This window comes from Stagnihabitans sp. (assembly GCF_964946895.1).
This window is the reverse complement of sequence record NZ_CBBQHX010000003.1, coordinates 1-55,899: the sequence shown is the minus strand read 5'-3', so window position 1 is coordinate 55,899 and position 55,899 is coordinate 1. Positions and strand designations below refer to the sequence as shown.

Below are 55,899 nucleotides of genomic sequence, written 5' to 3'. Positions count from 1 at the left end.
ACACGACTCATGGCCGCTCGTATTCCGCAAAGGCTAGCACAGGGCAAGCCTCTTTGCATATGCAGTAACCCTCAGGCCGAGGCTTGCGCACGATTCAGCGCACAGTGCTGCCAGAGCTGATCCATGGCCTTCACCAGCTTGTCGATTTGGGCCGAATCATGCACCGGCGAGGGGGTAAAGCGCAGCCGTTCGGTGCCACGCGGCACCGTCGGGAAGTTGATCGGCTGGACGTAGATGCCATAATCCTCCAGCAGCATGTCGGACAGCATCTTGCAATGGATGGGGTCACCAACGTGCACAGGCACAATATGTGAGCCGTGATCGAAGATCGGCAGGCCCAGACCCTTCAATCGCATCTTCAGGATCTTGGCATTGGTCTGCTGGGCATCGCGCAGATATTGCGCCGTTTTGAGGTAGCGCACCGAAGCCGCGGCCCCCGCCGCAACGGTGGGCGGAAGCGAGGTCGTGAAGATGAATCCGGGGGCATAGGACCGCACCGCATCCACCATTTTTGCACTGGCGGCTATGTAACCACCGAATACGCCGTAGGCTTTGGCCAGCGTCGCATTGATGATGTCAATCCGGTGCATCTGGCCATCCCGCTCGGCCACGCCCGCCCCGCGCGGGCCGTACATGCCGACCGCGTGCACCTCATCGATATAGGTCAAAGCGTTGAATTCTTCAGCCAAATCGCAGATCGCTTCGATCGGGCCAAAGTCGCCGTCCATCGAGTAGATCGATTCGAACGCAATCAGCTTCGGCGTCGTCGGATCGTCCTTGGCCAGCAGTTCGCGCAGGTGGGCCACATCGTTGTGGCGGAAGATCCGCTTTTCGCCACCGCCGCGGCGGACCCCTTCGATCATCGACGCGTGATTGAGCGCATCCGAGTAAATAATCAGCCCCGGGAAAATTGCCCGCAGGGTCGACAGGGTAGCGTCATTGGCGACATAGGCCGAGGAGAAGACCAAGGCCGCCTCCTTGCCGTGCAGGTCGGCCAACTCCGACTCAAGCCGCTTGTGATAAACCGTGGTGCCGGAAATGTTGCGCGTGCCACCCGAGCCTGCGCCGCACGCATCCAGCGCCTCATGCATTGCGGCCAGCACCACCGGGTTCTGCCCCATGCCAAGATAGTCATTGCCACACCAGACCGTGATGTCCTGCGTCGTACCATCGGGCCGGTGCCAGTTGGCATGCGGGAAATGACCCTGCTGACGCTCGATATCAATGAAGGTGCGATAGCGCCCTTCGTCGTGCAGGCGTTGCAAGGCGGTATCGAGCGCAGATGCATAGGTCATGGTGTTCTCCTGTCCGCGATACTTTGCGGCAAATTCCTTGCGGTGCCTTTGATTTGCATCAAAACCGCTTCGGGCGACAGACGGCAATTTGCCGCCCCCGCCTGTTCAAGTGGGGTCAGGGCTTCGGGCCGATCTCCAGCACGGTCACGCAGGGCTTGCCAGCCTTGCCGCGTTTGGCATCGCAAGCCGCCGTCACCGCCTTGGCCGCACTGGCCGCGTCGGGGAAATCGCTGAGCGCAATGGCCGTTTCCGTCGGCGCGCCGTCTTTCAGGAACCCGTCATCGGGTGCCAGCGCCAGGGCCGAGAAATGGGATTTGTCGCCCGGCACAAAGACCGCCAGCGCCTGAGAGTTCTTGGCCACCAGTCGCAGGGTCGTCAACTCCTGATCCTTCAGGAACGGATAGACATGCAGGGTGATCTGCGCGCCATCAAGCGTGTTGACCTCGACCGGCACATCCTTGGCCCAAGCCGCCCCTGACCAAGCCGCTGCCGCCATGGCAACGCCAACCAGACCATATCCCAAAAGCTTGCGCATCTGCCGCTCCATCGCATTCACCGCGGTCATCTAGCGTGAAATTCCCGGTCTGGACAGTCCCCGCGCGCCTGCTAGGCTTGGCGGTGCCTATCACAAGATGGAGACCGCCATGACCCTTGCCCCCGTGCTGGAGCAGATCGACGCCACATTGCCCGAGGCGATTCAACGCCTGATCGACCTGCTGCGCATCCCCTCCATCTCGACCGACGCCGCCTACAAGCCCGATTGCGCCAGGGCCGCCGACTGGTTGGTGGCAGACCTTGCGGCCTTGGGCTTTGATGCCTCCAGCCGCCCGACGCCGGGTCATCCGATGGTGGTGGCCCATGGCGGCACCGGGTCGGGCGCGCATCTGCTGTTTTACGGCCACTATGACGTGCAACCGGTGGACCCGCTGTCGCTCTGGACCCGTGATCCCTTCGACCCTGCCATCGAGGAGACCCCGAAAGGCCGCATCCTGCGCGGCCGTGGCTCATCCGACGACAAGGGCCAGCTGATGACCTTCATCGAGGCCTGCCGCGCCTGGAAGGCCGTTCACGGCACCCTGCCCGGCAAGTTGACGATCTTTCTTGAGGGCGAAGAGGAATCCGGCTCGCCCTCGCTGATCCCGTTCCTGAAAGCCAATGCCGAAGAGCTGAAAGCCGACGTTGCGCTGATCTGCGACACTGGCCTGTTCGAAAGCCGCGCCCCGGCCATCGTCACCATGCTGCGCGGGCTTCTGGGTGAGGAGTTCACCATCCATGCTGCCAGCCGAGACCTGCATTCCGGCATGTATGGTGGCCTTGCGCAGAACCCGATCCACATCCTGTCGAAAATCCTTGCCGGCCTGCATGACATCGAAGGCCGCGTTCAGGTGCCGGGCTTCTACGATGGCGTGACGGAACTGTCGGACGAGTTGCGCAGCCAGTGGCAGAACCTTGCCTTCGACCACGCCCGTTTCCTGGGCGATGTCGGCCTGTCGGTCCCGGCGGGCGAACAAGACCGCACGCCGCTTGAAAAGCTCTGGTCACGCCCGACCGCCGAGGTGAACGGTATCTGGGGCGGTTATACCGGCGACGGTTTCAAGACCGTCTTGCCCGGCGAAGCGCATGCCAAAGTCTCATTCCGGCTGGTTGGCAAACAAGACCCCTTCAAGCTGCGCGAAGCGTTCCGTGCTTGGGTCGAAGCCCAGCTTCCCGCCGATTGTACGGTGGACTGGAAGGGCCATGGCAATTCCCCGGCCTCGGTCATGTCGATCGACCATCCCGCCTTCGCCGCATGCCGCACCGCCCTGACCGAAGAATGGGGCATCCCTGCCGCCTATGTCGGTGCCGGCGGATCCATCCCCGTGGCGGGTTATTTCAAGACCTACCTCGGCATGGACGCCATCCTGATGGGCTTTGCCAAGGACGATGACCAGATCCACTCGCCCAACGAAAAATACGACCTCGACAGTTTCCACAAAGGCATCCGTTCCTGGGCGCGGGTTCTGGAGAAGTTGGCATGACTTCGCGCAGTTTGATCCGCGACGCGACACCCGCAGACGAAGAGGCGTGGCGCAAACTCTGGCAGGGCTTCCTGGACTACTATCAGCAAGCGCTGGACCCGGCCATCACCGCCCACACTTGGGCCCGCCTGATGGACCCGGCGTCGCGACTGCAAGCCCGACTAGCAGAAGTTGACGGCAAGGTTCTGGGCTTCGCCATTCACCATCATCACCCCTCGACATGGGTGATGGGCGATGACTGCTATCTGGAGGACCTGTTCGTCTCTGCCGATGCACGCGGCAAGGGGCTGGGCCGGGCACTGATCGAGGATCTGCAGGTTTTGGCCCGGTCCCGCGGCTGGCACAGGCTTTACTGGAACACCGAGGCCGACAATACCACGGCGCGCCGCCTCTACGACACCTTCGTCCATAATGACGGCCACATCCGCTATCGCCTGCGGCTGTAAATGAAAACGGGGGCCAAGCGGCCCCCGTTCCCTTGCCATGGAAGGCGCAGATCAGGCAGCGACGATCGCGGTGGCGATGTTCATCTTGCCCTTGGTCTTCGAGGTGACCGAGACCGACTCGCCAACCTTCAGGTCCGCGATCTTGACGTGCGATTGCACGTGGAAAACGGTGCCGTCTTCCAGCGTCACGGTGTGGGCCTTGGCGTCGATCGCCTTGATCACGCCCTTGGTTTCGGTGGTCTTGGCGACGGCCTTGACAGCAGCCTTGGCCGGAGCAGCGACGGCGGCCGTTGCCGGTGCGGTCACCGCTGCGGTGGTACCGGCAAAGGAAGCGCCGGCCATCATCACGGTGGCGATCAGGGCGAGGGGAAGGAATTTCGAGGTCATGTGAGTCTCTCCGTGGGAAAAGCCCGGATGTTACGGGGGTGTAGGACACCGGGGCCAAGAACGTGCAAGGCGCTCCGGGCCTGACGTTTCGCCACCCCCAGGGTGTCGAGCGGCTGGCTCTGGACTTGCAGGATCCGTCTATGACGCTTCAATTTGCGGCGAAACCCCATCTCACGTGACGGTGACAAGACGTGATTATTCCTTTATTATCAATAGTTTATATAATAATCTTTGGTTAGTATATTTGTATCTTCCGCGATGGTCCGTCGCCCGTACCAGACCAGACCGATGGGCGAAAAGCAAAACGGGGGCCCGAAGACCCCCGCTGCATCACACCGATGTGGCGTGATTATTGGGCTTTGACGCCGGTCGCTTCCTTCAGGTCGCCCTTGGCTTCCCAAGTCACGACGACTTTCTCGCCAACCTTCAGGTCAGCGACCTTGAAGCCTGCGGGCAGGTGATAGGAGGTGCCGTCCTCCAGAGTGACGGTCAGCGCCTTTTCGTCAATCGACTTGATCGTGCCCGAGGTGTCGGTCGCGGCAGCGAAGGCCATCCCGCCAAACGACAGGGAAGCGACAACAACGAGGGGAAGGATTTTCGAACGCATGTCAGTTTCTCCAGATATATGCGGCCTCTTTGGCGAGGCGCTTTTTGCAGCGACGTCCAAGGCACTCCGGGTCTGTCGTGTCAGCGATTTTTGGGTCGCCCGGCAGGCTCTGGCCTTGTGAAACGGTGTGTAGCTCAGGGTTTGAGTCGCGTTAAGGGGGGCTCACCATCAGGTGAAGCTGCGTGAAAAACCGTGCATCACCAATACGTTACCAGTCTTTTCTCAGACATCCGGACGTCGAAAATGAAAGAACGGGGACCCGTGGGGGATCCCCGTTCTTCATGGGCGCGCAGGGCTGAAATCAGCCGGCGGTGATCGCCGTTGCGTTGTGGTGCTTGCCCTTCATTTCAAAGGTCACCTTCACCTTTTCGCCGACCTTGAGGTCCTTGAGCGCAGCAGCGTCGGTCACGTGATAGCGCCAGCCATCCGACAGGACGACGTACAGGCCCTTGGCGTTGATCTTGGTGATGGTGCCGGTGGCGGTGCCCGGGGCCGCGGCGGCGGCTGTGGTGGTGGCGGCCGTCGTCGTGGCGGTGGTGCCTGCGAAAGCAGCGCCGCCGAGCGTCATGCCGGCAATCAGGCTCAGGGTAAGGATGTTCGAACGCATCTGGGTCTCTCCCTTGGCGCAAAGACCCCGTCCCGAGGTTCTTGGCCGAAATGTCACAAGGCTCTCCAAGCCTGCCGGTCCGGCGATGTCCAGGATCTCCCGGCGGACTTTGACCTTGCGAAAATCGGTGTAGCGCGGGGCATTGCGCGGGGTAAGGGGGGCTCACCTTGTGGTGAATTGCCGTGTACAGTCGTGTTTTTCAACTGCGATTTCGGGCCGGCCGGGTGGCCTGAAAAACGAAACGCCCCCCGTTTCCGGAGGGCGTTTTCGCGTTCTGTGACTGGCGCGGTGGACGGGGCTCGAACCCGCGACCCCCGGCGTGACAGGCCGGTACTCTAACCAACTGAGCTACCACCGCGCATTTGTCACAACCCTGATCTTGCGACCAGATTTCACGTTCGGGCGGGCGGATGGCTGGCGCGGTGGACGGGGCTCGAACCCGCGACCCCCGGCGTGACAGGCCGGTACTCTAACCAACTGAGCTACCACCGCATTGCCATCCGGGCCCGCCCGAACGTGAGGGGGTATTACGGAAGCCTCGCGGCGCCGTCAAGCGCCCGCAGGAAGATTCTTGTCGCAAGATCTGTGCCACGACCACAGGCCGGGCCGGAGGGCGATCCGGCTCAACCCAATGCGAAGTCGTCCGCGCTGATCGACCCGGGCGCCACGTTCTCCAGGAAGATCTTGCCCATCGCGACAAAGTTCACGTCAGACAGATCCAGCTCGGTTCCGGCCACATGCGTGACCGGATCAATCCACGTCACACCGGTGAAGTGCGTGCCAGACGCCACGACGATGTGGTCTTGCTTGGCGTGCAGGGAATCCGTGCTGTCGGCGGCAAAGCCATAGATCGTGTCTTCACCGTCGCCGGCATGGAAGACGAAATGGTCAAACCCGGCGCCGCCCGTCAGCTTGTCATTGCCGACACCCCCGATGATGCTGTCGTCGCCTGCGCCACCGTACAGCACGTCATTCCCGATGCCGCCAACCAAGGTGTCGCGCCCGACGCCGCCCGTGATGGTGTTGCTCTTGCCGTCGCCCGTCAACTTGTCTGCATGAGAGGACCCGACAAGGTTTTCGATGCGGACCAAACGGTCGCCCGCCGCATCGCCGCCCACGCCTGCCCCGCCGCTCAGAGTCACCTGAACCCCCAAGGTCGACGTGATATAGGAGGCCGTATCCACGCCCGCGCCACCGTCGAGTGAGTCGGCCCCTGCCCCGCCGATCAGCAGATCCCTGCCCGCGCCGCCGTTGATCTTGTCGTTGCCGCCAAGACCATTGACCGTGTCATTGCCAGCGCCAGGGGCAATCGTCAGATCGTCCCCAAGGCTTGACCCATTCACATGGTCATTGCCGCCATTCACGGCATTCAGCACGCCAAGGATGTTGTGCGCGGTGACGGCCGCGGAAAGGGCTGCCAGATCAATGTCCAGACCTTGCACGCCAATCAATTCATGGTCGCCGGAATCGACGAAGCTGGCCGCAATCACATGCCCACCGACCGGGGTAAAACCCGAATAGGTGAAGGGATTGCTCAACGGGTTCGCCGTCAAGATCACACCCGCCCCATCATGGGCCGAGTTGACATCCAGCAGATACAAATTCGCAGCGCCGTCGATAAACGGGTTCGGCAACAGGTGGTCGCCGTCGATGAAGTCCGTCAGTTTGCCCTGTTCGCCCAGGCCCGTCGAAAGAGTGATCGTCGCCATCTATGCATTCCTTTATGATTCTTTGGATTTATTTATCGAAAGAGTAATCACGTCGCGCCAAACCGGCAACTGGCCCCGGAGGCGCTTTGTCAGAAACGCAGTGTTGCAGGTGCCAAGGCCAAAGGCCGGCCATGCGGAGCCGATGGGTGCGGCAGCCGTCGTTTTTGGCAGGCCATGTCCGTCATTCGCCGCACTGCGGCAGTGTTGTTACCGATCAGGCGCGGGAATGAATTCCGCCGCATCCCCCGGCGGCAACTGGAAGCGTCCATGCTGCCAGTCACCTGCGCGCCACGCCTCCTTGGCCGCCTCGATCCGTTCTTTCGAGGAGGCGACGAAATTCCACCAGATGTGGCGCGGCCCTTCCATTGTGGCCCCGCCCAGCAGCATCACCCGCGCCCCCAAGGGCCCCGCCTTGATGCCCAGCCGGTCGCCGGGGCGAAACACCAGCATCTCGCCCGCCGCATGGGTCTGACCGCCGACCGACACTTCGCCCGACAGCACATAGATGCCCCGATCCTCGTGATTGTCAGGCAAGGGCAGAACGGCATGGGCGGCAAGGGTCGCGTCGGCATAAAGCGTTTCCGAAGCCGTGGGCGTCGGTGCCTTCGCACCCCAGGCCTCGCCCAGGATCAGGCGCACCAGTTTGCCCTCGCCCTCCAGCACCGGCAGATCTGCCTCGGGGGTGTGGCGGAAGGCAGCAGGATCGTCCTCGTGATCCAGAGGCAAGGCCAGCCAGGTCTGCAACCCGAACAGGCTCAGCGGGGCTTGGCGTGCCGTGCCATCGGTCCGTTCGGAATGGGTGATCCCGTGTCCGGCATGCATCAGATTGACCGACCCCGGCGTGATCCAGCTGTCGGTGCCCAGCGAGTCCCGGTGGTGGATGCGCCCCTTCATCAGGTAGGTCACGGTGGCCAGACCAATATGGGGATGCGGGCGCACGTCGATGCCCTTCCCGGTCAGAAACTCGGCCGGACCCATCTGGTCAAAGAAAATGAACGGGCCGACCATCTGCCGCTGAACCGAAGGCAAGGCACGGCGCACCTCAAAGCCCCCCAGATCCCGGGCGCGCGGAATGATCACGGTTTCAATCGCATCCACGGCATCGCCAAGTGGCAGAACGGGGTCTAGCGCGGGGTTCCAGCTCATCATCGCCTCCTTGGGATTGACAGCAGTATAGCGGAATTCTCCGGACAGCTTAGACCCCAATTCGCACAGGCCCTGTTTGCTGGAACGCAGCCGTTTTTCAGCAGCTTGCTGCAGCAGATTGCCAATGCCGCCCGCGCAATCGTTGCGCGGACCGCCACGCCCGCAGGCCCAAGGGTGTTTCGCAGGTGTCATACCGTGCCATAGACCCCGGGTGTCAGCCATATATCCCACGCAACGCGTGGCCGGCATCCGACGGGGCGGCCCGATGCCACGGTTCCGTCCACAGTCGGCGCAACCCGCTCCCCGCCAGTCAAAGCACAAGGCGTCAAGGCGGACGATGCGGATGATCAGAGGACCAGGATTTCGCCAAGCCGGACGACCGAACAGCCCTAGGCGGGCGGAGGGTCGTTCCGACGAAGAAAGGGCCATGGTGTCAAGGATGCCGACGCAGACCCCGGCGGCGCCAAATAGTCAAAGCCCTCGCTTCCCATCGAGAACCTCTGGTGTGCCAGACAGTCCGAAGCCGTGGTGCGCGTGTCTGTGGTCAAAGCAATGACGCCCGGAACAGGGCTGTGCGGCGGACGCAAGTTCAAGGCGCTTGAGGACGCCGCACAGGACCAGCCACTTCGGAACCATTCGGGCACCGCACGCCAAGGTCGCCATCGCGCGTTTCACTTCCCCCCGCACCTCGCGCTCTGCGACAGCGCCAAGCGTGACTTCGGCAGGATCAGGTGGGTTCTTCACCCAACTGAAGGGAAGGATCTTGCCAAAGAATCCACTGGCACTCCTCCGCCGCAGGATTTGGCGATTTTCTTCCCGGAAGTTTCCAGCCAACATGGGCCCGTCGCTTGGGGAAACCTCATGAAGATCCGATCCATCCGTGCCACGCCCGTCAACATCCCGCTGCGGGCCCCCTACCGGTTCAGCTATGGCTCGACCGGGTCCTTGACCAAGACCGTGATCGAACTTCTGACCGAAGATGGCGTCTGCGGCCTTGGCGAATGTGCCGATGGCGATCGCGCGGCGGATGTGGCCCGGATGGCAGAACGGCTGATTGGCCGGGATATTCGGGACATCGGCCCGGCCGCGCGGGCCTGCATCCCGGGCATGTCCTATACCCCTTGGGACAACGTCGCAGCCCATCGAAGGGTCTTTGCCGGCATCGAATTGGCCATGTGGGATGCGCGCGGCAAAACCGAAGGCCAGCCCCTGCATCGCTTGCTGGGCGGGGCGGTGCGTCAGGACATCGCCTTGACCGAGTATTTCAGCTATCGCCTGCCGGGACCATCGGAACCGGGCGAGGCCAGCCCCGCCGACATTGCCCGCTATTGCGCCCGAATGATCGAGGATCACGACGCCCGCATCTTCGAAGGCAAGGTCGCCACCGTGACTTTGGACGAAGAGGTGCGCATGGTGGCCGAGGTGCGCGCAGCCATTGGCGACCGCCCGCTGCAGCTGGATGCCAACGGCGTCTGGACCCTGCCCACGGCGCGGCAGGCCCTGCATCGGCTGCTGCCCCATGGCATCGCGTGGTTTGAGGAACCCTGCGAGACCTACGAGGAAATGGCTGCGCTGCGGATGCATTTCGATTGCAGCTTCTCGACCCACATCGTTGACCTGCCCAAGGCGGTGCGGCTGGGGTGTCCCGATGCGATCGTGACCAACATCAACGAACTGGGCGGCATTCGCGGCGCATTGGATTTCGTGGCCTCCTGCGCGGCGATGGGGGTTGGTTTCCGCTTTCACTCTGGCGAAACCGGGGTGGCCACGGCCGCCTATCTGCATCTGAGCGCGACACTTGACCACGTGCGCGGGGCCAGCCAGACCCTGCTGCGCTGGTATGCCGACGATGTGATTGACGGGGGACCGTTCGTTCCGAAAAGTGGCGCCTTGCGGGTTCCCGAGGGGCCGGGTCTGGGGGTCACGCTGGACCCGGTTGCGTTGCGCCGCTGCCACGAACGTTACCTGTCGGAGGGCCGCTTTCCAGCGGGCGCGTCCGCCCCGCCCGGCTCGGCCTATGGCAGCGTGTTCCGCAAGACTTGATACCCTGCCAAACTTTCGCCAACCGGGCATGATGATCGTTCATGCGCCAGCCGACTGAGAACATGGCGGCGGAGCGCTGTGCAGATCCTGCAGCGTCACACCCGAACCGCGGGCGTTTTGGCCGGACGGCCTTGCAGTCGTCCGGCCAAAGTCACCTCAGTTGACCTTCGCCTTCACCGCCTCGACATCCGCCGTCGACATTTCGCCCACGGTGGTCACCTTGCCATCGACGATCTGCCACAGGCGGAACGGGCCCGCAATGTCGCCGAACTGGTCGAAGTTGATCGGGCCGATAACGCCCTCGTACCGGATCGGCTTGCCGGCCTTGATCAGATCCAGCGCCTTCTTGAACTCGTCCTTGCCGGCATGGATCACCTCACCCGCCGGGTCTACGGCCTTGCGCAGGGCATCGGGCAGTTTGGCCGGATCGGGGCTGCCCGCAATGGCCAGTGCCAGACCCACCAGGGCCCCCGCGTCATAAGACCGGTCCGCCGCCGGTGCCGCCGGGTCGATGCCGGAGAAGGCCTTGTAATTGGCGTTGAAATAGTCGGTCGACGGCGAAGCCACGGTCCCCGACGAGGTACCAAAGGCCTGCCCCAGATAGTCTTTGCCCACTGCGTTGATGAAGTCATCGCTGTTCATGCCATCGTTCAGCAGGAATTTCTGCACGCCGCCCTGACTGACCCACTGACGGGCAATCGTGGCCCCGTCGACCGGGTCAGAGATCAGGTACAGCGCATCGGGCGAGCCGGCCATGGCTGCGGTCACTTCGGCGGCATAGTCCGATTGCTTGGCGTTATAGGGCGTGACCGAGATCACCGTGCCACCCAGCGCCTTGTAGGGATCGCTGAATTCTTTGACCAGATTGACGCCGAAGTCATTGTTCTGGTGGATGATGACGATCTTCTTCATGCCGTTGTCGATGGCAAATTTCGCCGCAGCCACGCCTTGCAGCGCGTCAGAGGTGATGGTGCGGAAGAAGACACCGTTGGTCTTGCCGTCGCGGCCCAAGGCGGTCAGCGTGGGCGAAGAGGACGCCGGCGAAACCTGCAGCACCTTGGCCGGCCCGGTGACCGACGTCAGGATCGGGATCGACATCGGGCTGATGATGCCACCGATGATGGCGGGCACCTTCTCGACCTGAACCAGCTGGGTTGCCGCATCGACCGCGACATTGGCCTGGGTCTGGCTGTCCCGGGTATCGGTCTTCAGCGTGCAGCCATCGACGCCACCGGCGTCGTTCAGGTCGCGGAAGGCCATCTCGACCGACTTGGCTCCGGCCTGGCCGTAGGCCCCGGCCTCACCCGTCAGTTCCAGCACGAGGCCCACCGTGATGTCGCAGGCAAAGGAGGCGCCAGGCACAAGAGCCAGCGCCGCCGCAGTCGCAAGGAGGATCTTTTTCATCTGAGTTCTCGCTGTTGTGGGATGCCCTTGGTCTTTGTCCCCCGGTCTGGGCTTGCCCGGCGGCTGTTCCGGCTCAACTTTCGGCGTTGAGGTTGTATTTCATGATAGAGCCATGCCGCCCAGTTCGGTCACGTTCCAGCGTATAGGTGTCGCCGTAGGGGACATGACCTTGCGCCTGTATCGCAGCAATCTCTGCCCGGTCCGCCTCGGTCAGGCGCAGCTCCGAGATGGCGACATTGCGCGCCAGATGACTGCGGTTGCGGGCGCCCACGATGACAGCCGCTACGCCGGGACGGTCCAGCATGGCGGCACTGGCCACGGTGGCAATGTCCGTGCCATGGCGGTCGGCAATCCGGCGCAGGGTCCGCAGAAGGGCCTGAAACAGATCCCAACCGCCGAAATCGTCAATGATCAGCTTGTATTTGGTCAGCGACCGGTTTTCCAACGGCTCTGACGGTTCCTTCTGTCCCAGCCAGCGGTCGCCAAGAAAACCGCCAGCCACGGTGCCGTAGCAAAGCAGCCAGATGGCGTTGTCTTGCGCCAGCTTGACCAGATGCCGCTCGGGCCGCCGATCCAGCACGGAATACTGCACCTGCATCGAGGTCAGCGGCACCCCCGCCGCCAACATTTCCGCCGTCTTCACGCTGTCGAAATTGGTGCCAGAAACATTGGCCACCTTCCCCTCCAGCCGCAGATCATTGAGCCAGCCGATGACATCCATGTAGCGCGGCACATCATAGTCCCACCAATGGAACTGCACGAGGTCGAGCCGCTCTGCCCGCAGGCGCTGGATCGAGGTGTCGACGATAGAGCGGATATAGCCCTTGTCCACTGTGGCCAGCCGCGCCAGGTCGGGCACCAGCTTGGTGTGTACCTTGATCCGCGCCAAAGCCGCGGCCCCGAAGCGGTTGCGGTATTCCATGCGGAAGGCCCCGATCAGTTCCTCCACCCCGGTGTAAATGTCAGCGCAGTCGAAGGTGGTGATCCCGGCCTCGGCGAAGGCGATCATGTCCTCCACCGCTTCGGCGCGATCTACCGGGCCGTGGCCACCGGCCAATTGCCAGCCGCCCCGGATGACCTGGGAAATCTCGTGCCCCGGGCGCAGGGTGATGCGGGATACGGTCATGGGGCCTCCGGAAGCGGGACTGCGGTGGTTTCGGCATGGGAGAAGCTGCGCTTGGCCAGACGGGTGATGCGCAGGCGCGACGGGCAATTCGGGTCGGGGCAGGCAATTTCGGCGTCCGATGTCATCCAGTCATGCGGATGGGTCGGACGCTGCTTGGCGGCCAGCAAGGGCAGAACCGAGGAGAGCGAGTAGATCGAGAAGCTTTGCCCCGGTGGCAGGTGCAACTGTTCCCCCCGCAGTTCAAACCAGTCGCCAACCTTGCCGCAGAAGATCTTGGCCCCTTCGGGTGCCACGATCTCGACCCGAAGGTCATAAAGTTCGAAACGGTCGTCCATCATGCCTCCAGGCTGAAGGTGACATCACAGGCGCCGCTGCGACGGATGCGGCCGCAGGCTTCGGCCAATGCAGCGCGGTCCAGCGGGAGGACCTGTGCCACCACCGATCCCGCCAGCCAGCCAATGGGAAAGAACATCCGCGCACCGGGCCCATAGAATAGGCCGATGTCGAAGATCGGATCCGGATTGCCGCCCCAGACCCGGGCCGGCACATAGGCCAGCACCACGTCACCGGGCTGCGGGTGCAGGGTGGCATTTTCGGGCGGCAGAGCATGGGCATAGGCCGCACCCGCAAGGTGGGCGGCGGGGATCGGGCAGGAAATCTCCGGCCCCGTCCACATGGCATGCAAGCCCGGCACCACGCGGGGCGCTGACAGATAGGCCTGCAGGAACGCCACATTCTCTGGTGCCTTGCCGGGCAGGAACTCGGCCCGGACGTCCAGCCCCGAGCCTGCGGATTGGATGTGCAACTGGGTCATGCGGCGGCCTCTTTCCCGAGTTTGTCTTTCAGATAGGCAAAGGGGCGGCTGATGTCGGCCACCAAGGCCGCCCGCGCGGCCACGCCATCGCCCGCCTCCAGCGCTTGCACGATATCATGGTGAAAGCGCGCGGCATCCTTGGCTCCTGCATCGGAAAACGCATAGATCGCGGCACGGGTGAAGGGTCCGGACTGCAGCCACAGGCTTTCGATCATCGGCAGCAGAACCGAGGAGCCACAGGCACGGTAAATCTCGAAGTGGAAGGCGTGGTTCAGCGTCACCTCACGGTCAATCGTTTCAGGATTTCCGCCCAGCCGCATCTCTTCCCATTCCAGCATGATCGCGCGGATGCTGGCCACCAGATGCGGCGTCATCCGGGTGGCGGCCATCGCCATCGCCTCGCCCTCGATCAGGATGCGGGCGCGCAGCAGGTCGGCGATCCGCTCCATCGTCACCGGCGGCACGCGGATCGACCGGTTGGGCAGCATCTCCAGCGCTTGTTCCGTGATCAGGCGGCCCAACGCCTCGCGCACCGGCATGGTCGAGGTCACAAGCGCGTCGGCCAGTTGCCGGATGGTCAGCACCTGACTGGGCGCGAAAAGCCCACCGATCAGAGCGCGGCGCAGTTCGGTATAGACGCGGTCCTGCACGGTATCGCGCCCCACCGGGGCCAATCCTGTCGCCGTTTCGGTCATCCATGCTCCCCTGCGAATCGTCTTGCTTTTCAGAAGTAGACGCTCCTACTGTGATCAAATCAAGTGTGATCACAGATCAAATGTCGAGGTGCCATGACAGTTCTGGAAGCGCGCCACCTGACCAAACGCTTTGGCGGCATCGCGGCCGTCCATGACATGTCGCTGACGGTCGGTGCGGGTGAGATTCTTGGCCTGATCGGCCCGAACGGCGCGGGCAAGACGACGATGTTCGACCTTCTGGCGGGGTCAGTCACGCCCACATCCGGCAGCATCCATTTGCTGGGGACCGATATCACCGGCCAGTCCGCCCACCGCCGCCTGTCCGGCGGCATGGGGCGGACCTTCCAGATCCCGCGCCCGTTTCCCGCGCTGACCTTGTTGGAAAACATGATGCTCGCCCGACAAGACCAGACCGGAGAGCGCTTCTGGGCCAACTTCACCGCGCCCCGCCGCGTGGCCGAGGAAGAGCGTCACGCCCGCGACAAGGCCTTGACCTTGCTGGACCTCGTGGCCCTGCGCCGTCTGGCGGACGAACCGGCCCGGATCCTGTCTGGCGGCCAGCGCAAGCTTCTGGAGCTGGCGCGGGTCATGATGGCCGACCCCAAGGTGATCCTCTTGGACGAACCCGCTGCCGGTGTGAATCCCGCCCTGCTGGAGGTGCTGATCACCCGGATCAAGGAAATCAACGCCGGTGGCGTGACCTTCGTGCTGATCGAGCACAACATCGACATGGTTTCGCGCCTGTGCAACCGCATCGTGGTGATGGCGCAGGGGTCGCTGCTGTTCGAGGGCCGCCCCGATGAGGTGTCCCGCGAGCCTGCGGTGATCGAGGCTTATCTGGGCGGGGCGGCGGCATGAGCATTCTGGAGGTCAAGGCACTGGTCGCGGGCTATGAGCCGGGGCTGGCGATTGTGAAGGGTGCCTCGATCCACGCCAACGAGGGTGAGATCGTTGTGATCCTTGGCCCGAACGGGGCAGGAAAATCCAGCCTGATCAAGGCCATCGCCGGGCTTGTGCCGGTCAGCGGCGGGCAGGTTCTGCTGGGTGGCCGTGATATTACAGGGGTGCCGGCGCATCTGAAGATCCGTCAGGGCCTCGCCTTCGTGCCACAGACCGAGAACATTTTCCCACTGATGACGGTGGCCGAAAACCTTGCCGTCTCAGGCGGCATCCTGCCCCGGGGCGCGGTGGCGGGCCGAATGGAGGAAATGTTCCAGATGTTTCCCGACCTCGCCCGCCAACGCGCCTTGCTGGCGGGCAGCCTGTCGGGCGGGCAGCGTCAGATGCTGGCCGTGGCCCGTGCCCTTCTGGTGCGACCAAGCGTGCTGATGCTGGACGAACCCTCGGCGGGTCTGTCGCCCAAGCTGGTGGCGCAGGTCTTTGCCGGATTGCAGGACATCCGCGCCAAGGGTCTGACCATCGTGCTGGTAGAACAGAACGCCCGCGCCGCCTTGGCCATCGGCGACCGCGCCTATGTGCTGGTCGAAGGGCGCGAGGCGCATGAAGGTCCGGCCAAGACCCTTTGGGACAATCCCCTGATCGCGGAACTTTACCTTGGCCACCGAAAGGAGGCGTCATGAGCCTGCAATTCCTGCTGGATGGCCTGATCGCCGGGTCGATGATCGGCCTTGGGGCGATCGGCGTCACGCTGACCTATTCCATCCTGCGCTTTTCCAACTTCGCGCATGGCGATTTCATGGCCTGGGGCGCCTATGCGGCCCTTGCCGTGGTGGACGTCCTGGGTGGAAGTGCACCGATGAAGCCGCTGTCCTTCGGCTGGCCGCTTCTGCTGGCGATGGTCTTGGCGATGGGTCTGACCGCCCTGCTCGCCCTGGCCCTGGACTGGCTCCTGTTCGCCCGCCTGCGGGCGCGGGGGCAGTCGATCATCGTGGTCATGGCCTCTTTCGGCGCCTCGATGGCATTGCGCAGCCTTCTGGAGTTCGTCTTCACCTCGCGCCCGACCTATTTCTCGCGGGCAATCCAGATGGCGGTGCCTATGGGCCTTGGCATCAAGATCACCGCCGATCAGGTGGCGCTGCTGGTGCTGACACTGGTGATGGTCACGGGCATGCACCTGTTCATCTCGCGCAGCCAAAGGGGGCGCGAGATGCGGGCCTATGCGCAGAACCCCGCCCTCGCCCAAGTCATCGGGATCGACGTGGCGAAGGTGGTCCGCGCAACTTGGGTGATTGGCGCCTCTTTGGCTTGTGCTTCGGGCGTCATGGTGGGGGTTCTGGTGCAGATCCGCCCGCTGATGGGTCTGAGCCTGCTGTTGCCAATCTTTGCGGCGGCGATCCTTGGCGGCATCGGCTCCATTCCCGGCGCTGTGCTGGGCGGCCTGATCATCGGCCTGTCCGAGGCGGCGGCGGTGCAGTTTGTCGGCGCCGAGTGGCGGTCTGCGGTGGCCTTCGTCATCCTGATGGCGGTCTTGTTGTTGCGCCCGATGGGCCTGTTCGGAGTGGCAGAGCGATGATCATCGACCTTCTGGGCTATGGCGCTTTCTTCTTGTCCACCGCGCTGATCTTCGCGCTGATCACGCTGGGACTGAACCTGCAATGGGGCCTGACCGGGCTGTTCAACGTGGGGATCGCGGGCTTTGTGGCCATCGGCGCCTATGCCTCCGCCATCCTGACCACACCCGACGCGGCGGACCGGATCGGCGGCTTTGGCTGGCCGATTGTCCTGGGCTGGATCGCGGCGGCGTTGATTGCGGCGGGGGCTGCGGCCTTCACCGGCTATGCAACCCTGCGACTGAAGGCGGATTATCTGGCGATCACCACGTTTGGCGTGGCCGTCGTGGTGCAACTGGTGGCCCTGAACGCCCAAAGCCTGACCGGGGGCCCCTTCGGCGTAGCCTTCATCCCGCGCCCCTTTGCCGGGGTGCAGGATCAGCCCGTGCTGTTCAACTTCGCCAATCTGGCGGTGGTGGCGGGTGTCACGCTGGCCGTCTACCTTGCGCTGCAACGCCTGTCGGCCAGCCCCTGGGGCCGCGTGCTGCGCGCCTTGCGCGAGGATGAGCGGGCCGCCATCGCCTTGGGCAAAAGCGCGCAATCCTACCGGATCCAGGCCTTCGCGGTCGGCGGCGGCGTCATGGGGCTGGCGGGTGCGGTTCAGGCCCATTTCATCGGCTTCATCGCCCCGGACAACTATCTGCCAACGCTGACCTTTCAGGTCTGGGCCATGCTGATGGTGGGGGGATCAGGCTCCAACCGGGGGGCGGTGCTGGGGGCAATCGTGGTCTGGGCGATCTGGGTCGGTTCCGGCTCCCTGACCGCTGCCGTGGTGCCAAGCGATCTGCAGGCGCGGGCGTCCTCGTTGCAGATCGTGGCGATCGGCGTGATGCTGTGCATGATCCTGCTCTGGCGCCCGCAAGGCTTCTTTGGCGAAAGGCGGAGGCGGACGTGACCGACGCTCCCACGACCCTGTGGCACACCACCGCCCGCCCCTTGCCGGGATATCCCGCCCTCACGGGCGCCATGGCGACGGACCTTCTGGTCATCGGCGGTGGGTTTGCCGGCCTTTCCACGGCCCTGCATGCGGCCGAGGCCGGCCAATCCGTCGTGCTGGTCGAAGCGCATGGCATCGCCTGGGGCGCCACGGGGCGCAATGCGGGCTTTGTGGTGCCCAATTTTGCCAAGGTCGACCCCGATGACATCCGCGCCAATCTTGGTCCGGTGGCAGAGCGTCTGATTGCGATGGCCGCGGGCAGTGGCGACCTGGTCTTTGACCTGATCCGCCGCCATGCCATCGCCTGCGATGGGCTTCAGGTCGGCTGGATTCAACCCTCGCATTCCGACGCTGCCTTCGCCAAGGCGCAGTCCCGGGTGCGGCAATGGTCGGCCCTCCACCGCCCGGTCGAGCTGCTGGATGCCGCAGGCGTCACCCGGCTGACAGGTGTTCCCGGCTGGTGCGGCGGCTGGATCGACCGATCCGGCGGCGTCCTGAACCCGGTGGGCTTTGCGCGCGGCTTGGCAGAGGCTGCCACCAAGGCAGGAGCGCGGCTTTACGAACACAGCCCGGTCACAGCGCTGACGCGGCAGGGCGCGGATTGGCGGGCCACAACGCCAGAGGGCGCGGTGCAAGCGCGCCGGGTGGTGATGGCGACCAATGCCTATGTCGGCCACCTCTGGCCCGACCTGGCGCGCAGCTTCTTTCCCCTGCGGGTGTTTCAGGTCGCAACCGCGCCCTTACCCCTTTCGGTGCGCAACCGCCTGCTGCCGGGCGGGCAATCGGTCTCGGACACCCGCCGCAACCTGTTCACCTTCCGGTTTGATGCGCAAAACCGCCTGATCAGCGGCGGCATGCACATCCTGTCCTATGGCGCAGAGGCGCGGGTCCCGCAGGCGATCCACCGCCGCATGGCGCGGGTTCTTGACCTGCCCGACCTGCCGCCGCTGCAATTCGCCTGGTCCGGCATGGCCTCTGTGATGCCCGATTACCTGCCCCGGCTGGTCGAGCTTGCCCCCAACCTGATTGCCGGATTTGCCTGCAACGGACGCGGGATTGCCCTGTCGACGGCGATGGGCCGGGAATTGGCAGAGTGGGGGTGCGGCAAAGCCTTGTCCGACTTGGCCATTCCGCTTCGCGTGGCGGACAAGATCCCGCTTCACGGGTTGTCGCGGCTGGCCCCCAATGCCCTGTTGCCCATCAGCATGCTGCGCGACCGCCTCGATGGACGGGCCAATCCAGACCCGGCGAAACATCCTGATACAAAGTGACTTCGGCTTCGGCCAAGGACGGCTCACCAAGCGCAATGTGGCCGGGCAAGGCACGGGTCTTGGGCCCAGCTGCGGGCACTATCCTCGGCCCGGGTTATACGGCCGCATCAGACGGCACGTCCCTGGCGCGGATGGACCCCGGCACCAGCCTCCCCTAGCATGGCGCCCATGGGCTGCATCATCAACAACTGGGAGAGAAACATGGCCGAAGTTGCGATTGTTGGAACAGGCTTCATCGGCCGGGCTTGGGCAATCAGCCATGCCCGGGCGGGCAACCGGGTGCGGCTGTGGGATCAGGACGCCACCGCGACCGGACGGGCGAAGGATTTCATCGCGGCAATGATGCCTGACCTTGCGGCCCATGATCTGCTGAACGGCAAAAGCCCCGCGCAGATGCTGGATTTGATCCACACAACGACGACCCTCGCCGATGCACTGGACGGCGCGGTGCATGTTCAGGAAAGCACCTTTGAACGGCTTGACGTGAAGATCGCCGTATTCCGCGACCTTGACGCCGCGGCGCCCCCTGGGGCGGTGATTGCCAGCTCCACCTCGGCCCTGCTGCCCTCGACCTTCACGGCCGACCTGCCCGGGCGCGCGCGTTGCCTCGTCGTGCACCCGATCAACCCGCCCTATCTGATCCCCGCCGCGGAAGTGGTCCCAGCGCCCTGGACCTCGCCCGAGACCGTCGCGCGGACCGTGGCCCTGTTGCAGTCAATCGGCCAACGCCCCATCGCCATGAAGCGCGAGATCGACGGCTTCGTGATGAATCGTTTGCAGGGCGCCGTTCTGGAAGAGGCGTTCCGGCTGGTGGCCGACGGCTATGCCTCGGTCGAGGATATCGACACCGGCCTGCGTGATGGTCTGGCACTGCGCTGGTCTTTCATGGGGCCGTTCGAGACGATCGACCTCAACGCCCCGGCTGGAGTGCGCGACTACGTCGAGCGCTACGAAGGGATCTACCGCGACATCTGGCCCGGCACGCAGCGCCGGATCGACTGGAACGGCCCGGTGATCGACGAGATCGAACGGGATCGGCGCAAACTTCTGCCGGCGAGCCGCTTGGCAGAGCGGCAGATCTGGCGCGACCGTCGCCTGATGTCCCTCTTGGCGCAGAAGCGCAAGGCCGACCGTGAGATCGGCGAATAGGGGCTGACCTTGCCGTCAATCCTGAAGCGGTGACCAGAGAGCGCCGGGGTTTTCCTGCGCCACGGCCATGCCCGAAGGATAGCTGACCAGTTCCAGCTGCATCCCCCAAGGAGACAGGAAATAGACCCAGGTCAGGCCCCTCGACGGGCCGGTTTCCATCGTCACGGGTTCCCCCTGCACCGTCAGACCGTGCGATTTGAGGTAAGCCACGGCAGCGGCCATGTCGTGGACGTAAAAGCCAAGGTGATGGCCACCCACGTCGGCGTTGCCGGGCGGAACAAGAACGGCACCGTCCACCTCGTATTCGAACAGTTCGAAATTCGGGCCGTTCATGCAGCGGAACATGCGCAGTTTGCGCAGGATGGCCCGCGGTGGCACGCCAAGCTGCACCTGCATCCAGTCTGTGTCAGATTGGAACGGCCCAATCTCGAACGCGAGGGTGCAGCCGATGACATCGACGAAGAAGCGGGTGGCGGCTTCCATATCGGGCACGGTGAAGCCGATATGGTCGGTGCCTGCAAGACAAGGCAGGCCGCTCATCTTGCGCTGGCCATCGTCATCAGCCGCAACTTCTGCAGTTCGAAGACCTTGTCGCGCACCTCGGCGAAGGCCGTCAGATGCGGAAGGGTCATGTGCTTGTCCCATTCGGCCCGATCGGTCCAGTTTTCATAGAAAGTGAACTCGGCCGGGTCGTCGTTGTCCTGGTGCAGCCAGTATTCCACGCAACCCGGTTCGGCCCGCGTCGGGGCAATCAGGCCCGTCAGAAAGGCGCGGGTCTCCTCGATCTGCCCGTTCAGGGCGCGCAGATGGGCGATCACGGTCAGTTGTTCGGTCATGGTCTTCCTCCCTTGGTCAAGTTCACACGGCAGCCTTGAACGTCGCGATCATCAGGGCTGCATTGTCAGGCTGCGCCGCCAGCCGCCCCGCCTCGATCTCCAGCGCAATCTCGACAACGCGGCGGTTCATCGGCGCGTCGCGGCCCTGTCGCGCCAGAACATCCACGACGACCCCGTTCACATCGGCAATCTCGGCCCGGCGGCCCTTGCGCCAGTCTTGCAGGGAACAGGTCAGCGTGTCTTCGCGCGAGAAGGTCTGCAGGACCTTCTCGAAGATCTGGTCGACATAACGTTCGGGATGGTTGCTCATCACCGGGGGCATGCCGATGATTGGCATGATGGTTGCACCGTCGGCCAAGGCGGCCTGCATCGCCTCATATCCGGCGGCGCGCATCACATCCAACATGCCCGGCGCGCGGGCGGCATCGTTCAGCGCGGTGTTGATGATGGCCGAAGGGATCAGTTCGGCGGCATTGACCACCAACTTCATCCATTTGGCGGAGTGGATCTTGTCTGTGACCTCGACCGTACCGGAGTGGCGCAAAAGGTCGGCCACGGCCTCGACACGGTGTTGCTGAGCAGGGTCGAGGGCCCCCAAGGCGAACCAGCTTTCGTCGTGGTCGTTCTGGCGGTTTGTGACGCCGGGGGTCCACATGTTCGAGGCAATCTCGATCACCGCACCGAGCGTGCGGTGGCGGCCAACAATGGCGGCAATATCCTCATGCGTCATGCCATTCTGCAGGCCGATGATGAAGCCATCTTCTGCCAGAACCGGCTTGATCAGCTCGCAGGCCCAGCGGGTGTCATAGGCTTTGACCACCAGAAACACGAGGTCGAAGGGCTGCTTGATCTCGGCCACCTCGCACAGATGCAGGGCGCGGACGTTGGCGTGGATTTGCCGGGTCGGCATGTTGACCGTGATCCCATTGGCACGGATCGCCTCGACATGGGCGGGCCATTGGTCGATGAAGGTCACATCCAGCCCCGCAAGGGCGAAATCGGTGGCGATGGAGGCCCCCTGAGCCCCGGTTCCCAGAAAGGCGATGCGGGGGGATTTGGTCTTATGGGTCACGGCGGCCTCCAGGGGCGGGTTCATTTCAGGGCGACGTAGGTTTCGCTCGCCAGCATGGCGATGCGGACAGCGGTGTGGGTTCGCGTGGCGGCACCGATCGCGGCTTGCACCCGTTCTGCGACCGCGATCAGCTTGGCCCGGGTCCGGTCTGGGTGGGCAAGGACCTGCAATTCGACGTTCACGCGCGGCAGATCGGCCATCGCCAGAACCGGCAAGACCGCGAACTGGCACGCCGCCACCTCAACCGTGAGGGCCTCGCATAGAAAGGCACGCAAGACGGGCAGCGCCGCCATCAGGTCCGCACGGCACCCCGGCAAAAGCACCTCGTCGACATAGATCTTGACGTTGGGCACCGCCGCCCCCTCACGCCGGAGCCAGAACGAAGGTAAAAGGCGACCGCCAGAGCGTGTCCTGCCCCTCCAGCCGTTCGTATGGTGCGATCAGTGAGGCTTTCACGCCAAACACCGCATCCGAGGTCAGATACGTGTCACCTCCCACGAAGGTGTGGGTGACAAGGCGCTGAAAGCCGGGGGCGGTGATCAGATAGTGCATATGGGCCGGGCGATAGGGATGGCGGCCAAGGTGTCCCAGCATCTGGCCCACCGGGCCGTCATCCGGGATCGGATAGCTGACCGGCTTGATGCCCCTGAAGGCATAGCGCCCGTCCGCCCCGGTCACAAAGACGCCGCGATTGTTGCCCTTGGGCTGGATGCTAGGCTGCTGGACGTCATAATAGCCGTCGGCATTGTCAGACCAGACATCGACCGTTGCCCCGGCAATCGGAGCCCCCGACAGGTCCAGAACCTGCCCCTCGAACAGACAGCTTTCGCCCTTGCCGTCCAGACAGATCGTGTCGCCCATCTGCCGCCGAGGCGCGTTGTCGACGTGGAAGGGACCAAAGACCGTGTTCTCGGTCGCCCCGGCCGGGCGACGGTTGTTGATCGCATCAACCAGCATGGAAAAGCCCAAGACATCCGACAACAGGATGAACTCCTGCCGCTCGGCCGAGCAGATCTGGCCGGTCTTGGTCAGAAAGTCGATGGCCAGATCCCACTCGCCTTGGGTCAGGTGCACGTCCTTGGCGAAGTCGTGCAGGTGACGGACAAGGGCGGACATCACCTCGACCAGTCTTGGGTTTGTGCAAGCCGCGTGACGCGCCGTGACGGTTTCGGTCGAGGTCGCTTCGCTGAAAGTGCCGTGGGTCGACATGGCATAAAGCTCCTAGGGTTGGGCAGGGGCGCCGATCAGGGCGCGCGCCAGCAGGGCGGCGAGTGCCTCGCGTTCGATCGGGCAGGGATTCCAGTAGGGGTTGGCCGTGGCAAGATCGAGCGCGCGCGGCAGGTCCGCTTCGGTCAGGCCAAGGGCCGACAGCCGGGTCGGCGCGCCGATGCGGGCGGCAAAGGCGGCCAGGCCCTGATGCGCGGTGGCGGTGCCGAAAATCTCGGCCACCGGGCGCAGAAGATCGGGCACCGCGGCCTCGGTATAGGCCACGGCATGCGGCAGGATGACGGCGTGGGTTTCGGCATGGGGCAGGTTGAACCCCCCACCAAGCGCGTGGCACAGCTTGTGGTGCAAGGCCATCCCGACTTGGCCCAACACGGTGCCACAGAGCCAGGCGCCATAAAGCGCCTCGCCCCAATCATGGTCTTGCGGCTGGCCAGAGGTGAGGTTGGGCAGGGCATGGGCCAGGGCGCGGATGCCCTCGAGCGCCATGAGCGACGAGATCGGGTTGCGGTCACGGGCATAAAGCCCCTCCACCGCGTGGGCAATCGCGTTCATGCCGCTGCACACAACCATCTGCGGCGGCAACGAGCGGACCAACGCCACATCATAAAGGATCACCGTCGGCCGCACGCGCGGGTCGGTCAGCGTGGTTTTGCGACCGCCCTCGGTCTGGCCAAGAATCGGCGTCGCCTCCGAACCCGCGAACGAGGTGGGGATCACGATCTGCGGCAAGCCCGTCCGCAGGGCCAGCGCCTTGGACAAGCCGGTGGTCGAGCCACCGCCAATCGCCACAAGGCAGTCGGCGCCACGGTCGTGCAAAAGGGCCAAGGCGCGTTCAGTGACCTCGACCGGGGTGTGCATTGTTGCCCCGGCGAAGTGACCCGCCGCCAAAGGCCCAAGTGCTGCCACCAGCGCCTCGCCAACGGCCGCCTGTTCCGGTGTCGTCAGCACAAGCACCCGGTTGCGACCAAGGGCTGCAACCTCGGCAGCCACTTTTCCTTGCGCCCCGGACGCAAAAACGACGCGCTGCGAGGCAGAGGAATACGCAAATTCGGGCAGAAAAAGTGATGCGGTCATGGCGGCCCCGGTGAGGAATGGTCAGGTGGTCCTGCCAGCGGCGACGCGGGGGTTTCACACCCCCGCACCCCCGTGGGATATTTGTGCCTGAATGAAGACGGCAGCGTCGGTCCGGATCAGGTGCGGACGAGGATCTTCAGGTGTTGGCCCGAGGGATCCAGCAGTGCCTCGAAGCCCCTGGACACCACATCGGCGGCGTCGATTCGGGCGGTGATCACCTTTTCCACGGGGAAATTGCCCGAGGCGATCAGGCGGGCGATGCGCGGCCAGACCTGAACCGGATAGCACCAGGTTGCTTCGACTGTGATGTCTTTGAGCGCCCATTGCATGGCGTCGATCGAGGCCCGCTTGATGTGCAGACCAACCTGCACCACCTTGCCGGCCCGCCGCACCGCATCGACGCAGGCGTTGAGCGAGGCTTCCAGCCCGACACATTCCAGCGCCACGTCAACCCCGACCCCCTCTTCGGTCAGGTCGCGCACGACCTCCAGCAGGTTCTGGGTTTTGGGGTCGACCACGACGGCATAGGGGGCGATCTGGGAAATGATCCGACGGCGGTTGGGGTTGGGTTCGGAGACGATGATCACTGAAGCCCCGGCGGCCTTGGCCGCAAGGATGGTCAGCGCACCAATCGGGCCAGCACCCGAGACCAGCACGGTAGAGCCAGCCGTCACCCCACCACGGTCCACGCCATACATCGCCACGGCTGCGGGTTCGATCATCGCTCCCTGCTCATCGGTCAAACTGTCCGGGATCGGTTGCGCGTTATAGTCCTTGACGACAGCCTGCTCCGCCATGCCGCCCCATTTCCACGACAGGCCCACGCAGCCCATCTTGGGCGACAGGTGGTAAAGCCCGCGCTTGCCGAAATAGTCATCCCGCGGAAACAGCAGTGGCTGGACCGAGATGCGGTCACCCGGCTTCACATGGCTGACGGCCGAACCAACTTTCTTGACCCGGGCCGAAAACTCGTGGCCCAGAATCTGCGGGTTGGTGGCCCCTGTGTAGACATGCGGGGTTTGGGGCGTGACGATGGGCCCGGCGATATATTCGTGCAGGTCCGTGCCGCAGATGCCACTGACGAAGGGCTCGATCAGCACGTCATCGGGCAGCAGCGTTTCGGAAGGCGGCGCAACATCCTCGACTCGGATATCGCGGGCGGCGTGGAAACGGACAGCTCTCATGTCATCCTCGACGGTTTTGGGGGTGGTGCCTGCTGAATGGCATGCAGGATTGCCAGATTGCCCCCTGATTAGCAAAGCCGATCCGCGGCAAGGTGGTCCTTTTTATCCATTCCGGATGATTCTCTCACAAAGGGAGGGCGATGATCGGGCTAACGTAACCCTGCCGCAGTTCGTACCGGAGACTCCATCGTGACCACACCTCAGACAATTCCCAATGAAATCGGCTGGATCGGTGTGGGCAAGATGGGCAATCCGATGGCCACGCGCCTGATCGAAGCCGGTCACAAGCTGACCATCTGCGATCCGGTGGCCGAGAACCGCGCCAGTCTGGTGGCGCGCGGGGCGCAAGTGTCGGCGTCGGCCGGGGATCTGGCGCAGCGCTGCGGGGTGATCTTCGTGACGATCCCGAATGACGCGGTTCTGGCCGAACTGGTCGACGACACCACTGATCACAGCGGCTTTGTCGGCCAGATCGCGGCTGGCACGGTTCTGGTTGAGATGAGCACCGTCTCGCCGCAGATCTCGGAACGCGTGGCGCGCATCATGGCGCGGCGCGGCGTGGCCTATCTGCGCTGCCCCATCTCTGGCAGCACGGCGCTGGCGCGCGCGGGCAAGCTGACCGCGCTGGCATCCGGCGACAAGGCCGCGTGGGATGTGGCCTCGCCGCTTCTGGACCTGCTGGCGGTGCGGAAATTCTATCTTGGACCGGGCGAAGAGGCCCGCTTCATGAAGCTGGTGCTGAACACGCTGGTCGGCGCCACCTCCTCGATCCTGGGCGAAGCGTTGGTCTTGGGAGAGCGCGGCGGGCTGACCCCGGCACAGATGATGGAGGTGATCACCGAAAGCGCGGTCGCCTCGCCTCTGATCGCCTACAAGCAGGAAATGATCGCCCAGATGGACTTTGCCCCGGCCTTCTCGGTCACCCAGATGATCAAGGATTTCACCCTGATCACCGAAGCCGGGCGCGACAAGCAGGTGCCGATGTTTGTGGCGAACATGATCCTGCAGCAGTATACAGCCGCCTCGAACGCGGGATATTCCGAACAGGATTTCTTCTCGTTGTTTGACTGGATGCGGGTGGCAGGCGGGCTGGCAGATCAGACGTAGGACTGCGGTACTTAAGGACGGACATGACACGCAACACGGGCAAGCTTTCGGACCACGAACTCAGCCGGGTCATCGACTTTCTGCGCAAGATCCGCCAGCCGTTCGACGCCAGCATTCCCGGGGCGAAATCAGACCCCTACTGGAACATCGTGCTGGAGTTGGTCGACAGCCACATCCAGCAGCGTTCGGTCGATCTGTCCACTTTGGTGGAATTGAGCCAGGCAAGCTGGGGTACGGCCAACCGGCTGATCACCAAGCTGATCGAGGATGGCCTGATCATCCGCGTCCCGCGTGGCCCCAAGCACAAGACGACCTTTCTGGCACCCAGCGAAGACTTGCTGGGCCATTTCATCGACTATGCCTCGCAGGTCAAAGCACAGCTGGCAAAGACCTTCGGCCTGCGCTCGGGCAGCGAGACGGACGAATATTATTTTGGCGGCTCTTATTTCGCCGCCCATATCATCTCGCCGGTTCAGGGGTCCGACATCAGTTCCTCGGCCCTGCGCAACCTGCGGTTCCTGCTGCACGATGACAATTACTTCGCCAGCATGCGCAACATGTGGTCGGATTTTCGCAACGACATCGGGCGCAAAAGCAGTTTCGACCTGCGCCACCTGCCCGAACTCTATGCTCAGGCCGAAGTGGCGCTGACCGATCCCTCCACCGCCTATGACGTGGTGGCGGTCAATATGCCGTGGTTGGGGCGCTTTGCCGATGCGGGGTTTCTGGCCTCGCTGGATGACGTGCTGCCGCAGGCCCCGATCAACCCGTTGGACTTTCACCCTTCGGTCTGGAACACCGGCCGCTGGAATGGCCAGCACTACGGCATTCCGATCTATTGTACGGTGGAAATCCTGACCGCCCGGCGCGATCTGTTCGAAGCGGCCGGCTTGAGTTACCCGCGCACCTTCGACGAAACGATCGCCGCTGCCCGCGCCCTACATCGGCCAGACAAAGAGCAATACGGCATATCCTGGAACGGTGCGCGCGGCATGACGATTGCCCATGCCTTCATGTTCTTTCTGGCCTCCTCGCAAGGCTCGGTCATCGACATTCCGCGCAAGACGGAAAACTGGCTGGACAGTTTCGACCCGCGCGCTCTCAAGCTGCGGATCAACAGCGAAGAAGGGCTGGCTGCGCTGGAATACATGCGCCAGTTGGTCGAGGTCTCGCCGCCGGGAGTGGATACCTTTGACGCGGACCGCAACCTGGAATGCTTCATGTCCGGGTCTGCCGCGATGAGCTATGCTTGGACCATGCGGGCAGCACGGCTGGAACATGAGCTAAGCTCAAAGGTCAAGCGCCGGGTGGCCTATCTGGCACCGCCGGTTCTGAAGGGGCGTCAAGTCACCGCGCCTGTGGGTGGCTTCCTGCTGACCATTCCGACCTATGTCGCCCCCGAGCGCAAGCGCGAGATCCTGAACGCCATCGCCTGGATGGCCTCGCCCGAGGCGATGAAGGCCCATGTGCGCAATGGCTTCCCGGTGGCTCCGCGCTTTTCGGTTTGCGCGGACCCCGAGGCGCTGGCCTCATCGCCGATCGTCAGCTTTATCGACCGGATGGCACGGCGCAACGAACTCAACACCTGGTCGCGCCCGCCAGTACCGGAATATGTTGAGATCGAGCGCATCCTTGGGGCAGAGGTGTTTGCGGCGGTCTTTGAAGGCAAGGCCCCCAAACGCGCGCTGGCAGATGCCGAAGCCGCCGCCTATCGCTGCATCAAAGAGCGGACGGGGGCGGTTTAGGCCCCCTGCCCCTCAATGTGGGGCCGCCGCACGCTCGCGCACGGTGGCGTAGATCAGCGCGGCCATCAGGATCAGCGCGCCCTGGAAGACGTATTGGTAGGTCTGCGACAGGCCAAGGAACGACACCGCGTTCAAGACTTCGGTCAACAGCAGCGCGCCCAGCACGGTGCCCACAAAGGTACCCCGCCCACCGCGCAGACTGGTTCCACCCAAGACCACCGCCGTGATGCTGGCAAGTGTGTAGTTCGCCCCCTGCGCCGGATCGCCGACGCCGATCTGCGCCATCAACATGATCGCCCCCAGCACGGTTAGCAGGGCGCTGGCGACATAGCCCGCAACGAAGGTCCGGTCGATGCGCAGACCGATCCGCCGCGCCGATTCCTCGTTCGAGCCGGTGGCGCGCAGGTTCCAACCCAGCCGCCGGTTGCGCAAGACATGCTCTGCCACCAAGGCCAAAACCACCAGCAGAACGAAAGCCACCGGGATCGGCCCGAATTGCCAGGTGATCCAGCCGACAACATCGGCGTCAATGTAGCCGCCGGGGCTGTCGCGCAGGATGAAGCTGCACCCCTGCAGGCCGATGTACATGGCCAGCGTCGCCGCGATCGGTGTAAAGCTGGCGAAGCGGATCAGCAGGCCATTGACCAGCCCCACAAGGACCGCGATGGCCACCATCAGGGCAAGGCCCAAAAGCATCATGGACGCCGGCTGGCCATCGGTGATGAAGAACGAGGCTGCAACCACCAGAAACCCCGCCAAGGGCCCCACAGACAGGTCGATCCCCGCCAAGAGCAGCGCCACCGTCTGCCCCATGGCGATGAAGCCAAGCGCCGTGGCCAGCATCAGGATGTTGCCCACGTTGAACGACGACAGATAGTGCGAATTCTGGCTGAAGCCGTACGACGCCAGCAAGATCATCACGAGGGTCAAGGGCACCGCCGGGGCGTTGTCGCTTTGCACGAAATGCCGCCACCCGCTGGCCTTGGCCTTGGGATGCTGGCTGTCTTCGTGGTCGACATGGGTCAGGGCACTGACGGCGGCGGCCACGATGCGCGCCTCGTCCACATCCGCACCGATCAGGGTTTCCACCACCTGTCCACGCGACATGACGATGACCTTGTCACACAGCCCCTCCAGCTCGGCCGCATCCGACGAGTTGACGATGACCGGAATCCCCTTTGCCGAAACCTCTCGCAGGATCCGGTAGATCTCGGCCCGGGCGCCCACATCAACGCCCTGGGTCGGTTCATCGGCAATGATCACGCCCGGATCCGACAGCAAGGCCCGGGCCATCACCACCTTCTGCTGGTTGCCGCCCGACAGCGACTTGACCGCCGCCTCCATGCTGGGGGCCTTGACGGCAAGGGCGCGGAACGTGTCAGAGACCTGCTCCATTTCCTGGCGCCGGTTGACGATGCCAAAGCTGCTGAACTTGCCCAAGGCCGAGATGGCAGCGTTCTCGCGGATTGTCAGACCACCGGCCAGACCCTCGGCATGACGGTCCGAGGGCATGAAGGCGGCCTGGTGCAGCAGATCATGGTGCGTCAAAGGCTTGCCGCCCAACAGCACCTGTCCTTTGGATGGCAGCAAACCGGCCAGCGCCCGCATCAATTCGGCTTGGCCATTGCCGGCCACACCGGCCACACCCAGGATTTCACCCCGCGCCACAGAGAAGCTGACACCGCTGAACTGTTTCCCCGTCAGACCCGTGACAGCGAAATTGACCTCGCCGGTGTCATGCGCCTTCGGCGGAAAGGCAGATTCCAGACTGCGGCCGACGATCATGCCCAACAGGTCCTGATCACTGACGTCGCGCACAAGGGCTGTCCCCTGCATCCGTCCGTCCCGCAGCACGGTCACGCGGTGGGCAATCTGGCGCAGTTCGGCCAGACGGTGGGTGATATAAATAACAGCGGTTCCGGCCTTGACCACCTCGCGGATGCGGGCGAACAGCAGGTCGGTGGCATCTTGGTCAAGCGAAGCCGTCGGCTCGTCCAGGATCAGCACTTTCGGCTTCATCGCCAACGCCTTGGCGATTTCCAACAACTGCTTTTGTGCCACCGTCAACAGATCGCTGCGCGCCTGTAGCGGCACGGTCAGACCCACCTGATCCAGCATGGCTTGCGCCACGTCACGCGGCGGCTTGCCCGCGAACAGGGCGGCAGGTAACGAAACACGCAGGTTTTCCAAAACGGACAGGTCGTCCAGAATGGCCGGATGCTGGTAGGAAATCGCAATTCCCAATTGCGCCGCCGCTTCTGGCGACATGGTGGCCACCGCGCGGCCCTCAAATTCAATCGTTCCGATCTGCGGACGCACGGCACCGACAATGATGTTCATCAGCGTCGATTTGCCCGCGCCATTCTCGCCCAGAATGGCGTGAACCTCTCCGGCGTTGAAGGTCACGCTGACATCGGTCAAGGCCGCGATGCGCGCATAGAACTTCGAGATGCCCGACAGCTTCAGGATCGCAGCACCCGTCCCGATTGTATATCCGTCATCCAGTGCCACAGTCATATCCCGCATGTCAGAACCACCTCTTGTGGTCATAAAAATCGCGGCCCCGGGTGCAAGACCCGGGGCCGCAACGGCTTACTTGTTCACAGCTTTCGCCTGATCGTCACCCGACATGGTGGCGGACAGGTAGATCGAGCCGGGCAGGTCCTTGCGGCACTGCACAGCGCTCGGCTTGCCCGAAACGGAGTCTTCGAAGACCGGAGCCTTGAAGATTTCCGCCGTCGGCAGTTTGCCACCGGTCGCCTCAGCCACGGCCCATTGCACGGCCAGACGCACGTTGTCGTTGCCAGTTGCCACGGTGAACAGCTTGAAGTCCGGGTTGTCCTTCACGTTGTCGGCCCAGAAGCAGCCCAGCGAGTTGCCGTCAGAGGTGGCCAAAGCCGGGATGGACCGGTTGAACTTCTTGAACACCGGCAGCGCGCCAACCAGCGACGGCCCGAAGTCAGACACGATCACGTCGATCTTGTCGTTCTTGGCAATCTCGGCCGACAGGACTTGCTGGGTCAGAGACGGGTCCCAGTTGGTGACGTCGAAGGGTGCGGGGTTGATGAACTTGTAGCTATCACCCAGCACGGTCTTCATGCCGGCCAACTCGTCCAGACCCTGGCTGTTGCCTGCCGGACCCGACAGGAACAGCACGTTGCCGCCCTTGGGCAGAATGCCCTTGATCCAGTTGCCCCACGAAACACCGTCGTCCTTGAACGAGGACCCGATGAACTTGGTGTAGTCCTTGCCCGCCTCGCCGCCAACGTCGACACGGTAAGGCACCACGATGGCCCCAGCTGCCGTCGCCGCCTTCAAGGCCGGCAGAACTGCCGGACCTGCATCCCCGAACACCACAAGTGCGTTGATGCCCTTTGCGGCAAAGCTCTTGATGTCCGAGATGGCCTTCTGGGTGTTGCCCTGACCGTCGGCATATTCATAGTCGGTGATCGAGGGGCAAAGGGCTGCTTCCGCAGCACCCGATGCCGTCGTCACCAGACGCCAGCTGTTGCCGCCAAACCCGTCCAGCAGCGCCAGCGAGGCCTTGTTGGGGCCGCACCACGACGGGGTGTCGGCCATGGCCACGCCTGCAAGGCTCAGCACCGATGCGGCAAGGGCCAGTGACCCCTTAAGATACGATAGCTTCATCTTCTTCCTCCCGATTGGATAGTTTGTTGATCTTGTTAAGAAAACTGGGCAGGCGGATCGAATAGATGCCGATGCCCAACCCAAGCGCGAGCGCTTGAATGATGGTCTGAGCCGAGTAGGGCACGCCAACGGCGAAGGCGAACTGGCTCAGTTGATTGAGAAACAGGGCTGCGATGGCGGTTGAGATGGGAAACCCCCGGCCCCCCAGCAGCGAGGTGCCGCCAAGCACAACCACCGCGACCGAGGGCAACAGAAGGCTATCGCCCTGAAACGCCGTCGGCTGTGTGGTGATCCCGGCAATCAGAAGTCCCGCCGAGCAGTAGAACAGTTGTGCCAGGACATAAGCCATCATCTGGTACAGCCGCACATTCAGCCCGATCGCCGCCGCCGCCAAGGGGTTGGCCCCAATCGCCTCGAACTTGCGGCCCCAAACGGTCTTCTTCATCGCAAAGACCGTCACGATCAGGATCCCCAAGGCGAACCAGACCGAATGGCCGACGCCAAAGCTGTCACCGCCCGCGATCTGCGCCAGAAGTTCGGTCGTGATCCGGGGCACGCCGCCAGACACGGCAAATACCCCCCCATAGATCAGCGCATTCATCCCGATGGTTGCCACGATGGCATTGAGCCGAACGAAGCCGACCAGCAGCCCGTTGACCACGCCCGCCGCCACGGCACAGGCATAGGCGATCAGCACCGCTGGCAGCAGCAGTGCGTTGTCGCCCGCCGGGTAATGCGTTGCCAGCACCACCGAGAGAGAGACCCCTCCGGCAACCGACAAATCAAACCCGCCCTGCTGCACGACCAGCATCTGCCCCAGCCCAACAATCATCAGGATGGCTGCGAAGGGCAGGCTTCCCGCCAGCGCCCCCGCCGCCACGCTGGACGGCGCGAAGGCGTAGCACAGGCCGATCAGCACACCGGTGGAGATCACCACCGTGACAAACCCCTTGGCCAAGGCAAAGCGCGAGACCTGTCTGGGCTGTTTGCGTGGGGTTTGGGTCATGGTGTCCTCAGGCGATCTGCAGGGTGACTTTGACAGCCGCCTGCGGGTTTTTGCCCAGCTCCAGCGCCTCAAGCGCATCGTCGAGCTTGAAGTGATGGGTCTGGATCGGGCTCAGGTCGATGCCGGTCTTTTCCAGGAAACGGATCGCGGCAGGCCAGACATTGGGCGAGCCGATGCACCCGCGCACCGTCAGATCCTTGATCTGGATCTTGCCAAGTTCCACCGGGAATTTCTGGCCGATGTTGATGCCGACCATGGAAACCTTGCCCTCGGCCCGCGCGTAGTCGAACACATTGGCCAGCGAAGTTGCATGGCCCGCGCATTCCACCACCAGATCGGCGCCACCCTTGGTAAGTTCCTGCACCGCTTCAATGGCATTCCCCGCCGAGGGGTCCACCGTCGCATCCGCGCCCAGTCGCCGGGCGATATCGCGGCGCAGCGGCACCGGATCGACGACGATCACCCGCGCCCCCATGCCAATCGCAGCCGCTGCCGAAACCAGCCCGATCGTGCCGCCACCCGAAATCACCACGGTGTCCGCCGCATTGACCCCGCCATGCCGCATCACGGCGTAGTAGCCGCAGGTAAAGGGTTCGATCAGCGCGCCCTTGGCATTGTCAACGGCATCCGGCAGCTTGTGCAACCACTCGGGCCGGGCGGCGAAGAACTCACGATCCGCACCATCCATCGAGAAGCCAAAGTGGTGAATACGCTCGGGAGTCTTGATGACGCATTCGCCGACCACGCGGTCACCGGGGCGCAGACCTTTGACATTCTTGCCGACTTCCACAACCTCACCCACCCATTCATGGCCGGGTGTGACAGGGTAGCTGATCGGGATGATGTATTGTCCGGCCAGCAATTCGTAGTCCGAATGACAGATGCCGACGCAGATGGAGCGGATCATCACCTCGTTGTCGGTGATCTTGGGCATGCGCACTTGGGTGACAACGGGCTTTTTCGGTTGGTCGAAGATCAGGGCTTTCATCGGTATCTCCTACGCAACGGTTTCGATCTTGCCCGACAGGGCCGAGGCGAAGACCGCCTCAAGAAGGGCAATGTTATCCACCAGATGGGCGGCGGTGATCGGATAGGGCGCGGTGCCCCGCACGGCGCGGGCAAAGGCCACAAGGTTGTCTTTCACGGGCTCGGCTGGCGGGATTTCCACCGTGGTGATTGGCCCGCCCGCCATGGCAGAGGTCACGATCCAGCCATCCGGGCTTTCGACGTGGGCCTTGTCGCGGATGTCGATCCAGCCTTTCGATCCATAGACCGTGAAGCGCGACATGAAGGGGTTGGCCAGCGAGGCCGAGACGTAAGACGTCCCGCCGCCCTTGAACTTGATGTAAGCCGCGACCGTGTCGCCATTGGGCAGGTCAGAGGACAGCTTTTCGCAGATGCACAGCACCGACTCCGCCTGCCCCAACAGCCGCACCGAAAGGTCCAGCAGGTGGATCCCGGTCGCCGTCATGCCGCCCGCCGGGGCCTGATCGGCCTTCAGGCGCCAGTTGTCGCGGTCCAGCGCCAGGAACTTGTCATGGCTGAAGTTCGCTTCGATCTGGTGCAGCCGCCCGAGCGTGCCCGCGTCGGCTTTCGCCAACATATCGGCAATCGGCGGCTCCCAACGGCGTTCGTGGCCCATCCCCAGAATCAGACCCGCATCACGACACAGGGCCACGGCCTTCTCAGCCCCGGCCTTGGTCAAAGCCAGGGGCTTTTCGCAGAAGACATGCTTGCCCGCCGCCACGGCCGCCTCGATCTGGCCACCATGCAGGGAGTGGGGCGTCGCCAGAACGACAGCCTCGACTGCGGGGTCGTTCAGGGCATCGGCATAGTCGCCGGACAGGGGAATGCCGCGCTCCGCACAGAGTGCCGCAACAGACTCCACCATTGGTTCCACCGCCCGCACCACGCGGATATCGCCCGGGGCGGCGGCCAGCACGTTCAGCATCTTCTTGCCCCACCAGCCAAGGCCGATCAGGGCTATTCCAACGGGTTGGCTCATGACCGGTTATCCACGCGCTTGAGGAAGGGGCGGATCGAGATCGTGGCCCAGAGCCCCGCCTTGAAGAACGGGTCTGCCTGGTTGAAGGCCTGAACCTCGGCAAGGCTTGCTGCCTCCACCACGAAACAACTGCCGATCATCGTTGTCTCATCATCGGCCATCAACGGACCGGAAATCACGGTCTTCATGCCGGCAGAGCCGAGATAGGCCTTGTGCGCCTCGTAATGCTCCAGACGTTTCTGGACGAAGCCTTCGTGGTCAAGGCAATGGATGACATAGTGCATGGGGACTCTCGCCTTACGAAGGGATGATCTGACGGGCGCGCAGCTCGTCGAAGACGTCGAAGAAGCTGTGGTTGGTCTGCTGATAGGCAGTGAAGCCAAGGGCGCGGGAGTTGGTCATGTCGGTGAAACATTCCAGCGTCCGGCCAAGATCAGCGTCCGAGTGCCACCACGACGCCAGCTTGTTCACCGGAATATCCTGCAAACCATGCTTGGCGACGATCTCGGCCCAGATCGCAGGCGCATCGGCCATCTGGCTTTCCAAAGTGACCGGATGGCCGGGGTACTCCCCCACCGGAAGCCCGAAATAGCCGGCTATCTGCGCCCACAACCAAGTCCAGCGGAACAGGTCGCCGTTGACGGTGTTGAACGGTGTGTTCTCGGCCCCCTTGGTCGTGGCCGCCCAGTGCAGTTGCTTGGCCAGAATGCGCGCATCCGTCACGTCGGCCACGGCATTGTATTGCTCTGGCGAACCCGGGAAGGTGAAGGGCCGCCCTGTATGCTTGCAGATCGACGCATAGCAGGCCAGCGTCACCGCCATGTTCATCGCATTGCCGATGACAAAACCAATCATCGTATGCGGGCGGTGCACGGTCCAGCTGAAGCCGCGCTTGGCCGCATATTCGAACAGCACATCTTCCTGCGCATAGTAGAAGTTCAGCCCCGGCAGACGTGGGCTGCTTTCCAGGAACGGCGTGTAGGGCTTGACCTTGGCATAGTCGTCGAAAGAGCCGAGGTAATGCTTCAAGCCCGTAACCAAAGCAGCATGCCGGATCGGCGCATCCGCCAGACCCTCGAACAGGTTGCGGATCATCAGGGCGTTGACGCGGACATTCTCGGCCTCGTCCTTTTGGCGCGACCAGGTGCAGAAGAAGACATGCGTGACGTCCGATGCCGCTTTCAGCGCGGCAAGGCTGGCCGCGCCATCCTCCAGATCCGAAGCGATGTGGCGATCGGACCACGGCAGATCGGCGGGGCTGCGCGACAGCGTCACCACCGTCCAGCCTGCGGCCTTCAGATGTTGGCCGGTGTAGCTGCCCGACAGCCCGGTCGCCCCGACGATCAACGCGATGTTTTCTTTGCTCATCTTCCAGAACTTTCCATTCGTGACTTTGCTGTGGGGAAACCGGCAGAAACAGAGCGCTGGCACCTTGAATGCCGAAGACCATAGCCTGCACGCGCAGGTCAAAGACTTTGCCCCTCCTCGCAGCCTCCCCGCTGCATCGGCCCCATCCTTCACGTGGCGTGACACCGGATTGGCTGACCATCGAAAGGTAACAAACAATCCCGACGCGTCGGCGATTGATTTCTCCGGATCGGATAAATCGAAACGGTTCGGCGCAAGAGTTCATGCAAGGCAGGGCAAAGCCATCGATCCGGCGCCTCTGGCAGGCTGGACAACCGGTTTCCGGTGCGCCGACACGGGGATCGGGCCTGCGGGATTCTGGCTGTTGGCCAGGTAATATCCAAAATGGATTTAATGGCAAATCCGGTGCTTGATCCGCACCGGCATCACGGTGCCCTGCACGGGGCTTGCAGGCCAAGGACGCAATCGGACGACCACAATCCTGTGCCGCTCCGTATGAAAAGGTTCTGGTTGGGCCAAAGGTCACAGCGCCCCAGCCCCTGGCGTGACCTTCGGCAATTAGGCTGAGGACGTTGCGCAGTCCGCCGCGGCTGCCCGTGAGGACAGAGCCGCAGAGCTTCGCTGCGCCAGCCGTTGATTTGCAGAAACGCAGGCAGGGCGTCCTGGTGGCCGGACCTGATCTTCGGCGGCCCGAAGACCAGCCTTGCGCCCAGCAGGCCACACCAAGGTTCGGTGCGCGCCAGGCGTGTCAGACTTTGCGCTTGTTGTCCGACGCACCAGCACCGCGCGCCCCGACCAGCCTTCGCAGCACCTTCCCGCTACGCTGGCAGCGACCGGGACCTCGTCAAGCGCCGATGTGGCCGCCACCGTGGCGATGGCGGCAGCCACAGACGGGACCGTTGCAAGCACGGCGCAGGGCAAGCGGGCATCATCAGCGCCCGCAGCCTCGTCAGCGCGACGAACGGCACTGCCCTCTCGGGCTAGAACCGCTGTTCAACCGACAGCTGTGCGCCGGTCTGCGTCATGCCACCGCGGTGTTCGCTGACAAGCTTCGCGCTCAATTGGCCCAATCCGCCGTTCCATTGACGTGTCAGGCCAATTTCGACGCCCGCCCCGCAATCGCGCCGCGTGACGGTGGTCTTGTCCCATTGGCAGACGAACCGTGGTGTCAGCGTCAGCAGATCAAGACTGTCAGGAGCGGCGACGCCGTCCAACGGCACCCGGAATTCTGGGCGAAGCATGATGTTGGCGATTGTGACAGAGCCTGCGTCCAGCGACAGCGTGTCATCCAGCAGGTCGTAGGCCCGGCCCGTAAGGCCAACCTTGCCAATGCTTGTCGTGCCATAGCTGAAGGCCAGTTCCGGCCAAAACTCAAAGGACTTTTCCGCAAGTGTGGTCGTCAGCGCGCCGCCAACAATGGCGGAATGGGTGCCGTAGGTGCTGGCAAGGTCAAGCGTGTCATCTGCCATCCCCAGCGAATTCAAACCCGCTCCGATCGAGGCGAACCCGTCCAGGAAGGTGGTTCTGTCCAATTGATACACCCCGTAAGCGCCGACGCTGAGACCCGAGTGTTGCTGTGCCCCCGCAAAGTCGCCCGAAATGACCGAGCGGCCGAAATCGGCCCCGACATAATATCCGATCTTGGCGCGGTCGGAAATCATCGTGTCCCACGCCAGCTTGGCGTTCAGCATGGCCGTGCTGGTGCCCTGGTGCCCGCTGACGTAATTGAAGTTTCCAAAGAAGACCTGATTTCGGCTGCCATCGGCGGAGCTGTTCCTTTGAAAGAATGTCCCCTTTGACGTTACCTTCGATTCAGTCCCCCGCGTTGCCGCGTCAACGCCGAAGGGAACGCTGCCTGCGGCCTCTTTCGAACCGTGCAGCTTGGACTCGATGAAATCGGTGCGCGCCTGACGTGCCAGACCCTCGTCACTGTCGATGAAGCTTTGCAGCGACTGCCGCGCCATGGCGACCATGATCGCCTTGACCTTGTCGGCCCGGTCAGAGAAGGCGCTGGCAACGTCATGGACGCCGACTGTGACCGTCACGCTGGGGCTGGTGCTGCCGCCATAGGACGCGTCCCCGCCATATGTGGCCGTGATGTCATGCGCCCCGGTGGCAAGCGAGGCGGTCGCCAACGTGGCCACACCGCCACTCAGCGTGCCGGTTCCAAGAGCGCTGGTCCCGTCCATGAACGTCACGGTCCCGGTGGAAGCGGTCGGTGTCACTGTCGCCGTCAGGGTGACGGTGTCGCCAATCCCCGGGCTCGCGGACGAGGTGATCAGGGCCGTCGTCGTCGCTGCGGCGCCAACCGTAACGGTCACGCTGGAACTGGTGCTGCCATCATAAGACCCGTCACCGCCGTATTCCGCCGTGATCGTTTGCACTCCGACCGGAAGCGTCGTCGTGTCCAGCGTCGCCACGCCACCATTCAGCGTACCGGTCCCCAGCGTGTCCGCGCCATCCATGAATGTCACCGTCCCGGTGGCATCCGCCGGCGTCACCGTCGCGGTCAAGGTGACATCCCCCCCAAACGCCGACGTCGCCGAGGACGCTCCCAACGCCGTCGTGCTGGCATATTTGCTGACGTCGAAGGAAAACGTGATGTAATTGTAACAGTTCCAATCCTGCGCCTGAAAGGAAAAACGCGTCGCATCATTGACCGTGATGACAAACGTGTCGGCTGGCGACGTCCAAGGGTCGTTGCTGTAATCCGTGTTGGCGCCGTTCAGCGAGGGCTGGCCATATTGCAGCAACGATCCATTGGCCATGCCCGTGGAGGATGAGGTCAAATTCGAACGTACCGCAGACCGGCAAAAGTAAGTTGTCAGATTGACAACATCCCCCACCTTGACGGTGTCGGTCTGATCCGCACCGGGTTACCCTTGATTGGGGCCAGTCGGCTCATCACAATTGAACGTCTCGTTGATGGTCGCGGCAAGCGTTTGCGAAACGCCGCACAACAGCATGAATGTGCAAAAGAACAGCCGCCAGACTGCGCAATGCGATCATGTCCGAAACATCCTCCAACAGACCGGCGCACGGTCTTGTGAAAAAGCCTCAGACCGGTACCCCGCCGCAAAGCACGATCAAATTCGGTTCATCGCATTGATCCCTCTTGGACAATAGCGCCTGTTCGGGATGCAGTCTGGCAAACTTAAGGGCTTGAACGGAGATTCCGACACCTATTAGTCTGCAACCAGCTTGGACCTGCGCCGGAAACTTAAGATCACAGTCCCCGAAATCGAGCGGCGCACAAGGCATCGAAATCACAATCCCGCATGCAGCGCCAAGGGCTGCCCCCGTTTCCCAGCGTTCGGATCGGGCGCTAGGACGTCAGGGCCAAAGGGCGGTTAGGCCGTGACTTTCGCCACCCAATCGGCATCGAAGGGCCCTTGCCACGCGGTCATGCTGTGCAAGGACGGGCCGTTGGCTGAAGCGGATGCGGCTGGCCACGGTCACTGGACGACCTCATAGCCCGCAGCCGCCATGACGCGGAGCAGTTCCTTATGGCCTTTCTTGGCCATCTCCAGCGGCGTGTTAGCCTTGGGGTCCTGTTCGGCCTTCACCAAGAACCAGCCTTCATCGCCATCGCCCGGCACGGTGAAGGCGCCTTTGACCACAGCATCCAGGAAGCTTTCGCGGCTGCGGTCCAGCCGATCCACCACGTTGCGGCGGATGTCCTTGGTATGGACATGGCTGATGCGTTTGTGGTGGGTGTCGATGACCCGCAGCACATCGCCGCCCGCAAAGGCCATATGGCCCGCGTCAAACACCAAGGGCACGGTGGAGTGCTTCATCAGCGGGTCCAGTTCGGCTTTCGTTTCAATCGCGGCAGCCATGTGGTGGTGGTAGCTGAGCGGCATGCCGTTGGCCGCGCACCAATCGGCGAAGTCGCTGATCTTGCGGCCATTGGCGGAGACTTCCGCCTCGGTCAGGCGGGGTTTAATGGCGAGGGGTGCAGATTTGATGCCCTAAATGGAGCGGGCGGTTTCGCCATAGACGATGCAGGGGGCGCCTGCGGCTTTGAAGAGGGCGTGCTGGGCGGCGATGCGGTCGTTCTCGACCTCGATATCGCCGTCGATCAACAGGCCCGAGAACCCGGCGCCGCAGACAGAGATGCCGTATTTCTTCAGGATCGGCCCAAGTTCATTCATGTCCATCGGGAAGCAGCGGCCTGTCTCCATCCCAATAAACCCGGCAACCGAGGCCTGACGCAGGCACTCGTCAAGGCTCACGTCATCCGACAGTTCCGCAAGGTGGAGATTCCACCATGCGATGGGGCAATGCCCAGTTTGGTTTTTATCTTAAACTCCTACGCGCTGCTTGGCGCGGATGGCGATTTGGGACTCGCGGGCAGCGTTGACGCTGTCGCGGGTGGAGATTTCCGGCACACCAACATCCCAATCCGCATCGCCCGGCACCCAGGAATAGGCGTCGGTGACGATAGAGATGACGGTGGTGCGGTCCGTGGTCTTGGCCCAGGCGAGTGCCGCTTCAAGGTCGGCAAGGCTGGCGCAGGCGCGGGATTCCGCCCCCATCGCGGCGGCGTGGGCAGCGAAATCGACGTGCAGCGGGTTGGCCTTGTCGGTGATCCGGCAGTCTTTCAGCAGGTTGTTGAAGCCCGGTACCCCTTTGAACTGTTGCAGGCGGCTGATCACCGCATAGCCGCCATTGTCGCAGACCACGACGATCATCTTGTGACCCGACAGAACCGTCGAATAGATGTCAGAGTTCATCATCATATAGGTGCCGTCGCCCAGCATGACGATGGGCGTGCCGCCAAGGCCTCCCGGCCCTTCCTGCGCCATCGCACAGCCCCAGCCAGCGGCGATTTCATAGCCCATGCAGGAGAAGCCAAACTCCAGATCGAAAGAGTTCGGCATCTTGACGCGCCAGCCCTTGGCAACCTCTCCGGGGATGCCTCCCGCAGCCGCGATCAGCGTGTCGTTGGGCGCGGCTGAGGCGTTGACGACGTTGACGACCTGCGCATAGGTCGGAACGGGGGCGTTGGTCGGCGTCTGATGATCGTCCAGCAGCGCGTTCCAATCCGCAAACAGCGCCTTGGCATGGGGCATATGGGCAGCGTCGGCTTTCCAGTCGCCCAAAGCGGCGTCCAGATCGGCCACCGTCTCCAACGCGTCCCCCACCACCGCCACGGCGCGGTGCTTGACGGCGTCGAAGCGGGCGGCGTTGACCCCGATGAACCTGGCGTCCTGCGCGAAGGCGGTCCACGAGCCGGTGGTGAAGTCTTGCAATCTTGTGCCGATGGCCACGATCACATCCGCCTCAGCCGCCAAAGCATTGGCGGAGGTCGATCCGATGATCCCGATGGGGCCGCAATGAACCGCATGGTCATGGGTCAGGCCACCCTTGCCCGCGATGGTTTCCACCACCGGAATCCCGCGCTTGGCGGCAAAGGCGGCGACCTCGTTCTCGGCAATCGAATAGCGCACGCCACCACCGGCGATGATCAGCGGCTTCTTGGCGGTTTTCAGCAGGGCCGCAGCCTCGGCCAACGCTTGACGGTCGGCACGCGGGCGGGGGATGCGCCAAACTTTAGGTTCAAAGAAGACCTCAGGGTAATCGAAGGCGATTTCCTGGGTGTCCTGCGGCAGAGCGAGGAAGGCCGGGCCACAGTCCGCCGGGTCCAGCATGGCGGCAACGGCTTGCGGCAGGGACTGCAGGATTTGCGCAGGATGGGTGATGCGGTCCCAATAGCGGGTGACGGCCTTGAAGGCGTCATTCACGGTGATCGAGGGGTTGTTGTAATGCTCCACCTGTTGCAGCACCGGGTCGGGCAGGCGGTTTGTGAAGGTGTCGCCTGCAATCAGCAGCACCGGCAAGCGGTTGGCATGGGCGGTCCCCGCTGCGGTGACCATGTTCAGCGCCCCCGGCCCGATCGAGGAGGTGGCAATCATCACCTGACGCCGCCGCTTGGCCTTGGCAAAACCAATGGCCGCCAGCGCCATCGACTGCTCATTCTGTCCGCGCCAGGTGGGAAGCTGGTCCTGCACCGCCTCCAAAGCCTCGGACAGGCAGGTCACGTTGCCATGGCCGAAGATGCCAAACACCCCAGCGAACAGCGGCACGCGGACGCCGTCGATCTCGGTGAACTGCTGCGTCAGCCAGCGCACCACGGCTTGCGCCATCGTCAAGCGAATCTTTTTGGATAGCATGACCGTCCCTCCCATCAAACTTGGGGCCGATTTTAGCTGACGACATAAATGGTTGACAAACCGTCATTCCTGCAATGATTGTTGCATGGATAGTCGCTGAGGTGAATCAGTCCCCCTAGAGGGCACGCAGCGCAAAGGGAAACCGCGAGATGTACAAGAAATTCGGACTGTTCCTCAACAACGCCTGGGGGCCGGCGCAAGGCGGGTCCACGGCACCCGTGGTCAGCCCAGTGACCGAGCGGTCCTTGGGCGATTGTCCGATGGCCTCGCAGGCCGATACGGCGGCGGCGATTGACGCGGCGGCCGCTGGCCTCAAGTCCTGGGCGGCCACGGCGGCCTTCGCGCGGGCCGACGCGCTGCACCGGATTGCCGATGAGATGATCCGCCGCACGGATGAGGCTGCGCGGATGATCAGCCTTGAGACCGGCAAGCCAATTGCCCAATCGGGCCGCGAGTGGGGCCTGTCCATCGACCAGTTCCGCTGGTTCGCCGAGGAAGCGCGGCGCATCTATGGCCGGATCATCGAAAGCCGCGTCCCCGGTGGCCGGTTCGAAGTGCATCACGAGCCGGTTGGCATCGTTGCAGCCTTCACGGCTTGGAACTTCCCGGCGGCGCTGATCGCGCGCAAGGTCGCACCGGCACTGGCTGCGGGCTGTTCGGTGGTGATCCGTCCCTCAAGCCAAACGCCGGGCGTGGCGATGGTGATGGTGGATTGCTGCAGCGCCGGAGGCCTGCCGGATGGCGTGGTCAATCTGGTGATCGGCCCGACCGATGCCACCTATGCGCCCCTGATGGCCGACAAGCGGGTGCGCAAGGTGTCTTTGACCGGCTCGACCCGCGTGGGTCGGCAGATGATCCGCGATGCGGCGGCAACCTTGAAGAAGGTCTCGATGGAGCTGGGTGGCAATGCGCCGGTCATCATCTATGACGATGCGGATCTGGAGGCGGCGCTGAATGTCTCTGTCCCGACCAAATTCGCCAATGCCGGGCAGGTCTGCGTGACGGGCGACCGCTTCTATGTGCATGAAAGCCTGCATGACGCCTTCGTCTCGGGCTTTGTCGCCCGGGCCAAGGCGATCAAACTGGGCGATGGCCTAGATGCTACGGTCGGCATGGGGCCGCTGATCAACGCCGGACGGCTCGCCGAGATGGAGGAGATCGTGGCCGGGGCGGTAGCCTCAGGCGCCAAGATCGCCACGGGCGGAGCGCGCGCTTCGGGCTTTAACGCCGGGCATTTCTATGAACCGACGGTGCTGATCGACTGCACCGACGACATGGCCGTTCTGGCCGAGGAGAACTTCGGCCCCATCGCCGCCATCACCCGATTTGCTTCGGAAGCCGAGGTGCTGGAGCGCGCCAATGCCTGCGATATGGGCCTGTCGGCCTATGCCTTCACGCAGAACCCCGGACGCGCGCGCCGCACGGTGGCGGCCTTGAAGGCGGGGATGGTGGGCATCAACTCCTATGCCATGGCCGCGTCCGAGGCGCCCTTCGGCGGCACCAACTTCTCCGGCATGGGGCGCGAGGGCGGCATCGAGGGCATCCGCGATTATCTTGACATCAAATCCAGCCAGATGGTGTGGGCATGATCCCGAACAAGCTGAAAGCGCTCTGGGCGGCAGGCAAGGCTGCGATCAACGGCTGGTGCAGCATCGGCAACCCCTTCACCGCCGAGATCATGGCGGCACAGGGCTTCGACAGCATCACCATAGACATGCAGCACGGCGCTTTGGACTATTCCAGCGTCCTGCCGATGTTTCAGGCGATGCGCGCTTCGGGAGCTTGCTTGATGGCCCGCGTGCCGTGGAATGAACCCGGCGTGATCATGAAGGCGCTGGATGCGGGCGCCTACGGCATCATCTGCCCGATGGTGAACACCCCGGAAGACGCCGCAGCCTTCGTCAAATGCCTGCGCTATCCACCACATGGCGAACGCAGCTTCGGCCCTACCCGGGTCGCGTTCGCAGCAGGTGCGAATTACGCCGGGGAAGCCAATGACAATATGCTGGGCTTTGCGATGATCGAAACGGCAGAGGCCTTCGCCAATGTCGATGCCATCGCCGCCACTCCGGGTCTGGACGCCCTCTATATCGGCCCGGCCGACCTGACCCTGTCCCTGACCCAAGGCCGCCTCGCCCCCGGTTTCGACCGTGAAGAGCCAGAGATGGTCCAAGCCATCCAGACCATCCTCGCCGCCGCCAAGAAAGCCGGCATCCGCGCTGGGATTCACTGCGGCACAGCGGACTATGCGGCCAAGGCGATTGGATGGGGCTTTGATCTGACGACGGTCGGTGGCGACAGCCGTTTCCTCGCGGCGGCGGCGGGCGCGGCTGTCAGCCGCTTTCGCGACCTGACCAAGGGCGAGGCCCAGACTGAAAAGGGAGCCTATTAATGCCGCATATCCTAGTGGCGGGCAAACTGCACCCCTCAGGCTTGGCGCTGCTGGAGGCGGCGGAGAGCGTGACGTTCACCCATGTCGAGGAGATCTCGGAAGCCTCCTATCAGGACCATCTGGGCAAGGCCGATGCCATGGTGATCCGCACGCAGCCAATGGGCGCGGCGTCCATCGCCAAGGCCACACGGCTGCAAATCGTCTCCCGCCATGGCGTGGGCTATGACGCGGTGGATATGGCGGCGCTGAACGCCCGGAAGATCCCCTTGTGCATCGTAGGGGATGTGAATTCCGTCTCGGTCGCCGAACATGCGATGATGCTGATCCTGGCTTGTGTCAAACGGCTGATCCGTTCCGACCGAGCGGTCCGTCAGGGCCACTGGGGCTGGCGCAACAAGCTGGAACAGGGGGAGGTCGCGGGCAAGACGCTCTTGATCCTCGGCTATGGCCGCATTGGCCGGCATCTGGCGCGGATGGCGGCTGCTTTCGGGATGGAAGTCTTGGCCTACGACCCCTGGGCGCTGGAAAACGGCTGGCCCGACGGCCCGGCGCGTCCTGTGGCCGCGCTGCAAGACGGCCTCAAGCGAGCCGATGTGATTTCTGTCAACCTACCCAAAGCTGACCGCCCGATCTTGGGGGCCAAGGAACTGGCGCAGGTCAAGACCGGCGTCGTCATCATCAACACCGCGCGCGGCGGCATCGTGGATGAGGCCGCCTTGGCTGCGGCCCTGACGTCTGGGCACGTTGGCGCGGCAGGTCTCGACGTCTTCGATGCTGAACCCCCTGCCCCGAACCACCCGCTTCTGGCCTTCGATCAGGTCATCCTGACGCCCCACATCGCCGGTCTGACCACCGAGGCGGCAGAACGGATGGCGACATCGTCCGTGCAGAACATCTTCGACTTCTTCGCAGGGCGGCTCGACGCCTCTCTGATCGTCAACGCCAAATTCCTGTAAAATTGGGACGCGACAAAATGACCAAACCCCGCCTGCGCATCGGCCTGATCGGCACTGGCTTCATGGGCAAGGCCCATGTCTTCGGCTTCACCTCGGCCCCGCGCGTCTTCGATCTGCCCTATGATCTGGACCTGCACACCGTCGCCGACATCACCCCGGCCGCCGCCGAAGAAGCCGCCCGCCGGCTGGGCTTCGCCCATTCCACCGCCAACTGGCGCGATATCGTGACCAACCCCGAGATTGATCTGGTGTCGATCACCGCGCCGAACGCCCTGCACAAGGAAATGGCCTTGGCGGCGATTGCGGCGGGCAAGCATGTCTATTGCGAAAAGCCGCTGGCGCCCTTGGCCTCAGATGCCTTGGAAATGACCCTCGCCGCCGAGGCGCAGGGCGTGAAGACCCAAGTCGGTTTCAACTACCTGTGCAACCCGATGCTGGGCCTTGCGCGCCAGATGATCGAGGCCGGTGAGTTGGGCGAGATCCGCGGCTATCGCGGCATCCACTGCGAGGACTACATGGCCGACGCCTCAGGCCCCTTCACCTTTCGCCATGATCCGGCGGGCGGCGGGGCATTGGCGGACATTGGCAGCCATGCGCTGGCCACGGCGGAATACCTCTGCGGGCCAATCACCCGCGTGATGGGCGACTGTGTGACGATGATCCACGAACGCCCCGACGGCAAGGGCGGCGCGCGGAAGGTCAAGGTTGATGACCTTTGCCGCGCTTTCCTGCGCTTTGCTTCAGGTGCCACCGGCAGCATCGAGGGCAACTGGATCGCCACCGGCCGCAAGATGCAGCATGATTTTGAGGTCTACGGCACCAAGGGCGCCCTGGCCTTCAGCCAGGAACACTTCAACGTCCTGAACTTCTTCTCCACCGCTGACGCCAAGGGCCGTCAGGGCTTCCGCCGGATCGAGGCGAGCCCGGACCATGCCCCCTACGGGTTGTTCTGCGTGGCGGCAGGCCACCAGATCGGCTTCAACGACCTGAAAGCCATTGAAGTCGCAGGCTATATCAACGCAATCGCCGGCGCGGCAGAGCCGTTCAACTTTCGCAAGGGCCTGCGCATCCAGACCTTGATTGAGACCATCCAAGGTTCCAGCCGCGCCCAAGCCTGGGCTGACGTCAAATGAACCTTGGTCTCGCCGCTATCGACGCAGGCGTGATGGGCCGCAATAGCACCCGCCGTCCTTGGGATGAACGTGGTCACACGGCATGGCATTCCGGGCAAGACGCCCAGCACATCGACCAACTGAAGGACGCAAGATGATACGTTATGCCGTCGTAGGCGCAGGCTGGATTGCCCAGGAAGCCTTCCTGCCCGCCGTCGCCGCCACCGGAAACAGCCGGATTCAGGCCATCGTCTCGGGCAGCCAAGGCCCCGCGCAAAAGCTGGCTGACTTCCACGGCGTGCCCGAGGTGGTCAGCAATGCCGATTATGACGCCTTGATCCACAGCGACCGGATCGACGCCGTCTACATCGCGCTGCCAAACGCGATGCACGCCGACTATGCGATCCGGGCGGGCAAGATCGGTACGCCGGTGCATTTCTCCTCGGCCTTCGCCTTCCAGAGCACGCTTGGCAACCACCGTCTGCAAGCGGCACATTGGAGCGCCCCTTGCAGGACATCGGCGTCTATTGCCTGAACGCCGCCCGCCATGTCTTTGCCGCCGAGCCGGTGGAGGTGCAGGCGATGGCGTCCCGCCCGCTGAACGACCCGCGCTTTGTCGAGGTCGACGCCCATCTGGCCGTTACAATGCGCTTCCCCGAAGGCCGTCTGGCCCAATTCTTCTGCAGCTTCGGCGCCGGGATGGTCGAGCATTACCGCGTCCTTGGAACCGAGGGCGAATTGACCGTCGATCCCGCCTACCGCTTCGAGGTCGCCATGTCGCTGCGCCTGCGCCGGGGGGCAGAGGTCACCGTCACCGACTTCCCCGCTGTTGACCATTTCTCCGGCCAGATCGCCTATTTCTCCGACTGCATCGCGGCAGGCACCCAGCCCGAGGCCGATGGCGGCGAAGGGATGGCCGACGTGGCCGCCCTGCTGGCGATGGAATAAGCGGTCCGGACCGGGGCCAGTGTTCCGCTGAACACCCCGCCCCGCAGCCGCCACCCTGATGCCACGCTGTTGCGCAGCTTCGCCCCCACGACAAAGCGCCTCTTGATCAGCTAGGCCGCCCGGTCAAGGCCCGGTCACCACCGGAATCCGGGGCGAGGCGCGGTTGCGTTGCAGCCGCGCCGCCAGCGCCACCGTCAGCGCCTGCGCCAGACACATGGGTGCGGCAAGAGAGCGGGAGAAGGTGTATTCATGCTCGGGGATCGCAAACAGCACCCGCGCGGACTTCGCCAAAGGCGACAGCGTGCTGTCGCTGATCGCCACGATCGGCACGCCGCGTGCTGCGGTTTCCTCAACAATATTGACCACTTCGGTCGCATAGAACCGGAACGAAATCGCCAGCAGCACGTCCTGCGGCCGCGCCACCTTGGCCATATGCGTGGCAAATCCGCCGCTGGCATCCAGCAGAACCGTCCGCTTGCCCAGCATGGTCAGCACATAGCGCAAAAGATCGACCACCGGGGCAGAGCGCAACTGACCCAGAAGGTAGATCGTATCCGCCGCCTCCAGCATGTCCGCCGCCTGCGAGATCTGCTCGGCACTCGTCTCCTGCAACAGCTCTTGCAACGAGGCCAGATCCCGCAGCACCAGATCCTTCAAGAACCCCAGATCGCTGTGATCGCCCTTGGTGCCAAGTTCCGTCTCCAAGGCCTTGATCCGGGCGTCAAACCCCGGGGCGGCGGTGGACAGACGGCGCTGGAAGATCGCCTGCATCTCTTTGAAGCCCGTGTAACCCAGCGACTGCGCATAGCGCACGAAGCTTGACGCATGAATGCCGCATTTCTCGGCAATTGCCGTGACCGAAAGCACCGCCACGTCGTTGGGGTTCTGCGTCAGATAGACCGCGATCTTCTGATACGACTTGCTCATGCTGTCGTAGCGGTCATGGATCAGGCGGATGACCTCTTCATAACTGTCCGGCGGGGCATAGGCGCCCATTCTGCTGCTTCCTTGTGTTCAAAACGGGCCGACCACGCCGTCCTGCGGCCGCACCCCGCGCCTTGAAAGCAGATCTGCCCCAACCCCGCAACACTCATTGCCAAGAACCAGCCCTGCAAGACCTTGGTCGCTGCGGTCGCGCGCACCGCGCCCCGGCCCTGACATGACCCGGCAGCCCGTCCCCACCAACAAGCCCAACATAGCCCTTGCGCCCAAGGACGTGGGCCCAGGGCAGAGGTGCAGCGGGGTGATGCGCTGCTGGCCGCCCGCTGGACGGGCAACGCTGGCGCAGGCCTCCACCGATGTCTGGCCGCCCACCGACGCAGCCATGGAAAAAGCCGCCCCGACTGCCAAAGCGCCCAAAGGTCAGGCGCAGATGGACGGCTTGCGCCGCGCGCCAGAGGTTACAGCGCCGGAGACGCGGCAGGTGGTGCGGCAGGAGCCATGAGGAAGCCAATCGATTCAATCCAAAGATACAGCGCGGCATCACTGGCGGCCTAGATGGTTTCGCTCTACCTAGACCTCGTGCGCCTGAGCGAGGCAAATCTGACAAAAGCATCAGCTTAAATGGATTTGGAACGCACGATAATTGTGGTCTACCCATCACCGAAAATGGACCAGTCCCCTGTGGCTCTGAAATGCGGATCAGGGTGCGTTCTGTGTTGGCTGTTTTGTTAATAGGGCAATCTTTGTGCCCATGCGGATAAAATGGCAAATGTTGATCGTCCTTGCGACCGACAGCAGCGCCTCATCTGGACAGTAAATGGAATGGAAAGACCATGAGTGAATTTAGTGGAACTGCTGGTGCAGATTCGATTGTTGGATCAATTGGCTCTGACGTTCTTGATGGCCTCAGGGGCAGCGATACGCTTATCGGCGGCCGGGGCAACGATATATATCTTACAGATGGAAATGATACGATCATCGAAGCCGGTGGCGAGGGCGTTGACTTGGTTCAGTCGTCAGCGAGCTACACCCTGGGAGCAAACCTTGAAAACCTGACCTTGACCGGGTCAGATGCCATAACAGCGACCGGGAACAGCCTGGACAACCTAATAACTGGCAACAGCGGAAACAACATCCTGAACGGCGGGGATGGCAGCGACACACTGGCAGGCGGGCGGGGCAACGACACCTACATCACGGACGGCCACGACACGATCATCGAAGCCGGTGGTGACGGCGTCGATCTGGTTCTGGCTTCCGTCAGTTACAAGCTGACGGCCAATGTTGAAAACCTGACCCTGACCGGGTCGGATGCCACAATGGCCACCGGGAACAGTATGGACAACGTCATCACTGGCAATAGTGGAAACAACATCCTGAACGGCGGGGATGGCAGCGACACTCTGGCAGGCGGGCTGGGAAACGACACCTACATCACGGACGGCCACGATACGATCCTCGAAGCCGGGGGTGAGGGCGTCGATTTGGTTCTGGCTTCTGCCAGTTACACGCTGGCGGCCAACCTTGAAAACCTGACCTTGACCGGGTCAGATGGCATCACAGCCACCGGGAACAGTCTGGACAACATCATCACTGGCAATAGTGGTGCCAACGCATTGTTCGGGGGCCTCGGGAGCGATCAGCTCGCCGGGAATGGCGGGAATGACACGATGTCGGGGGGGGGCGGTGATGATACCTATACGACCGACGGCCATGACACGATCATCGAAGCTGGCGGCGAGGGCGTCGATCTGGTTCTGGCTTCCGCAAGTTACACGCTGACGGCCAATGTTGAAAACCTGACCTTGACCGGGTCGGACGCCACAACAGCGACCGGGAACAGTCTGGACAATGTCATCACTGGCAACAGCGGAAACAACATCCTGAACGGCGGGGATGGCAGCGACACTTTGGCAGGCGGGCTGGGAAACGACACCTACGTCACGGACGGCCACGATACGATCATCGAAGCCGGTGGTGAAGGCGTCGATTTGGTCCTGTCTTCCGCAAGTTACACACTGGGAGCCAACCTTGAAAACCTGACCTTGACCGGGTCGGACGCGACGACGGGCACCGGGAACGGTCTGGATAATGTCATGACGGGCAGTGATGGCCCCAACACTTTGGCAGGCGGTCTGGGGAATGACACCTACGTCGTCGGGGTCGCAGACGCCGTGGTCGAGAACCAAAACGCCGGGATCGATACGATCAAGTCGACAGAAAGCTACACACTTCCGGCAAACGTTGAAAACCTGACCTTGACAGGTTCGCATGCGGCAGATGGCACGGGGAACGGTCTGGACAACGTCATGACGGGCAATGACGCCGCAAACATTTTCGCAGGCGGCCTCGGCAACGACATTTATGTGATCGGTGCTGGCGACAAAGTTGTCGAATATGCCTTGGAGGGTACCGATACGGTGCGCTCTTCCGTGACCTATGCCCTTGGGTCTTACGTTGAAAATTTGACGCTGACGGGTTCGACGGCGACCAATGGCACCGGAAACAGCCTGGATAATGTTCTGACAGGCAATGATGCTGCAAACAGCCTTACGGGCGGTGGCGGCAATGACACTCTGACCGGCGGCGGCGGCAATGATACAATGGCAGGCGGCGCCGGGGCGGATACGTTCGTGTTTACCCTTCTGTCCGGGGTCGACCATATCACCGACTTCACCACCGGGAGCGACCACCTCTCCTTCGCCAAGTCGGTGATGAAGGGACTAGGCGCGGTCGGGGCACTGGGCAGTGACGCGTTCTGGACCGGAACCGCCGCCCACGATGCCACGGACCGGGTGATCTACAACGCCTCGACCGGCGCCCTGTCCTACGACGCTGATGGCAACGGTTCAGGCGCTGCCGTGCGCATCGCCGTGTTGGATGGCCACCCGGCGCTCGCCTACACAGATGTGTTGATCTTCTGAGGGGGACGGCAGGCTTGTATCGCGGCAAGCCGGCCGGCCTCGACCCCATCATCGGCGACGATCAAAGCCGTCCAGGCGCAGCGCCTTCTCGCGCTTGTGCTGGGGCTTTTGTCAAGCGGCGGAAGGGCGAAGACCCGGATGATCCCAACCTGCCCACCCCATGGCCGAACGGCGATTGCGGGAACACGGAACCGGCCAAGCCAAAGCGCCGCCGCCCGCCGCGTTTTTGTCCCATGTTTGGTCGGCAGCGGGGTCCTGCGTCATGATGTGCTTCAAGGTGGGCAGAGATTTGCACCAAGCCATAAACGAAATAGGTGTAGATCTTTGTCGTCGCGACCCTTGAAAATACGCCCTGACCGAACCGAACCGCGCCCAATGCAGTCAGGCGGTACAGCGATAGTTTATCAAAATATATTGAAAGTTCACCAATTCATTCTTCTGATATCACGTCCCGTCCATTCGCGATATCACCAAAGCCGGACCTCGATTTAATTAAACGTGGCTTTCGGGCAACGTCCATCGGGTTAATTCCACCTTCCGCCCATCTTTTGTGGATCACCTGAATATTTGCGCCACTCACAGACTCAAGTTCCGCCATGAAAGCCGTGTTGTGGCCGTCCGGGTTTGCTTTCGGGAGTGAAGACATGCCGCAAAAAATCATCAATCTTGGCGCACTGACTGCGGCCCAAGGGTTCACCATTCAGGGCGCCGCCGTCGGCGCCTATGCGGGGGTCAGCGTCTCGTCTGCCCACGACATCAACGGCGATGGGATCGATGACGTTGTGGTCGGGGCTCCAGGCAATGACACCTTTGGCGGCGGTGAGGGTGCGGCCTATGTCATCTTCGGCACAGACGGCGGGTTGCACGCCAACATTGATCTTGGCAGCCTGGACTCGACCCAAGGCTTCACCATTCAGGGTGCCGCCCTGCAAGACAATGCGGGTTACAGTGTTGCTTCGGCCGGCGACATTAACGGCGACGGTGTCGATGACCTGATTGTTGGGGCTATCGGGGTTGATGGCGGCGCCCACAAGGGTGCCGCCTATATCATCTATGGCTCAACAACAGCCACCCACGCCGACATCGACCTAGGCGCGCTGACTGCAGATCAGGGGTTTGTCATCACGGGTGCCGCCACCAGTGACACGGCCGGTTTCAGTGTTTCATCCGCAGGTGACTTGAATGGCGACGGGATCGACGACCTCGTTGTTGGGGCACCGTTTCATGACGCCAGCGGCCAGCACGACGCGGGTGCCGCCTATGTCATTTACGGCACGTCAGGGGCCACGCGCCCCGATATTGATCTTGGCGCGCTGACCGCGGACGCTGGTTTCGTGGTTACGGGGGGCGGCATCGACAACTGGGCGGGCTGGAGTGTTTCGTCTGCCGGCGACATCAACGGCGACGGGATCGATGACCTCATTGTCGGGGCCCCGCTGAACAGCACAAGCGGCAAGTACCATGCCGGCGCCGCCTATGTCATTTACGGCACATCGGGGGCCACGCATCCAGACATTGACCTTGCCGCCCTACCTGCCGACCAGGGCTTTGTCATCAACGGCGCGGCGGGCTCGAATTATGCTGGTCTGAGTGTTTCGTCTGCCGGCGACCTTAACGGGGATGGGATTGATGACCTCATCGTCGGGGCCCAAGGCAATCAAGCAGCAGGCGCTGCGACGGGTTCTGTCTATGTGATCTATGGCACAGCGGGTACTCCGCACGCAGATATTGATCTTGCTGCGCTGTCGGCGGACCAAGGGTTCGCGCTTCGGGGTGTCTATCCAGATGCTGTTGGTGCGAGAGTTTCTTCTGCGGGTGACGTCAACGGGGACGGTATCAATGACATCATTATTGGCGCGCCGGGCCATTACGTGGGGGCTGCTCCTGCCGGCGGCGCCTATGTTGTCTATGGAACCGTGGGGGCCACCCACGCAGACATTGATCTTGGCTCTCTGACCGCAAGCCAAGGGTTCATAATAAATGTGGACTACACCGTGGGTGCGGGTCGTGCCACTGTTTCCGCAGCGGGTGACGTCAACGGGGACGGCTACGACGACGTTATCGTGGGCGCGAAACACTATGATGGTAGCGCTTTTGACTCCGGCGCCGCCTATGTTGTTTACGGGTTCGCAAGCACGACGTTCACCACGATCACCGGCACGATCCAAAACGACAGCCTGACGGGAACCTCGGGCGCAGATCACATCAATGGCCTGACCGGCACAGACACGCTGACCGGGAATGGCGGCGATGACACGTTCATCATCGACACTGGCAGCTTTGACCACATCACCGACCTTGGTGGCGGCGACACTGTCACCGTTGCAGCGAATTCGCTCCTGATCGCCACGCTGGCACGTGACTGGACCGCGACGGCTGCGACCACGAATGACGGGACAGCCAACATCTACACGTCGGGCTTTGACGTAAACCTGTCCGCCGTCACGGGCGGGTCACATGGCTTTTGGCTCACGAACCTTGGGCCCACAGCAACTTTGACCGGTTCCATGCTCGAAGACACTCTGATCGGCTACGGTGAGGGTGACACCATGTTGGGCGGCGCAGGCGACGACAGCTATATCGTTCAGACGTCAAGCCAGGTGGTCATCGAGGCTGTGGGCGAAGGTACGGACTATGTGTCGTCGTGGGTCAGTTTTACCTTGGGCGACAATGTCGAGAACCTGGGCCTTGCGGGAAGCGCGGCGCTCAACGGCACGGGTAACGGTCTGGACAACCACCTTTACGGGAACGATGGCGATAACGTTCTGAACGGCCTCGGCGGCAACGACACCCTCCTTGGCGGTGATGGCAACGATACCCTCATTGGCGGTGATGGCAACGACACTTTCACCATAGACAGCGGCAGCGATACCATCACTGACCTAAGCGGCGGGGACGCCTTCAGCGTTGCCGGCGGCGCGACGCTGGACGCCACTCTGGCAAGTGACTGGACCGCGACAGCCGCCACCACGAATGACGGCTCTGCGACCCTGACCACCGCTGGCTTTGACGTGGACCTGTCCGCCGTCACCGGTGGGTCTAACGGCTTTAGCATCAGCAATTTGTCCGGGACTGCCGCGACTTTAACCGGGTCAAAGTTCGCGGATACCATCGCTGGAGGCAGCGGCAATGACACGATGCTCGGCGGCGCCGGAGACGATTCCTATACCGTTCAGTCGGCAAACCAAGTGGTCATAGAGGCTGCGAACGAAGGCAACGACTCTGTGCTGTCCTCTGTCACCTATACCTTGGGCGACAACGTCGAGAACCTGACCCTGCACTCGGGCAACGCGGCGATCAACGGCACCGGCAACGTTCTGGACAACCTGTTGAATGGCAACTCCGGCAGCAACGTGCTGGATGGCCATGCTGGCAACGACTGGCTGAGCGGCTTTGACGGCGCTGACACGCTGTGGGGTGGGACTGGCAACGACACGCTGGACGGTGGTGCTGGCAATGACAGCATGACAGGCGGCACCGGGGACGACAGGTATGTGGTCGACAGCGCCGGGGACGTGGTTATCGAGAACAGCGCCGGGGGAACCGACCTTGTTCAATCCGCGGTCACCTACACTTTGGGCAGCAATGTCGAGAACCTGACGCTGACGGGATCCTCCGGGATCAACGGCACGGGCAACGGGCTGGACAACCTGCTGACCGGCAACAGCGCTGCCAACACGCTGTCTGGGCTTGAGGGCAATGACACGCTTTATGGCGGGGATGGCAATGACAGCCTTTCGGGGGGGGGCTGGCAATGACAGTCTCGATGGCGGGGCGGGCAATGACACTTTGCTGTTCGGGGCGGGCGACGATACGGTTCATGGCGGGGATGGCAACGATTTCATCGACGATGTGGCCGGCGGCGCGCTGGCGGGGGCCAATCTGATTGATGGCGGTGCCGGCAATGACACCGTCTGGGCGGGCAGCGGCAACGACGTGCTGTGGGGCAATGATGGCGCCGACCGGCTTTATGGCGAGGCCGGGTCGGATGCGCTGTTTGGCGGTGACGGCGC

At 63.1% G+C, this 55,899-nt stretch carries 53 protein-coding genes, 2 tRNA genes and 1 pseudogene; 23 read left to right on the top strand and 33 right to left on the bottom strand.

Annotated elements, in window-relative coordinates:
- Nucleotides 1–71: 71 nt before the first annotated feature.
- Nucleotides 72–1,295 (bottom strand): 5-aminolevulinate synthase, encoded by a 1,224-nt coding sequence (gene hemA / locus AC1Y2B_RS02645; RefSeq protein WP_482251500.1) that lies wholly within the window; start codon nucleotides 1,293–1,295, stop codon nucleotides 72–74.
- A 115-nt stretch (nucleotides 1,296–1,410) separates the two neighbouring features.
- Nucleotides 1,411–1,860 carry a hypothetical protein gene (locus tag AC1Y2B_RS02640; RefSeq protein ID WP_482251499.1) on the bottom strand — a complete coding sequence of 150 codons (450 nt, stop codon included), beginning with the start codon at nucleotides 1,858–1,860 and terminating at the stop codon, nucleotides 1,411–1,413.
- Nucleotides 1,861–1,939: 79 nt separating this feature from the next.
- Here AC1Y2B_RS02640 and AC1Y2B_RS02635 point away from each other — a divergent pair, with 79 nt between their 5' ends.
- Entirely contained in the window at nucleotides 1,940–3,313 is a 1,374-nt protein-coding gene (locus AC1Y2B_RS02635; RefSeq protein WP_482251498.1) for a M20/M25/M40 family metallo-hydrolase, read from the top strand.
- Entirely contained in the window at nucleotides 3,310–3,759 is a 450-nt protein-coding gene (locus AC1Y2B_RS02630) for a GNAT family N-acetyltransferase (protein WP_482251497.1), read from the top strand. The genes AC1Y2B_RS02635 and AC1Y2B_RS02630 overlap by 4 nt, the downstream gene beginning before the upstream one ends.
- Nucleotides 3,760–3,810: 51 nt before the next feature.
- Here the strand turns inward: AC1Y2B_RS02630 and AC1Y2B_RS02625 are convergent, their stop codons facing one another.
- From AC1Y2B_RS02625 to AC1Y2B_RS02595, 7 genes are all read right to left on the bottom strand, one after another.
- Nucleotides 3,811–4,146 (bottom strand): DUF1344 domain-containing protein, encoded by a 336-nt coding sequence (locus tag AC1Y2B_RS02625; protein ID WP_482251496.1) that lies wholly within the window; start codon nucleotides 4,144–4,146, stop codon nucleotides 3,811–3,813.
- 349 nt (nucleotides 4,147–4,495) lie between these two features.
- Complete coding sequence (locus tag AC1Y2B_RS02620) at nucleotides 4,496–4,753, bottom strand: DUF1344 domain-containing protein (RefSeq protein WP_482251495.1); 258 nt, start codon at nucleotides 4,751–4,753, stop codon at nucleotides 4,496–4,498.
- Between the two features lie 301 nt (nucleotides 4,754–5,054).
- Entirely contained in the window at nucleotides 5,055–5,360 is a 306-nt protein-coding gene (locus AC1Y2B_RS02615; RefSeq protein WP_482251494.1) for a DUF1344 domain-containing protein, read from the bottom strand.
- A gap of 281 nt (nucleotides 5,361–5,641) precedes the next feature.
- A tRNA-Asp gene (locus AC1Y2B_RS02610) sits at nucleotides 5,642–5,718 on the bottom strand.
- 57 nt (nucleotides 5,719–5,775) lie between these two features.
- A tRNA-Asp gene (locus tag AC1Y2B_RS02605) sits at nucleotides 5,776–5,852 on the bottom strand.
- A 131-nt stretch (nucleotides 5,853–5,983) separates the two neighbouring features.
- Nucleotides 5,984–7,069 carry a calcium-binding protein gene (locus AC1Y2B_RS02600; RefSeq protein ID WP_482251493.1) on the bottom strand — a complete coding sequence of 362 codons (1,086 nt, stop codon included), beginning with the start codon at nucleotides 7,067–7,069 and terminating at the stop codon, nucleotides 5,984–5,986.
- 207 nt (nucleotides 7,070–7,276) lie between these two features.
- Nucleotides 7,277–8,215, bottom strand: coding sequence for a pirin family protein (locus AC1Y2B_RS02595; protein WP_482251492.1), 939 nt, complete (start codon nucleotides 8,213–8,215; stop codon nucleotides 7,277–7,279).
- An 861-nt stretch (nucleotides 8,216–9,076) separates the two neighbouring features.
- Between AC1Y2B_RS02595 and AC1Y2B_RS02590 the strand changes: the two genes are divergently transcribed.
- Nucleotides 9,077–10,258 carry a mandelate racemase/muconate lactonizing enzyme family protein gene (locus AC1Y2B_RS02590; RefSeq protein ID WP_482251491.1) on the top strand — a complete coding sequence of 394 codons (1,182 nt, stop codon included), beginning with the start codon at nucleotides 9,077–9,079 and terminating at the stop codon, nucleotides 10,256–10,258.
- 156 nt (nucleotides 10,259–10,414) lie between these two features.
- Here AC1Y2B_RS02590 and AC1Y2B_RS02585 read toward each other — a convergent pair whose 3' ends face one another.
- The 5 genes from AC1Y2B_RS02585 to AC1Y2B_RS02565 form a co-directional block, all read right to left on the bottom strand.
- The gene (locus tag AC1Y2B_RS02585; protein ID WP_482251490.1) at nucleotides 10,415–11,662 is read right to left on the bottom strand and encodes an ABC transporter substrate-binding protein; all 1,248 of its coding nucleotides are present in this window, start codon (nucleotides 11,660–11,662) and stop codon (nucleotides 10,415–10,417) included.
- A gap of 73 nt (nucleotides 11,663–11,735) precedes the next feature.
- The gene (locus AC1Y2B_RS02580) at nucleotides 11,736–12,788 is read right to left on the bottom strand and encodes an aldo/keto reductase (protein ID WP_482251489.1); all 1,053 of its coding nucleotides are present in this window, start codon (nucleotides 12,786–12,788) and stop codon (nucleotides 11,736–11,738) included.
- Nucleotides 12,785–13,123 carry a TIGR04076 family protein gene (locus AC1Y2B_RS02575; RefSeq protein ID WP_482251488.1) on the bottom strand — a complete coding sequence of 113 codons (339 nt, stop codon included), beginning with the start codon at nucleotides 13,121–13,123 and terminating at the stop codon, nucleotides 12,785–12,787. The genes AC1Y2B_RS02580 and AC1Y2B_RS02575 overlap by 4 nt, the downstream gene beginning before the upstream one ends.
- Entirely contained in the window at nucleotides 13,123–13,602 is a 480-nt protein-coding gene (locus AC1Y2B_RS02570) for a DUF3830 family protein (protein WP_482251487.1), read from the bottom strand. Before AC1Y2B_RS02570 ends, AC1Y2B_RS02575 begins: the two co-directional genes overlap by 1 nt.
- Complete coding sequence (locus AC1Y2B_RS02565; RefSeq protein ID WP_482251486.1) at nucleotides 13,599–14,297, bottom strand: GntR family transcriptional regulator; 699 nt, start codon at nucleotides 14,295–14,297, stop codon at nucleotides 13,599–13,601. The genes AC1Y2B_RS02570 and AC1Y2B_RS02565 overlap by 4 nt, the downstream gene beginning before the upstream one ends.
- Nucleotides 14,298–14,390: 93 nt before the next feature.
- Between AC1Y2B_RS02565 and AC1Y2B_RS02560 the strand changes: the two genes are divergently transcribed.
- From AC1Y2B_RS02560 to AC1Y2B_RS02535, 6 genes are all read left to right on the top strand, one after another.
- On the top strand, nucleotides 14,391–15,155 hold the full coding sequence (locus AC1Y2B_RS02560; protein ID WP_482251485.1) for an ABC transporter ATP-binding protein: 765 nt from the start codon (nucleotides 14,391–14,393) through the stop codon (nucleotides 15,153–15,155).
- Complete coding sequence (locus tag AC1Y2B_RS02555; RefSeq protein ID WP_482251484.1) at nucleotides 15,152–15,877, top strand: ABC transporter ATP-binding protein; 726 nt, start codon at nucleotides 15,152–15,154, stop codon at nucleotides 15,875–15,877. The genes AC1Y2B_RS02560 and AC1Y2B_RS02555 overlap by 4 nt, the downstream gene beginning before the upstream one ends.
- The gene (locus tag AC1Y2B_RS02550) at nucleotides 15,874–16,770 is read left to right on the top strand and encodes a branched-chain amino acid ABC transporter permease (protein ID WP_482251483.1); all 897 of its coding nucleotides are present in this window, start codon (nucleotides 15,874–15,876) and stop codon (nucleotides 16,768–16,770) included. Before AC1Y2B_RS02555 ends, AC1Y2B_RS02550 begins: the two co-directional genes overlap by 4 nt.
- Nucleotides 16,767–17,702, top strand: coding sequence for a branched-chain amino acid ABC transporter permease (locus tag AC1Y2B_RS02545; protein ID WP_482251482.1), 936 nt, complete (start codon nucleotides 16,767–16,769; stop codon nucleotides 17,700–17,702). Before AC1Y2B_RS02550 ends, AC1Y2B_RS02545 begins: the two co-directional genes overlap by 4 nt.
- Nucleotides 17,699–19,015, top strand: coding sequence for an NAD(P)/FAD-dependent oxidoreductase (locus AC1Y2B_RS02540; protein WP_482251481.1), 1,317 nt, complete (start codon nucleotides 17,699–17,701; stop codon nucleotides 19,013–19,015). The genes AC1Y2B_RS02545 and AC1Y2B_RS02540 overlap by 4 nt, the downstream gene beginning before the upstream one ends.
- 201 nt (nucleotides 19,016–19,216) lie before the next feature.
- The gene (locus AC1Y2B_RS02535; protein ID WP_482251480.1) at nucleotides 19,217–20,164 is read left to right on the top strand and encodes a 3-hydroxyacyl-CoA dehydrogenase; all 948 of its coding nucleotides are present in this window, start codon (nucleotides 19,217–19,219) and stop codon (nucleotides 20,162–20,164) included.
- A 15-nt stretch (nucleotides 20,165–20,179) separates the two neighbouring features.
- Here AC1Y2B_RS02535 and AC1Y2B_RS02530 read toward each other — a convergent pair whose 3' ends face one another.
- The 7 genes from AC1Y2B_RS02530 to AC1Y2B_RS02500 form a co-directional block, all read right to left on the bottom strand.
- Entirely contained in the window at nucleotides 20,180–20,704 is a 525-nt protein-coding gene (locus tag AC1Y2B_RS02530; RefSeq protein ID WP_482251479.1) for a VOC family protein, read from the bottom strand.
- On the bottom strand, nucleotides 20,701–21,000 hold the full coding sequence (locus tag AC1Y2B_RS02525) for a putative quinol monooxygenase (RefSeq protein WP_482251478.1): 300 nt from the start codon (nucleotides 20,998–21,000) through the stop codon (nucleotides 20,701–20,703). The genes AC1Y2B_RS02530 and AC1Y2B_RS02525 overlap by 4 nt, the downstream gene beginning before the upstream one ends.
- A 22-nt stretch (nucleotides 21,001–21,022) precedes the next feature.
- Nucleotides 21,023–22,072 (bottom strand): ketopantoate reductase family protein, encoded by a 1,050-nt coding sequence (locus tag AC1Y2B_RS02520; RefSeq protein WP_482251477.1) that lies wholly within the window; start codon nucleotides 22,070–22,072, stop codon nucleotides 21,023–21,025.
- A 20-nt stretch (nucleotides 22,073–22,092) separates the two neighbouring features.
- Nucleotides 22,093–22,425 carry a hypothetical protein gene (locus AC1Y2B_RS02515; RefSeq protein ID WP_482251476.1) on the bottom strand — a complete coding sequence of 111 codons (333 nt, stop codon included), beginning with the start codon at nucleotides 22,423–22,425 and terminating at the stop codon, nucleotides 22,093–22,095.
- 10 nt (nucleotides 22,426–22,435) lie between these two features.
- Nucleotides 22,436–23,281: an intradiol ring-cleavage dioxygenase gene (locus AC1Y2B_RS02510; protein WP_482251475.1), complete on the bottom strand. Its 846-nt coding sequence runs from the start codon at nucleotides 23,279–23,281 to the stop codon at nucleotides 22,436–22,438.
- 12 nt (nucleotides 23,282–23,293) lie between these two features.
- Complete coding sequence (locus AC1Y2B_RS02505; protein ID WP_482251474.1) at nucleotides 23,294–24,373, bottom strand: maleylacetate reductase; 1,080 nt, start codon at nucleotides 24,371–24,373, stop codon at nucleotides 23,294–23,296.
- Nucleotides 24,374–24,489: 116 nt separating this feature from the next.
- Nucleotides 24,490–25,557, bottom strand: a complete 1,068-nt coding sequence (locus AC1Y2B_RS02500) for a 2,3-butanediol dehydrogenase (RefSeq protein ID WP_482251473.1) — start codon at nucleotides 25,555–25,557, stop codon at nucleotides 24,490–24,492.
- A 189-nt stretch (nucleotides 25,558–25,746) separates the two neighbouring features.
- Here AC1Y2B_RS02500 and AC1Y2B_RS02495 point away from each other — a divergent pair, with 189 nt between their 5' ends.
- On the top strand, nucleotides 25,747–26,664 hold the full coding sequence (locus AC1Y2B_RS02495) for an NAD(P)-dependent oxidoreductase (protein WP_482251472.1): 918 nt from the start codon (nucleotides 25,747–25,749) through the stop codon (nucleotides 26,662–26,664).
- Between the two features lie 23 nt (nucleotides 26,665–26,687).
- The gene (locus AC1Y2B_RS02490) at nucleotides 26,688–28,409 is read left to right on the top strand and encodes an extracellular solute-binding protein (RefSeq protein ID WP_482251471.1); all 1,722 of its coding nucleotides are present in this window, start codon (nucleotides 26,688–26,690) and stop codon (nucleotides 28,407–28,409) included.
- A 12-nt stretch (nucleotides 28,410–28,421) separates the two neighbouring features.
- On the opposite strand, the gene AC1Y2B_RS02485 is transcribed toward AC1Y2B_RS02490, so the two are convergent.
- The 7 genes from AC1Y2B_RS02485 to AC1Y2B_RS02455 all read right to left on the bottom strand — a co-directional run bounded on the left by AC1Y2B_RS02485 (nucleotide 28,422) and on the right by AC1Y2B_RS02455 (nucleotide 36,436).
- Nucleotides 28,422–30,935 (bottom strand): ATP-binding cassette domain-containing protein, encoded by a 2,514-nt coding sequence (locus AC1Y2B_RS02485; RefSeq protein WP_482251470.1) that lies wholly within the window; start codon nucleotides 30,933–30,935, stop codon nucleotides 28,422–28,424.
- Between the two features lie 66 nt (nucleotides 30,936–31,001).
- A complete protein-coding gene (locus tag AC1Y2B_RS02480; RefSeq protein ID WP_482251469.1) occupies nucleotides 31,002–32,057 on the bottom strand; it encodes a substrate-binding domain-containing protein in 1,056 nt (351 codons plus the stop codon).
- Nucleotides 32,038–33,063: an ABC transporter permease gene (locus AC1Y2B_RS02475; protein WP_482251468.1), complete on the bottom strand. Its 1,026-nt coding sequence runs from the start codon at nucleotides 33,061–33,063 to the stop codon at nucleotides 32,038–32,040. Before AC1Y2B_RS02475 ends, AC1Y2B_RS02480 begins: the two co-directional genes overlap by 20 nt.
- Nucleotides 33,064–33,070: 7 nt before the next feature.
- Nucleotides 33,071–34,051 carry a zinc-dependent alcohol dehydrogenase gene (locus AC1Y2B_RS02470; protein WP_482251467.1) on the bottom strand — a complete coding sequence of 327 codons (981 nt, stop codon included), beginning with the start codon at nucleotides 34,049–34,051 and terminating at the stop codon, nucleotides 33,071–33,073.
- Nucleotides 34,052–34,060: 9 nt separating this feature from the next.
- Nucleotides 34,061–35,068, bottom strand: coding sequence for a Gfo/Idh/MocA family protein (locus AC1Y2B_RS02465; RefSeq protein ID WP_482251466.1), 1,008 nt, complete (start codon nucleotides 35,066–35,068; stop codon nucleotides 34,061–34,063).
- Nucleotides 35,065–35,352, bottom strand: coding sequence for a YciI family protein (locus AC1Y2B_RS02460; protein WP_482251465.1), 288 nt, complete (start codon nucleotides 35,350–35,352; stop codon nucleotides 35,065–35,067). Before AC1Y2B_RS02460 ends, AC1Y2B_RS02465 begins: the two co-directional genes overlap by 4 nt.
- Nucleotides 35,353–35,365: 13 nt before the next feature.
- The gene (locus tag AC1Y2B_RS02455) at nucleotides 35,366–36,436 is read right to left on the bottom strand and encodes an SDR family oxidoreductase (RefSeq protein WP_482251464.1); all 1,071 of its coding nucleotides are present in this window, start codon (nucleotides 36,434–36,436) and stop codon (nucleotides 35,366–35,368) included.
- On the opposite strand from AC1Y2B_RS02455, the gene AC1Y2B_RS02450 reads away from it, so the two are divergent.
- On the top strand, nucleotides 36,420–36,812 hold the full coding sequence (locus AC1Y2B_RS02450; protein WP_482251463.1) for a hypothetical protein: 393 nt from the start codon (nucleotides 36,420–36,422) through the stop codon (nucleotides 36,810–36,812). The two genes, AC1Y2B_RS02455 and AC1Y2B_RS02450, sit on opposite strands and share 17 nt — an antisense overlap.
- A gap of 604 nt (nucleotides 36,813–37,416) precedes the next feature.
- On the opposite strand, the gene AC1Y2B_RS02445 is transcribed toward AC1Y2B_RS02450, so the two are convergent.
- The 4 genes from AC1Y2B_RS02445 to iolD form a co-directional block, all read right to left on the bottom strand.
- Nucleotides 37,417–39,225 carry an Ig-like domain-containing protein gene (locus AC1Y2B_RS02445; protein ID WP_482251462.1) on the bottom strand — a complete coding sequence of 603 codons (1,809 nt, stop codon included), beginning with the start codon at nucleotides 39,223–39,225 and terminating at the stop codon, nucleotides 37,417–37,419.
- A gap of 666 nt (nucleotides 39,226–39,891) precedes the next feature.
- A complete protein-coding gene (locus AC1Y2B_RS02440; RefSeq protein ID WP_482251461.1) occupies nucleotides 39,892–40,299 on the bottom strand; it encodes an IolE/MocC family protein in 408 nt (135 codons plus the stop codon).
- A 108-nt stretch (nucleotides 40,300–40,407) separates the two neighbouring features.
- A complete protein-coding gene (locus AC1Y2B_RS02435) occupies nucleotides 40,408–40,671 on the bottom strand; it encodes a hypothetical protein (RefSeq protein ID WP_482251460.1) in 264 nt (87 codons plus the stop codon).
- 69 nt (nucleotides 40,672–40,740) lie between these two features.
- Entirely contained in the window at nucleotides 40,741–42,612 is a 1,872-nt protein-coding gene (gene iolD / locus AC1Y2B_RS02430) for a 3D-(3,5/4)-trihydroxycyclohexane-1,2-dione acylhydrolase (decyclizing) (RefSeq protein ID WP_482251459.1), read from the bottom strand.
- A 149-nt stretch (nucleotides 42,613–42,761) separates the two neighbouring features.
- Between iolD and AC1Y2B_RS02425 the strand changes: the two genes are divergently transcribed.
- The 6 genes from AC1Y2B_RS02425 (at nucleotide 42,762) to AC1Y2B_RS02400 (ending at nucleotide 48,020) form a co-directional block, all read left to right on the top strand.
- Entirely contained in the window at nucleotides 42,762–44,201 is a 1,440-nt protein-coding gene (locus AC1Y2B_RS02425; protein ID WP_482251458.1) for an NAD-dependent succinate-semialdehyde dehydrogenase, read from the top strand.
- Nucleotides 44,198–45,004, top strand: coding sequence for an HpcH/HpaI aldolase family protein (locus AC1Y2B_RS02420; protein WP_482251457.1), 807 nt, complete (start codon nucleotides 44,198–44,200; stop codon nucleotides 45,002–45,004). Before AC1Y2B_RS02425 ends, AC1Y2B_RS02420 begins: the two co-directional genes overlap by 4 nt.
- Nucleotides 45,004–45,960 (top strand): hydroxyacid dehydrogenase, encoded by a 957-nt coding sequence (locus tag AC1Y2B_RS02415; RefSeq protein ID WP_482251456.1) that lies wholly within the window; start codon nucleotides 45,004–45,006, stop codon nucleotides 45,958–45,960. The genes AC1Y2B_RS02420 and AC1Y2B_RS02415 overlap by 1 nt, the downstream gene beginning before the upstream one ends.
- 17 nt (nucleotides 45,961–45,977) lie before the next feature.
- Nucleotides 45,978–47,093 carry a Gfo/Idh/MocA family protein gene (locus AC1Y2B_RS02410; RefSeq protein WP_482251455.1) on the top strand — a complete coding sequence of 372 codons (1,116 nt, stop codon included), beginning with the start codon at nucleotides 45,978–45,980 and terminating at the stop codon, nucleotides 47,091–47,093.
- A 133-nt stretch (nucleotides 47,094–47,226) separates the two neighbouring features.
- Nucleotides 47,227–47,607, top strand: coding sequence for a Gfo/Idh/MocA family protein (locus AC1Y2B_RS02405; protein ID WP_482251454.1), 381 nt, complete (start codon nucleotides 47,227–47,229; stop codon nucleotides 47,605–47,607).
- Nucleotides 47,580–48,020 (top strand): Gfo/Idh/MocA family protein, encoded by a 441-nt coding sequence (locus tag AC1Y2B_RS02400; protein WP_482251453.1) that lies wholly within the window; start codon nucleotides 47,580–47,582, stop codon nucleotides 48,018–48,020. Before AC1Y2B_RS02405 ends, AC1Y2B_RS02400 begins: the two co-directional genes overlap by 28 nt.
- Nucleotides 48,021–48,143: 123 nt before the next feature.
- Here AC1Y2B_RS02400 and AC1Y2B_RS02395 read toward each other — a convergent pair whose 3' ends face one another.
- Nucleotides 48,144–49,016: a MurR/RpiR family transcriptional regulator gene (locus tag AC1Y2B_RS02395; protein ID WP_482251452.1), complete on the bottom strand. Its 873-nt coding sequence runs from the start codon at nucleotides 49,014–49,016 to the stop codon at nucleotides 48,144–48,146.
- A gap of 250 nt (nucleotides 49,017–49,266) precedes the next feature.
- Between AC1Y2B_RS02395 and AC1Y2B_RS02390 the strand changes: the two genes are divergently transcribed.
- The 5 genes and pseudogenes from AC1Y2B_RS02390 to AC1Y2B_RS02370 all read left to right on the top strand — a co-directional run.
- Nucleotides 49,267–49,464 carry a hypothetical protein gene (locus AC1Y2B_RS02390; protein WP_482251451.1) on the top strand — a complete coding sequence of 66 codons (198 nt, stop codon included), beginning with the start codon at nucleotides 49,267–49,269 and terminating at the stop codon, nucleotides 49,462–49,464.
- A 331-nt stretch (nucleotides 49,465–49,795) separates the two neighbouring features.
- A pseudogene (locus tag AC1Y2B_RS02385) lies at nucleotides 49,796–49,900 on the top strand (hypothetical protein); the annotation flags it as partial.
- Nucleotides 49,901–49,966: 66 nt separating this feature from the next.
- Nucleotides 49,967–51,886, top strand: a complete 1,920-nt coding sequence (locus AC1Y2B_RS02380; protein ID WP_482251649.1) for a beta strand repeat-containing protein — start codon at nucleotides 49,967–49,969, stop codon at nucleotides 51,884–51,886.
- Nucleotides 51,887–52,530: 644 nt separating this feature from the next.
- Nucleotides 52,531–55,644: a beta strand repeat-containing protein gene (locus AC1Y2B_RS02375; protein ID WP_482251450.1), complete on the top strand. Its 3,114-nt coding sequence runs from the start codon at nucleotides 52,531–52,533 to the stop codon at nucleotides 55,642–55,644.
- On the top strand, nucleotides 55,613–55,899 hold a 287-nt coding region (locus tag AC1Y2B_RS02370; protein ID WP_482251449.1), incomplete at its 3' end, for a calcium-binding protein. The genes AC1Y2B_RS02375 and AC1Y2B_RS02370, both read left to right, overlap by 32 nt.

Excerpts from the sequence above, each read along its gene's own strand:
- hemA (WP_482251500.1), bottom strand. The coding sequence starts at position 1,295 with ATGACCTATGCATCTGCGCTCGATACCGCCTTGCAACGCCTGCACGAC.
- AC1Y2B_RS02640 (WP_482251499.1), bottom strand. The coding sequence starts at position 1,860 with ATGACCGCGGTGAATGCGATGGAGCGGCAGATGCGCAAGCTTTTGGGA.
- AC1Y2B_RS02635 (WP_482251498.1), top strand. The coding sequence starts at position 1,940 with ATGACCCTTGCCCCCGTGCTGGAGCAGATCGACGCCACATTGCCCGAG.
- AC1Y2B_RS02630 (WP_482251497.1), top strand. The coding sequence starts at position 3,310 with ATGACTTCGCGCAGTTTGATCCGCGACGCGACACCCGCAGACGAAGAG.
- AC1Y2B_RS02625 (WP_482251496.1), bottom strand. The coding sequence starts at position 4,146 with ATGACCTCGAAATTCCTTCCCCTCGCCCTGATCGCCACCGTGATGATG.
- AC1Y2B_RS02620 (WP_482251495.1), bottom strand. The coding sequence starts at position 4,753 with ATGCGTTCGAAAATCCTTCCCCTCGTTGTTGTCGCTTCCCTGTCGTTT.
- AC1Y2B_RS02615 (WP_482251494.1), bottom strand. The coding sequence starts at position 5,360 with ATGCGTTCGAACATCCTTACCCTGAGCCTGATTGCCGGCATGACGCTC.
- AC1Y2B_RS02600 (WP_482251493.1), bottom strand. The coding sequence starts at position 7,069 with ATGGCGACGATCACTCTTTCGACGGGCCTGGGCGAACAGGGCAAACTG.
- AC1Y2B_RS02595 (WP_482251492.1), bottom strand. The coding sequence starts at position 8,215 with ATGAGCTGGAACCCCGCGCTAGACCCCGTTCTGCCACTTGGCGATGCC.
- AC1Y2B_RS02590 (WP_482251491.1), top strand. The coding sequence starts at position 9,077 with ATGAAGATCCGATCCATCCGTGCCACGCCCGTCAACATCCCGCTGCGG.
- AC1Y2B_RS02585 (WP_482251490.1), bottom strand. The coding sequence starts at position 11,662 with ATGAAAAAGATCCTCCTTGCGACTGCGGCGGCGCTGGCTCTTGTGCCT.
- AC1Y2B_RS02580 (WP_482251489.1), bottom strand. The coding sequence starts at position 12,788 with ATGACCGTATCCCGCATCACCCTGCGCCCGGGGCACGAGATTTCCCAG.
- AC1Y2B_RS02575 (WP_482251488.1), bottom strand. The coding sequence starts at position 13,123 with ATGGACGACCGTTTCGAACTTTATGACCTTCGGGTCGAGATCGTGGCA.
- AC1Y2B_RS02570 (WP_482251487.1), bottom strand. The coding sequence starts at position 13,602 with ATGACCCAGTTGCACATCCAATCCGCAGGCTCGGGGCTGGACGTCCGG.
- AC1Y2B_RS02565 (WP_482251486.1), bottom strand. The coding sequence starts at position 14,297 with ATGACCGAAACGGCGACAGGATTGGCCCCGGTGGGGCGCGATACCGTG.
- AC1Y2B_RS02560 (WP_482251485.1), top strand. The coding sequence starts at position 14,391 with ATGACAGTTCTGGAAGCGCGCCACCTGACCAAACGCTTTGGCGGCATC.
- AC1Y2B_RS02555 (WP_482251484.1), top strand. The coding sequence starts at position 15,152 with ATGAGCATTCTGGAGGTCAAGGCACTGGTCGCGGGCTATGAGCCGGGG.
- AC1Y2B_RS02550 (WP_482251483.1), top strand. The coding sequence starts at position 15,874 with ATGAGCCTGCAATTCCTGCTGGATGGCCTGATCGCCGGGTCGATGATC.
- AC1Y2B_RS02545 (WP_482251482.1), top strand. The coding sequence starts at position 16,767 with ATGATCATCGACCTTCTGGGCTATGGCGCTTTCTTCTTGTCCACCGCG.
- AC1Y2B_RS02535 (WP_482251480.1), top strand. The coding sequence starts at position 19,217 with ATGGCCGAAGTTGCGATTGTTGGAACAGGCTTCATCGGCCGGGCTTGG.
- AC1Y2B_RS02530 (WP_482251479.1), bottom strand. The coding sequence starts at position 20,704 with ATGAGCGGCCTGCCTTGTCTTGCAGGCACCGACCATATCGGCTTCACC.
- AC1Y2B_RS02525 (WP_482251478.1), bottom strand. The coding sequence starts at position 21,000 with ATGACCGAACAACTGACCGTGATCGCCCATCTGCGCGCCCTGAACGGG.
- AC1Y2B_RS02510 (WP_482251475.1), bottom strand. The coding sequence starts at position 23,281 with ATGTCGACCCACGGCACTTTCAGCGAAGCGACCTCGACCGAAACCGTC.
- AC1Y2B_RS02505 (WP_482251474.1), bottom strand. The coding sequence starts at position 24,373 with ATGACCGCATCACTTTTTCTGCCCGAATTTGCGTATTCCTCTGCCTCG.
- AC1Y2B_RS02500 (WP_482251473.1), bottom strand. The coding sequence starts at position 25,557 with ATGAGAGCTGTCCGTTTCCACGCCGCCCGCGATATCCGAGTCGAGGAT.
- AC1Y2B_RS02490 (WP_482251471.1), top strand. The coding sequence starts at position 26,688 with ATGACACGCAACACGGGCAAGCTTTCGGACCACGAACTCAGCCGGGTC.
- AC1Y2B_RS02485 (WP_482251470.1), bottom strand. The coding sequence starts at position 30,935 with ATGCGGGATATGACTGTGGCACTGGATGACGGATATACAATCGGGACG.
- AC1Y2B_RS02480 (WP_482251469.1), bottom strand. The coding sequence starts at position 32,057 with ATGAAGCTATCGTATCTTAAGGGGTCACTGGCCCTTGCCGCATCGGTG.
- AC1Y2B_RS02475 (WP_482251468.1), bottom strand. The coding sequence starts at position 33,063 with ATGACCCAAACCCCACGCAAACAGCCCAGACAGGTCTCGCGCTTTGCC.
- AC1Y2B_RS02470 (WP_482251467.1), bottom strand. The coding sequence starts at position 34,051 with ATGAAAGCCCTGATCTTCGACCAACCGAAAAAGCCCGTTGTCACCCAA.
- AC1Y2B_RS02465 (WP_482251466.1), bottom strand. The coding sequence starts at position 35,068 with ATGAGCCAACCCGTTGGAATAGCCCTGATCGGCCTTGGCTGGTGGGGC.
- AC1Y2B_RS02460 (WP_482251465.1), bottom strand. The coding sequence starts at position 35,352 with ATGCACTATGTCATCCATTGCCTTGACCACGAAGGCTTCGTCCAGAAA.
- AC1Y2B_RS02450 (WP_482251463.1), top strand. The coding sequence starts at position 36,420 with ATGTTTTCTTTGCTCATCTTCCAGAACTTTCCATTCGTGACTTTGCTG.
- AC1Y2B_RS02455 (WP_482251464.1), bottom strand. The coding sequence starts at position 36,436 with ATGAGCAAAGAAAACATCGCGTTGATCGTCGGGGCGACCGGGCTGTCG.
- AC1Y2B_RS02440 (WP_482251461.1), bottom strand. The coding sequence starts at position 40,299 with ATGCCGCTCAGCTACCACCACCACATGGCTGCCGCGATTGAAACGAAA.
- iolD (WP_482251459.1), bottom strand. The coding sequence starts at position 42,612 with ATGCTATCCAAAAAGATTCGCTTGACGATGGCGCAAGCCGTGGTGCGC.
- AC1Y2B_RS02425 (WP_482251458.1), top strand. The coding sequence starts at position 42,762 with ATGTACAAGAAATTCGGACTGTTCCTCAACAACGCCTGGGGGCCGGCG.
- AC1Y2B_RS02420 (WP_482251457.1), top strand. The coding sequence starts at position 44,198 with ATGATCCCGAACAAGCTGAAAGCGCTCTGGGCGGCAGGCAAGGCTGCG.
- AC1Y2B_RS02415 (WP_482251456.1), top strand. The coding sequence starts at position 45,004 with ATGCCGCATATCCTAGTGGCGGGCAAACTGCACCCCTCAGGCTTGGCG.
- AC1Y2B_RS02410 (WP_482251455.1), top strand. The coding sequence starts at position 45,978 with ATGACCAAACCCCGCCTGCGCATCGGCCTGATCGGCACTGGCTTCATG.
- AC1Y2B_RS02405 (WP_482251454.1), top strand. The coding sequence starts at position 47,227 with ATGATACGTTATGCCGTCGTAGGCGCAGGCTGGATTGCCCAGGAAGCC.
- AC1Y2B_RS02395 (WP_482251452.1), bottom strand. The coding sequence starts at position 49,016 with ATGGGCGCCTATGCCCCGCCGGACAGTTATGAAGAGGTCATCCGCCTG.
- AC1Y2B_RS02390 (WP_482251451.1), top strand. The coding sequence starts at position 49,267 with ATGCGCTGCTGGCCGCCCGCTGGACGGGCAACGCTGGCGCAGGCCTCC.
- AC1Y2B_RS02375 (WP_482251450.1), top strand. The coding sequence starts at position 52,531 with ATGCCGCAAAAAATCATCAATCTTGGCGCACTGACTGCGGCCCAAGGG.